Annotated in this window: 49 protein-coding genes; 22 read left to right on the top strand and 27 right to left on the bottom strand. The window is 64.7% G+C overall.

Annotated features, from left to right (window positions below; all coding sequences use genetic code 11):
- Positions 1-417: 417 nt before the first annotated feature.
- Positions 418-894 (top strand): Lrp/AsnC family transcriptional regulator, encoded by a 477-nt coding sequence (locus tag ACNFG0_RS18385; RefSeq protein ID WP_194792105.1) that lies wholly within the window; start codon positions 418-420, stop codon positions 892-894.
- A gap of 45 nt (positions 895-939) precedes the next feature.
- A complete protein-coding gene (locus ACNFG0_RS18380) occupies positions 940-1,143 on the top strand; it encodes a DUF2788 domain-containing protein (RefSeq protein ID WP_013974331.1) in 204 nt (67 codons plus the stop codon).
- Positions 1,144-1,352: 209 nt separating this feature from the next.
- On the opposite strand, the gene ACNFG0_RS18375 is transcribed toward ACNFG0_RS18380, so the two are convergent.
- From ACNFG0_RS18375 to ACNFG0_RS18360, 4 genes are all read right to left on the bottom strand, one after another.
- Complete coding sequence (locus ACNFG0_RS18375) at positions 1,353-1,982, bottom strand: pseudouridine synthase (RefSeq protein WP_230381269.1); 630 nt, start codon at positions 1,980-1,982, stop codon at positions 1,353-1,355.
- A 6-nt stretch (positions 1,983-1,988) separates the two neighbouring features.
- A complete protein-coding gene (gene amn, locus ACNFG0_RS18370; RefSeq protein ID WP_172402964.1) occupies positions 1,989-3,476 on the bottom strand; it encodes an AMP nucleosidase in 1,488 nt (495 codons plus the stop codon).
- Between the two features lie 58 nt (positions 3,477-3,534).
- Positions 3,535-5,184, bottom strand: a complete 1,650-nt coding sequence (locus ACNFG0_RS18365; RefSeq protein ID WP_416765925.1) for an acyl-CoA dehydrogenase family protein — start codon at positions 5,182-5,184, stop codon at positions 3,535-3,537.
- 103 nt (positions 5,185-5,287) lie between these two features.
- On the bottom strand, positions 5,288-7,267 hold the full coding sequence (locus tag ACNFG0_RS18360) for a 7TM diverse intracellular signaling domain-containing protein (RefSeq protein WP_416765924.1): 1,980 nt from the start codon (positions 7,265-7,267) through the stop codon (positions 5,288-5,290).
- Positions 7,268-7,532: 265 nt separating this feature from the next.
- Between ACNFG0_RS18360 and ACNFG0_RS18355 the strand changes: the two genes are divergently transcribed.
- From ACNFG0_RS18355 to ACNFG0_RS18340, 4 genes are all read left to right on the top strand, one after another.
- Positions 7,533-8,330: a hydroxymethylpyrimidine/phosphomethylpyrimidine kinase gene (locus tag ACNFG0_RS18355; RefSeq protein ID WP_196156127.1), complete on the top strand. Its 798-nt coding sequence runs from the start codon at positions 7,533-7,535 to the stop codon at positions 8,328-8,330.
- A gap of 16 nt (positions 8,331-8,346) precedes the next feature.
- Positions 8,347-8,970: a thiamine phosphate synthase gene (gene thiE / locus ACNFG0_RS18350; RefSeq protein WP_324817534.1), complete on the top strand. Its 624-nt coding sequence runs from the start codon at positions 8,347-8,349 to the stop codon at positions 8,968-8,970.
- A 15-nt stretch (positions 8,971-8,985) separates the two neighbouring features.
- On the top strand, positions 8,986-10,269 hold the full coding sequence (gene hemL, locus ACNFG0_RS18345) for a glutamate-1-semialdehyde 2,1-aminomutase (RefSeq protein ID WP_196146221.1): 1,284 nt from the start codon (positions 8,986-8,988) through the stop codon (positions 10,267-10,269).
- 649 nt (positions 10,270-10,918) lie between these two features.
- A complete protein-coding gene (locus ACNFG0_RS18340; protein WP_196146220.1) occupies positions 10,919-11,470 on the top strand; it encodes a tetratricopeptide repeat protein in 552 nt (183 codons plus the stop codon).
- Positions 11,471-11,478: 8 nt separating this feature from the next.
- Here ACNFG0_RS18340 and ACNFG0_RS18335 read toward each other — a convergent pair whose 3' ends face one another.
- The gene (locus ACNFG0_RS18335) at positions 11,479-11,805 is read right to left on the bottom strand and encodes a DUF1820 family protein (RefSeq protein WP_043211213.1); all 327 of its coding nucleotides are present in this window, start codon (positions 11,803-11,805) and stop codon (positions 11,479-11,481) included.
- 125 nt (positions 11,806-11,930) lie between these two features.
- Here ACNFG0_RS18335 and miaB point away from each other — a divergent pair, with 125 nt between their 5' ends.
- The 5 genes from miaB (at position 11,931) to lnt (ending at position 17,266) form a co-directional block, all read left to right on the top strand.
- The gene (gene miaB / locus ACNFG0_RS18330; RefSeq protein ID WP_196146219.1) at positions 11,931-13,259 is read left to right on the top strand and encodes a tRNA (N6-isopentenyl adenosine(37)-C2)-methylthiotransferase MiaB; all 1,329 of its coding nucleotides are present in this window, start codon (positions 11,931-11,933) and stop codon (positions 13,257-13,259) included.
- A gap of 159 nt (positions 13,260-13,418) precedes the next feature.
- The gene (locus ACNFG0_RS18325; protein ID WP_196146218.1) at positions 13,419-14,417 is read left to right on the top strand and encodes a PhoH family protein; all 999 of its coding nucleotides are present in this window, start codon (positions 13,419-13,421) and stop codon (positions 14,415-14,417) included.
- Complete coding sequence (gene ybeY, locus ACNFG0_RS18320; RefSeq protein WP_196146217.1) at positions 14,410-14,895, top strand: rRNA maturation RNase YbeY; 486 nt, start codon at positions 14,410-14,412, stop codon at positions 14,893-14,895. Before ACNFG0_RS18325 ends, ybeY begins: the two co-directional genes overlap by 8 nt.
- A 5-nt stretch (positions 14,896-14,900) precedes the next feature.
- Positions 14,901-15,740 carry an HlyC/CorC family transporter gene (locus ACNFG0_RS18315; RefSeq protein WP_196146216.1) on the top strand — a complete coding sequence of 280 codons (840 nt, stop codon included), beginning with the start codon at positions 14,901-14,903 and terminating at the stop codon, positions 15,738-15,740.
- An 8-nt stretch (positions 15,741-15,748) separates the two neighbouring features.
- A complete protein-coding gene (gene lnt, locus ACNFG0_RS18310; RefSeq protein WP_196156129.1) occupies positions 15,749-17,266 on the top strand; it encodes an apolipoprotein N-acyltransferase in 1,518 nt (505 codons plus the stop codon).
- 95 nt (positions 17,267-17,361) lie between these two features.
- Here lnt and ACNFG0_RS18305 read toward each other — a convergent pair whose 3' ends face one another.
- Positions 17,362-18,123, bottom strand: a complete 762-nt coding sequence (locus ACNFG0_RS18305) for a YdcF family protein (protein ID WP_416765921.1) — start codon at positions 18,121-18,123, stop codon at positions 17,362-17,364.
- A 132-nt stretch (positions 18,124-18,255) separates the two neighbouring features.
- The gene (locus ACNFG0_RS18300) at positions 18,256-18,567 is read right to left on the bottom strand and encodes a hypothetical protein (protein WP_196156131.1); all 312 of its coding nucleotides are present in this window, start codon (positions 18,565-18,567) and stop codon (positions 18,256-18,258) included.
- Between the two features lie 230 nt (positions 18,568-18,797).
- Between ACNFG0_RS18300 and leuS the strand changes: the two genes are divergently transcribed.
- The 5 genes from leuS to ACNFG0_RS18275 all read left to right on the top strand — a co-directional run bounded on the left by leuS (position 18,798) and on the right by ACNFG0_RS18275 (position 24,836).
- Complete coding sequence (leuS, locus tag ACNFG0_RS18295; protein WP_416765920.1) at positions 18,798-21,404, top strand: leucine--tRNA ligase; 2,607 nt, start codon at positions 18,798-18,800, stop codon at positions 21,402-21,404.
- A 61-nt stretch (positions 21,405-21,465) separates the two neighbouring features.
- Complete coding sequence (gene lptE, locus ACNFG0_RS18290) at positions 21,466-22,071, top strand: LPS assembly lipoprotein LptE (protein ID WP_196146211.1); 606 nt, start codon at positions 21,466-21,468, stop codon at positions 22,069-22,071.
- A gap of 42 nt (positions 22,072-22,113) precedes the next feature.
- Positions 22,114-23,151: a DNA polymerase III subunit delta gene (gene holA, locus ACNFG0_RS18285; protein WP_196146210.1), complete on the top strand. Its 1,038-nt coding sequence runs from the start codon at positions 22,114-22,116 to the stop codon at positions 23,149-23,151.
- A 143-nt stretch (positions 23,152-23,294) separates the two neighbouring features.
- Entirely contained in the window at positions 23,295-23,459 is a 165-nt protein-coding gene (gene arfA, locus ACNFG0_RS18280) for an alternative ribosome rescue factor ArfA (RefSeq protein ID WP_196146209.1), read from the top strand.
- Positions 23,460-23,519: 60 nt separating this feature from the next.
- Entirely contained in the window at positions 23,520-24,836 is a 1,317-nt protein-coding gene (locus ACNFG0_RS18275; protein WP_196146208.1) for a lytic murein transglycosylase, read from the top strand.
- 86 nt (positions 24,837-24,922) lie between these two features.
- Here ACNFG0_RS18275 and ACNFG0_RS18270 read toward each other — a convergent pair whose 3' ends face one another.
- The 13 genes from ACNFG0_RS18270 to ACNFG0_RS18210 all read right to left on the bottom strand — a co-directional run bounded on the left by ACNFG0_RS18270 (position 24,923) and on the right by ACNFG0_RS18210 (position 37,457).
- A complete protein-coding gene (locus tag ACNFG0_RS18270; protein WP_416765919.1) occupies positions 24,923-25,861 on the bottom strand; it encodes a S66 peptidase family protein in 939 nt (312 codons plus the stop codon).
- Between the two features lie 134 nt (positions 25,862-25,995).
- Positions 25,996-27,003 (bottom strand): lipoyl synthase, encoded by a 1,008-nt coding sequence (gene lipA, locus ACNFG0_RS18265; protein WP_230381270.1) that lies wholly within the window; start codon positions 27,001-27,003, stop codon positions 25,996-25,998.
- A 2-nt stretch (positions 27,004-27,005) separates the two neighbouring features.
- Positions 27,006-27,653 (bottom strand): lipoyl(octanoyl) transferase LipB, encoded by a 648-nt coding sequence (lipB, locus tag ACNFG0_RS18260; RefSeq protein WP_196146206.1) that lies wholly within the window; start codon positions 27,651-27,653, stop codon positions 27,006-27,008.
- Positions 27,653-27,928, bottom strand: coding sequence for a DUF493 domain-containing protein (locus tag ACNFG0_RS18255; RefSeq protein WP_043211184.1), 276 nt, complete (start codon positions 27,926-27,928; stop codon positions 27,653-27,655). Before ACNFG0_RS18255 ends, lipB begins: the two co-directional genes overlap by 1 nt.
- A gap of 73 nt (positions 27,929-28,001) precedes the next feature.
- Complete coding sequence (locus ACNFG0_RS18250; protein WP_084855550.1) at positions 28,002-29,162, bottom strand: D-alanyl-D-alanine carboxypeptidase family protein; 1,161 nt, start codon at positions 29,160-29,162, stop codon at positions 28,002-28,004.
- 341 nt (positions 29,163-29,503) lie between these two features.
- On the bottom strand, positions 29,504-30,508 hold the full coding sequence (locus tag ACNFG0_RS18245; RefSeq protein WP_196146205.1) for a septal ring lytic transglycosylase RlpA family protein: 1,005 nt from the start codon (positions 30,506-30,508) through the stop codon (positions 29,504-29,506).
- Entirely contained in the window at positions 30,508-31,518 is a 1,011-nt protein-coding gene (gene mltB / locus ACNFG0_RS18240; RefSeq protein ID WP_196146204.1) for a lytic murein transglycosylase B, read from the bottom strand. Before mltB ends, ACNFG0_RS18245 begins: the two co-directional genes overlap by 1 nt.
- A 17-nt stretch (positions 31,519-31,535) precedes the next feature.
- Complete coding sequence (gene rodA / locus ACNFG0_RS18235; protein WP_196146226.1) at positions 31,536-32,639, bottom strand: rod shape-determining protein RodA; 1,104 nt, start codon at positions 32,637-32,639, stop codon at positions 31,536-31,538.
- A gap of 38 nt (positions 32,640-32,677) precedes the next feature.
- Positions 32,678-34,567 carry a penicillin-binding protein 2 gene (mrdA, locus tag ACNFG0_RS18230; RefSeq protein ID WP_196146203.1) on the bottom strand — a complete coding sequence of 630 codons (1,890 nt, stop codon included), beginning with the start codon at positions 34,565-34,567 and terminating at the stop codon, positions 32,678-32,680.
- 17 nt (positions 34,568-34,584) lie between these two features.
- Positions 34,585-35,052, bottom strand: coding sequence for a 23S rRNA (pseudouridine(1915)-N(3))-methyltransferase RlmH (gene rlmH / locus ACNFG0_RS18225; RefSeq protein ID WP_196156136.1), 468 nt, complete (start codon positions 35,050-35,052; stop codon positions 34,585-34,587).
- A 9-nt stretch (positions 35,053-35,061) separates the two neighbouring features.
- Entirely contained in the window at positions 35,062-35,481 is a 420-nt protein-coding gene (gene rsfS, locus ACNFG0_RS18220) for a ribosome silencing factor (protein WP_043211169.1), read from the bottom strand.
- 43 nt (positions 35,482-35,524) lie between these two features.
- Complete coding sequence (nadD, locus tag ACNFG0_RS18215; RefSeq protein ID WP_196156137.1) at positions 35,525-36,184, bottom strand: nicotinate-nucleotide adenylyltransferase; 660 nt, start codon at positions 36,182-36,184, stop codon at positions 35,525-35,527.
- A gap of 1 nt (position 36,185) precedes the next feature.
- Entirely contained in the window at positions 36,186-37,457 is a 1,272-nt protein-coding gene (locus ACNFG0_RS18210; protein ID WP_196146201.1) for a glutamate-5-semialdehyde dehydrogenase, read from the bottom strand.
- A 222-nt stretch (positions 37,458-37,679) separates the two neighbouring features.
- Here ACNFG0_RS18210 and ACNFG0_RS18205 point away from each other — a divergent pair, with 222 nt between their 5' ends.
- Together ACNFG0_RS18205 and ACNFG0_RS18200 are read left to right on the top strand one after the other, a co-directional pair.
- Complete coding sequence (locus ACNFG0_RS18205) at positions 37,680-38,372, top strand: DNA-3-methyladenine glycosylase (RefSeq protein WP_196146200.1); 693 nt, start codon at positions 37,680-37,682, stop codon at positions 38,370-38,372.
- A gap of 3 nt (positions 38,373-38,375) precedes the next feature.
- The gene (locus ACNFG0_RS18200; protein ID WP_416765912.1) at positions 38,376-39,692 is read left to right on the top strand and encodes a bifunctional DedA family/phosphatase PAP2 family protein; all 1,317 of its coding nucleotides are present in this window, start codon (positions 38,376-38,378) and stop codon (positions 39,690-39,692) included.
- A 112-nt stretch (positions 39,693-39,804) separates the two neighbouring features.
- On the opposite strand, the gene ACNFG0_RS18195 is transcribed toward ACNFG0_RS18200, so the two are convergent.
- Genes ACNFG0_RS18195 through ACNFG0_RS18185 form a run of 3 tightly spaced genes read right to left on the bottom strand, consistent with a single transcriptional unit; the run spans position 39,805 to position 41,480 of the window.
- Positions 39,805-40,395, bottom strand: coding sequence for an LON peptidase substrate-binding domain-containing protein (locus ACNFG0_RS18195; RefSeq protein WP_196146198.1), 591 nt, complete (start codon positions 40,393-40,395; stop codon positions 39,805-39,807).
- Between the two features lie 9 nt (positions 40,396-40,404).
- Positions 40,405-41,121: an LrgB family protein gene (locus tag ACNFG0_RS18190; RefSeq protein WP_196146197.1), complete on the bottom strand. Its 717-nt coding sequence runs from the start codon at positions 41,119-41,121 to the stop codon at positions 40,405-40,407.
- Entirely contained in the window at positions 41,118-41,480 is a 363-nt protein-coding gene (locus ACNFG0_RS18185; protein WP_084855562.1) for a CidA/LrgA family protein, read from the bottom strand. Before ACNFG0_RS18185 ends, ACNFG0_RS18190 begins: the two co-directional genes overlap by 4 nt.
- 168 nt (positions 41,481-41,648) lie before the next feature.
- Here ACNFG0_RS18185 and ACNFG0_RS18180 point away from each other — a divergent pair, with 168 nt between their 5' ends.
- From ACNFG0_RS18180 to ACNFG0_RS18170, 3 genes are all read left to right on the top strand, one after another.
- Entirely contained in the window at positions 41,649-42,104 is a 456-nt protein-coding gene (locus tag ACNFG0_RS18180; protein WP_196167110.1) for a MaoC family dehydratase, read from the top strand.
- 286 nt (positions 42,105-42,390) lie between these two features.
- Positions 42,391-44,124, top strand: coding sequence for a C13 family peptidase (locus ACNFG0_RS18175; protein ID WP_416765909.1), 1,734 nt, complete (start codon positions 42,391-42,393; stop codon positions 44,122-44,124).
- A 26-nt stretch (positions 44,125-44,150) separates the two neighbouring features.
- Entirely contained in the window at positions 44,151-44,795 is a 645-nt protein-coding gene (locus ACNFG0_RS18170) for an oxidoreductase (protein WP_196146194.1), read from the top strand.
- Positions 44,796-44,880: 85 nt separating this feature from the next.
- Here ACNFG0_RS18170 and ACNFG0_RS18165 read toward each other — a convergent pair whose 3' ends face one another.
- From ACNFG0_RS18165 to ACNFG0_RS18150, 4 genes are all read right to left on the bottom strand, one after another.
- Complete coding sequence (locus ACNFG0_RS18165; RefSeq protein WP_196156141.1) at positions 44,881-45,168, bottom strand: YceK/YidQ family lipoprotein; 288 nt, start codon at positions 45,166-45,168, stop codon at positions 44,881-44,883.
- Positions 45,165-45,794, bottom strand: coding sequence for a flavin prenyltransferase UbiX (ubiX, locus tag ACNFG0_RS18160; RefSeq protein ID WP_416765908.1), 630 nt, complete (start codon positions 45,792-45,794; stop codon positions 45,165-45,167). The genes ACNFG0_RS18165 and ubiX overlap by 4 nt, the downstream gene beginning before the upstream one ends.
- Entirely contained in the window at positions 45,791-47,140 is a 1,350-nt protein-coding gene (gene mpl, locus ACNFG0_RS18155) for a UDP-N-acetylmuramate:L-alanyl-gamma-D-glutamyl-meso-diaminopimelate ligase (RefSeq protein ID WP_416765906.1), read from the bottom strand. Before mpl ends, ubiX begins: the two co-directional genes overlap by 4 nt.
- A 66-nt stretch (positions 47,141-47,206) precedes the next feature.
- The gene (locus ACNFG0_RS18150; protein WP_416765904.1) at positions 47,207-49,231 is read right to left on the bottom strand and encodes a sigma-54-dependent Fis family transcriptional regulator; all 2,025 of its coding nucleotides are present in this window, start codon (positions 49,229-49,231) and stop codon (positions 47,207-47,209) included.
- Between the two features lie 266 nt (positions 49,232-49,497).
- Here ACNFG0_RS18150 and ACNFG0_RS18145 point away from each other — a divergent pair.
- A partial coding sequence (locus ACNFG0_RS18145; RefSeq protein ID WP_323114979.1) for a hypothetical protein occupies positions 49,498-49,602 on the top strand: 105 nt, incomplete at its 3' end.

The raw sequence follows: 49,602 nt of genomic DNA, 5'->3' as shown, positions 1-49,602 counted from the left end.
CCCCTTGCCGGGTGTGTAGAGGACTTTCACCTCCAAGTCACCCACTCGACCACCACAGCCAAGCAGGTTGCGCTTGCGCGCAACGCGCCATGCCTGGCGCACCATGAAAAAAGGGAGGCCATTGGCCTCCCTTTGGGAATTGTCGTCCGTGCTCGGCACTTGTGGCACCGGCTCACCTCACGCCGTCTTGTGGACGGTGTGTAGCCCGGGGGCCAGGCGGATCCTGTTGGATGGCTGGCCGCGACGGCCTTCCTGAGGCCGGCGCCGTGGACTGTTGTCCGGGCAGTGATTCTGTTGATAAAGATACGGATTCGGCGCAGCAGAGGATTGCGAAGATTGCTCTGATAAATAGCACTTGCGCAATTTTTAACCCCGGATCGATAATTCGCAGCAATCCGGACAGAAAAGGCCTTATCCATGAGCAAGCTTGACCGCTACGACCTGAGCATCCTCGCCGAATTGCAGCGCGACGCCCGCATTTCCAACCAGGAGCTGGCCGAACGCATAGGCCTGTCCCCCTCCCCTTGCTCGCGGCGGGTCAAGCAACTGGAAGACGACGGCTACATCTCGCGCCAGGTCGCCCTGCTGGACCGCAAGAAACTCGGCCTGAGCCTGACCGCCTATGTGCTGATCGGCATGGACCGCCACACCCCCGAACGTTTCGAGGCCTTCGAGGCCGCCATCCGCAGCCTGCCCCAGGTGCTCGAATGCAGCCTGGTCACCGGGATGGACGCCGATTACCAGCTCAAGGTCGTAGTGCCAGACATGGACCACTACCAGAAACTGCTGCTCGGCAGCCTGACCCGCATCGAGGGCGTCACCAGCGTGCGCTCGAGCTTCGTGCTCAACCAGGTACTGGCCAGCACCGAGCTGCCCCTGACCCACCTTCGCTGATCACTCGGCGTATACTCGAACGCTCAGCCAGCCTGGAGAACATTGATGGATCCCGCCGTATTCGAAGAATGGATGATGATCATCCTCGTCACCGTGTTGATCGGTTTCATGGGTTTCATCGTCTGGGACCTGGCGAAGAAATCCAAGGCAGGCCGCTTCGGCACGCTGATCCTGTTCTTCGTGCTGGGCCTGGGCGTGCTTGCGTTCATCATCAAGAGCGTGGTGGTGGGATTCCTCGAAGGGGTCTAGCGCTTCAGCCCCAATCGCGCCGGCAAGCCGGGCCCGATATCACCGTCGCCTGGCAAGGGCTGCGCCCTTGATCGCGGGGCAAGCCCGCTCCTACAAAGGGCATCGCTAGCCGCTTGCTCTGCGCACGACAGCGCGGCCCGAAGGGCTGGGATATCGCTCATAGAACAGATCTTGTGAGAGCCGGCTTGCCGGCGATTGGGCCTTACACCTCAAAGCCTGGGTGGCACTTCCCGCCAGCATCCCTGCTCCAGCCCGTCCAGCGCCCAGTCACCGATCCGCACTCGCACCAGGCGCAAAGTCGGTAACCCCACTGCTGCGGTCATGCGCCGTACCTGGCGATTGCGCCCTTCGCGGATCACCAGTTCCAGCCAATGGGTCGGCACGCTCTTGCGAAACCGCACCGGCGGGTTGCGCGGCCACAGTTCGGGCTCCTCGAGCAATCGCGCCTCAGCCGGCAATGTCGGCCCGTCATTGAGCTCCACACCGTCACGTAAACGCTGCAACTGCGCCTCGCTCGGCTCCCCCTCCACCTGCACCCAATAGGTCTTGGGCAGCTTGTGCCTGGGGTCGGCGATGCGCGCCTGCAATCGGCCATCGTTGGTCAACAGCAACAGCCCTTCGCTGTCGCGGTCCAGGCGGCCTGCCGGGTAGATGCCGGGAATGTCGATGTAGTCCTTGAGCGTCGCGCGCCCCTCGCCATCGCTGAACTGGGTCAGCACGTCGAATGGCTTGTTGAACAGGATCAGGCGGGGCTCGGCCGGCGGCGCCTTGGGCTGGCGACGCGGGCCGGCTGGCCGCGCCGAAGGGCGGCGCGGCTTGGAACGGGGAGGCAGGGGCATGGATCCTCAGCGGAACGGCGGCTCATCGAAGCTGCGTAGTTTACGCGAGTGCAACGAGTTGAGCTCGGTGCGCAGCAGGTCGAGAGCGGCGATGCCGATCTTCAGATGCTGGCTGACCGCGCGGTTATAGAACGCATTGGCCGAGCCCGGCAGCTTGATCTCGCTGTGCAGCGGTTTGTCCGACACGCACAGCAAGGTGCCGTACGGCACCCGCAGGCGATAACCCTGGGCGGCGATGGTGCCGCTTTCCATGTCCACCGCCACAGCACGCGACAGGTTGATCAGCGGGCGCTCCTGGGCCCAGCGCAGCTCCCAGTTGCGGTCGTCGTAGGTCAGCACGGTGCCGGTGCGCAGTCGCTTCTTGAGTTGCTCGCCACGCTCACCGGTCACCTGCGCCGCCGCCTCCTGCAAGGCCAACTGCACTTCGGCCAGGGCCGGGATCGGGATGTTCGGCGGTACCACCCGGTCGAGGATGCCGTCGCGGCGCATGTAGGCGTGGGCCAGCACGTAGTCGCCGATGGTCTGCGACTGACGCAGGCCACCGCAGTGGCCGATCATCAGCCAGCAGTGCGGGCGCAGCACGGCCAGGTGGTCAGTGATGTTCTTGGCGTTGGATGGGCCAACGCCGATGTTCACCAAGGTGATGCCATCGCCGTCGTCGGCGATCAGGTGGTAGGCCGGCATCTGGTAGCGGTGCCAGACCACTCCGGCCACCAGTGCCTGAGCGACACCTTCGTCCATGCCTTTTTCGATGATCACGTTGCCGGGCAGGACCATGCGCACGAAGCGCGGGTCTTGCTGCAGCTGCTCCAGGCCATGGGCGATGAACTGGTCGACGTAGCGATGGTAGTTGGTCAGCAGGATCCAGGGCTGCACGTGATGCCAGTCGCTACCGGTGTAGTGCACCAGGCGCCGCAACGAGAAATCCACCCGGGCGGCATCGAACAGCGCCAGGGGCAACGTTTCGGCGTTGCCCCAGTCGTACAGGCCGTCGGCGATGTTGTCGGTGGCCGCCGACAGGTCGGTGCTGGGGAATACACGCGCCAGCTCCGCGGCAGTGATGCCGCTGCCGGCCAGCTCATCGCCCTGGTCGACCACATAGGGATACGGGATGTTCTGCTCGCTGACACCGACTTCCAAGGTCACGGTGTAGTCATGCATCAACGGACGCAACTGCTCCAGCAGATAACCGCGAAACGCAGCCGGCTGAGTGATGGTGACGCTGTAGGTGCCGGCGACCTGGACCTTGGCATAGGCACGGGTGGTGGCCGCGACTTCGCCATGGCTGTAGTAGGTCAGGCGCAGGGCCGGGTAGCGGAACAGTGCACGCTGGTCATCGTCCGGCTCGGTGCGGTCCTTGAGGTAGCGCTTGAGGGCCTGGCTGAGGGCGCCAGTGGCTTGTTCATGCAAGGCCGCCAGACGATCGACGGCCTGTTCGGGGGTATCAACGACTACAAACGCTTGGCTCACGCTGGGCTTCCTGTCTTCTGGCATGCATGACGTCCATCTTGCCTGCCTTCTGTTGCAATTACACCCCCACCGATCACCGCCCCTACAGGTGGACGGGTGAGGCGCGTGCGACCAGCGCCTGCACATCGACACCACGAGGCAAAGCGCCATAGACCCGACCGCCAGCCCCCAGCCGGCTGGCGATGAAGGCATCGCTGACTGTCGCATTGCCCGCCTCGAGCAGCAGCTTGGCCTGCAAGGCTACGGCGATGTCTTCGGTCAGTTGCCGCGCACGGTATTGGATATCGCCGGTATCGCTGAACGCCCCCTTGAGGTTGCCGATATGCGCCGCCAGACGCGGGTCGCCGTGGCCGTCGCCGAGTTCGGCGAACAGCGCATCGAGTACACCCGGCTCCTTGGACAGGGCGCGCAGCACATCCAGGCACTGCACGTTGCCCGAACCCTCCCAGGTGGAATTCACCGGCGCCTCGCGGTACAGCCGCGGCAGGATGCTGTCCTCCACGTACCCCGCGCCCCCCAGGCATTCGGCGGCTTCGTTGATCATGGCCGGCGCGCGCTTGCAGATCCAGTACTTGCCCACCGCGGTGACCAGGCGGGCGAAATGCGCCTGCTGCGGGTCGTCCAGCTGGTCCAGGGCCTGCCCCATGCGCAAGCTCAGGGCCAGCGCCGCCTCGCTTTCCAGGGCCAGGTCGGCCAGCACGTTCTGCATCAAGGGCTGTTCGTTCAGCACCCGGCCGCCGACCTTGCGATGGGCACAGTGGTGCGCCGCCTGGGTCAGTGCCTGGCGCATCAGGGCGCTGGAGCCGACCATGCAATCGAAACGGGTCATGGCCACCATCTCGATGATGGTCGGCACGCCCCGCCCCTCCTCGCCGACCATCCATGCCAGCGCGCCTCGGAACTCCACTTCGCTGGAGGCATTGGAGCAGTTGCCGAGCTTGTTCTTCAGACGCTGGATGTAGAACTGGTTGCGGTTGTCGTCCGGCCGATGCCGCGGCAGCAGGAAGCAGCTCAGGCCCTTGTCGGTCTGGGCCAGGGTGAGAAACGCGTCGCACATCGGCGCCGAACAGAACCACTTGTGGCCGACCAGTTCGTAGGCCTGGCCAGGCCCAGGGGTACCGACCGGGTAGGCCCGGGTGGTATTGGCGCGCACATCGGTGCCCCCCTGTTTTTCGGTCATGGCCATGCCGAGGGTCACGCCCACCTTGTGCCGGTCACCGATGTTGCGCGGGTCGTATTCACGCGCAAGCACCTTGGGCAACCAATATTCGGCCAATTCCGGTTGCAGGCGCAGGGCCGGCACCGCAGCGAAGGTCATGGTCAACGGGCACCCCGTGCCGGCCTCCGCCTGGCTGTGCAGGTAGGTCATCGACGCCCTCGCCACGTGGGCGCCCGGGCGAGGTTCGGCCCAAGGCAAGGATGGCAGGCCATGCTCGATTGCCGTACGCATCAGCTCGTGATACGCCGGGTGGAACTCCACCAGGTCGATACGATGGCCATAACGGTCATGACTGCTGAATTCGGGCTTGTGGGCGTTGGCCAGAAACCCCGCCGCCATCAGAGGGCCACCGGCCAAAGCACCGTAGGCATCGATCCGCGACTCGGCCCAGCCGGCACCGAAGTACCGGGACCACTCCTGCAGCGGCAGATCGAGGCGGTACAGGTTGGCGCCATCGAGCGACGGCGGCTGGTTGGTGACTTCGTGGGTTTCAGCGAACTGGTGCAGGTTCATTGGGGGCTCCCTGGATCCGGTCATGCCTGAAAGCCCCAGTGAAGCACTCCTTCCCCATGAGTCAAAGTGGCAAAAACGCCTAACTCGACGTCCGGGGGAAACCCTAACGGCTTGACGCTTGGTTGGACGGCCGCTGCGCCTGGGCCACGGCCAGATTCAGCGACAGTTCGAAGCGGCTGCCCAGGCCCCGGTTCGACTCATGCACCAAACGAGCGCCGATCAGCTCGCCCAGTTGTCGACAAATCGACAAGCCAATGCCCAGGCCACCATAGCGACGGGTCATGGAACCATCGACCTGGAAGAAGCGCTGGTAGAGGATGGCTTGGTCCAGGTCATCGAAGCCGATGCCGCTGTCAATGACCGTGAAGCTCAACGCCACGCTGTCAGGTGCCAGCCAACGGCCTCGCACCTGGATCATCACGCCGCCCTGATGGGTGAACTTAAGGCCGTTGTCCACCAGGCAAGAAAGGCAACGCTGCAGCTTTGACGCATCGCCCATCAGCTCGTCGGGCAGATCGGCCGGGATATCCAGGCTTAGGTACAGCCCCTTGCCCAACGCTCGCCCGGCAAAACTGGCACGCAACGCCTGGAGTTGCTGGCGCAGGCTGAACGGCGCGGCCTGGGCGCGCAGGCGGCCGGCCTGCAATTCGGTGAGCACGAGAATATCGTCGACCATGGCCATCATGTCCTGCGCGGACCCGGTTGCCGTGCGATGGTACTGGGCTTGCTCGGCACCCATGGGCAGCGTGTGCATCAGCTCCAGCGAGCCGATCACGCCGTTCATCGGGGTGCGCAGTTCGTGGGTCACGGTGGCGAGGAATTCATCCTTCAGCTGATTGCTGCGGGCCAGTTGCTGGTTGAGCTGCTCCAGGGCACGGCCCGTCTCGCGCAAGGCCTGGGCCTGCTGCTCGCGCATGCTGTTGATGCGATCGGCCAGGGCCAGCGACAGCAGCGCCACTTCCAGCGCTGAGCCGAGTTGGCTGGCGTACATGGTCAGGAACATGTTCGGCAGATAGCCCAGCACCATCAGGGTGTTGACCAGCCCGCCCACGAGGAAGGCGGTCCAGGCGATGATGAACCAGCGCGCGACCCGCACCCCTCGCCACCAGGCGTACACCCCAGCGGCAAAGATGCTCACGGTGAACAGCAGCGCCAACAACGTGGCCATGCGCAGGGCAATGCCATAGGGGGTGGTCACGGCCAGCGCCATGACCAACGCGCCACCGGCCATCAGCGCCAGCAGCAGCCAGTCGACGCCACGGCTAAGTCGGCCAAGCTGCAGGAAATGCCGCGCGAACTGGCAGCCGAACAATCCTGCAGCGCCGATGAACAGTGGGGTGGCGGCATTGGCCCACCAAGGGTTGTCCGGCCAGAAATAGGCGACCCCGGCGCCGTTAACCGACACCTGGTAGAGCCCGAACGAGGCGATATAGCAGATGTAGTACAGGTAGCTGACATCGCGCACGCCCAGGTAGATGAACAAGTTGTACACCAGCATCACCAGCAGCACGCCGTAGATCATGCCCAGCACATAAAGGCGCGTGGGCTGGTCTTCCAGGTAGGCCTCGAGCGACCATAACGCGACCGGTGCCTGCACCGAGCCCTGGCTCTGCAGACGCAGGTAGGCCGTGGTCGCCTGGCCCGGTTGCAACGGGAGTTCGAACAGGTAGTCGTTCTGCCGGATCTGCCGGCTGGCATAGGGCCAGGCATCGCCGGTGCGCCAGACCAGGCGATAGACACCCTGGTCATCGGGCAGGTAGAGGTCCACGTGGTCCAACGGGGGGTAAGCCAATTCCAACAGCCATTGGCGGGGCGAAGCGGTCTCGGCGCTGGTGTTGCGCAGGTCGATCTTCAGCCAGAACACCGAGCTGGAATAGCCGGCATTGAGCACCGCCTCATGATGCTGGCGGAAATGGTGGGCGAAGGCCGGCGAGCTGACCTGGACGATGCTGGCGCTGCCATCAGGGTCTTCGTAGACCTGCATGACCTTGCCCAAGGGAAGATGACGCGTGGAATCGTCGAAATCGACCGCTCCGGCAAACAGGGGCAAGCAGCCCAGCAGCATTATCAGCAAATAGCGCATACAGCCCCAGCATGGCGTGTCCGGTCACGTCGTGGTGGTCTCCCTTCCCTTTGAGACGACGGCGTCCGGCAGCGACCGTTTATCGAGTTATCCGAGCACTCTAACATAGCCTTCCGCATGCCCCACGAGCCACTTTATATTCCAAAGAAAAGGCTCTATCTCACTACTTTCAGACAATGCTCACGATATTTTCTGACCATTCGATCAACAAAAGCCCCATGCAGGGCGCTTCGCCCCAACAGGTTTGGTGGTAAGCTCGCCGACCATGAATACCTACAGCTCCCGCCCCGTTGTCCTCTGTCTCTCCGGCCACGACCCCAGTGGCGGCGCCGGCCTGCAGGCAGATATCGAAGCCCTGATCGCCCAAGGCTGTCACGCCGCACCCGCGGTGACCGCCCTGACCGTGCAGGATACCGTCAACGTTTCCGATTTCCGGGTGCTCGACCGCGAGTGGGTCCTGGCCCAGGCCAATGCCGTGCTGGCCGACTCCACGGTGGCAGCGGTCAAGCTCGGCATGCTCGGCTCGATCGAAATGGTCGATACCGTCGCCGAACTGCTCGCCGCCCACCCGCACCTGCCGCTGGTCTGCGACCCGGTCCTGCGTGCTGGCGGCGGTGGCCGCCTGGGCAAGGACGAGGTCGGCTATGCGCTGCGTGAGCGCCTGCTGCCGCTGGCCCTGATCGCCACGCCGAACCTGCCCGAAGCCCGCATCCTCGCCGAGCTGCCCGAAGGCACCGCTGACGAATGCGCCGAGAAGCTTTTGCCGTTCTGTAGACATCTGCTGATTACCGGCGGTCACGGCGACGAAGCGCAAATCCACAACCGGCTCTATAGCCGCGATGGCCAGCAGCACACCTGGACCTGCGAGCGCCTGCCAGGCAGCTACCATGGTTCGGGCTGTACGTTGGCCAGCGCCCTGGCCGGTCGCCTCGCCCTCGGCGAACAGCTGGAAAGTGCCGTACGCAGCGCGCTGGACTATACCTGGCGCACCCTGCGCGATGCCGAGCAGCTGGGCAAGGGGCAGTTCGTCCCACGCCGGCTGCCCCTGGATTTCTGCTTCTGATCCACGAGGTCTTGCGATGAAGTTACGCGGTCTGTACGCGATCACCGACAGCCAACTGCTCGCCGGTCGCTTCTTGTCCCATGTCGAGGCGGCCCTGGACGGCGGCGTGTGCCTGCTGCAGTACCGCGACAAGAGCGATGACGCAGCCCGCCGCCTGCGCGAAGCCGAAGCGCTGGCCAAGCTCTGCGAACGCTACGGCACCCAGCTGGTCATCAATGACGACGCCGAGCTGGCCGCACGCCTGGGCGTCGGCGTACACCTGGGCCAGACCGATGGCCCGCTGACCCCGGCCCGCGCCCTGCTCGGCCGTGACGCCATCATCGGCTCCACCTGCCACGCCCAGCTCGAACTGGCCGAGCAGGCTGCCGCCGAAGGCGCCAGCTACGTGGCCTTCGGCCGATTTTTCAATTCCGTGACCAAGCCCGGTGCACCGGCCGCCGACCTCGCCCTGCTGGGCCAGGCCCGCGCCCGCGTACAACTGCCGATCGCCGTGATCGGCGGCATCACCCTCGACAACGCCGCCCCGCTGGTCGCCCAAGGTGCCGACCTGCTGGCGGTGATCCATGGCCTGTTCGGTGCCGACAGCGCGCAGGAAGTCACCCGCCGCGCCCGCGCCTTCAACGCCCTGTTCGCTTCCTGATTCGAGAGAAACCCCATGTCCCGTTCCGAATCCCTGTTCGCCCAAGCCCAGAAGCACATCCCTGGCGGCGTGAACTCGCCCGTGCGCGCGTTCCGCAGCGTCGGCGGCACCCCGCTGTTCTTCAAACATGCCGAAGGCGCCTATGTCATCGATGAAGACGACAAGCGCTACGTCGACTACGTCGGCTCCTGGGGCCCGATGATCCTCGGCCACAGCCACCCGGACGTACTGGCTTCGGTGCGCAAGCAGCTGGAGCACGGCCTGTCTTACGGCGCCCCGACCGCCATGGAAACCGAGATGGCCGACCTGGTCTGCTCGATCGTGCCGTCCATGGAAATGGTGCGCATGGTCAGCTCCGGCACCGAGGCGACCATGAGCGCCATCCGCCTGGCCCGTGGCTACACCGGCCGCGATGCGATCATCAAGTTCGAAGGCTGCTACCACGGCCATTCCGACAGCCTGCTGGTCAAAGCCGGCTCCGGCCTGCTGACCCAGGGCGTGCCGAGCTCCGCCGGCGTACCGGCGGACTTCGCCAAACACACCCTGACGTTGCCGTTCAACGACATTGCGGCGGTGGAGAAGACCTTGTCGGACGTCGGCCAGACGGTAGCCTGCATCATCGTCGAGCCGGTGGCCGGCAACATGAACTGCGTGCCGCCGGCACCGGGCTTCCTCGAAGGTCTGCGCGAGCAGTGCGACAAGCATGGTGTGGTGCTGATCTTCGACGAAGTGATGACCGGTTTCCGTGTGTCCCTCGGCGGCGCCCAAGGCCATTACGGCATCAAGCCGGACCTGTCGACTTTCGGCAAGATCGTCGGTGGCGGCATGCCGGTCGGCTGCTTCGGCGGCAAGCGCGAGATCATGGAGTGCATCGCCCCGCTCGGCCCGGTCTACCAGGCCGGTACCCTGTCGGGTAACCCACTGGCCATGGCCGCGGGCCTGACCACGCTCAAGCTGATCAGCCGCCCGGGCTTCCATGATGAAGTGACTGCCTACACCAGCCGCATGCTCGACGGCCTGCAACAGCGCGCCGATGCCGCTGGCGTACCGTTCGTCACCACCCAGGCGGGCGCCATGTTCGGCCTGTACTTCAGCGGCGCCGACGACATCGTCACCTTCGACGACGTGATGGCCAGCGACGTGGAACGCTTCAAGCGCTTCTTCCACCTGATGCTCGAAGGCGGCGTGTACCTGGCGCCGAGCGCGTTCGAAGCAGGCTTCACCTCCATCGCCCATGGCGACAAAGAGCTGCAGATCACCCTGGATGCCGCCGAACGCGCGTTCGCAGCCCTGAAATAAAGGGATGACCGAATCGCGGGACAAGTCGGACCGCCGCACCGCCGCTCCCACAGGGGGGGCGGCGCGAGCCGCTTGTTCTTTGTGCGACAGCGCAGCCCGGAGGGATGGGTGATCTCCCACAGGATCACGCCTCACGTGTGGGAGATTCTATGGTTGTGGGCAAGCCGGCTCCCACTGGTGCAGCGCCAACCACACCCTGTGGGAGCCGGCTTGCCGGCGATGACGACAACCCTTTACCCAAAGCCAGATCGCATCCCGGTGTGGGTAATCACCATGCACTCAACCAGCCCTGCTCGCTCAGGATTCATGATGCTGTTGCCCGTTCTGGCCAATCGCCGGCAGCCGGCTCCCACCGGTACTTCGCCAACCACACCCTGTGTACGCTTGTTGCGGGAGGTCACCCAGCCCTTTGGGCTGCGCTGTCGAGCAAAGAACAAACGGCCAGTGCTGACCCTCTGTGGGAGCGGGCTTGCCCCGCGATCGGTCGGTTCAGGCTGCCAGTCCCCGGGCGTGTGAACCTCGTCACAATCAAAGGCGCTGTCCCGCAGATGTAGAAAATCGAGTAAAACTTTGTAAGGTAGGCGCTGCTTATCCCATAATGTGCCACCAGAGACATTGGCCGCAGCTTTGCAGAGGTAAGTCGATCCCCATGAACCGCACCGGCCGCGCCCTCACCCTGGGCTGCCTGCTGCTACTTCAGCCCCTGCTGGCCCTGGCAGAGGGCGGCAACTCGTTGCTCATTCCAGCGACGGGACGCTGCACCCTCAACACCCAGCCAGAGGACCTGGAGAACGCCCTGAAGGCCTGCGAGCAGACGGCGGAGTCGGGGGATGCCCAGGCACAGTACGAGCTGGGCGAGTTCTATTACAGTGGCAACCAGGCCCCCAAGGACCTGAAAAAAGCTGTCAACTGGTTCGAGAAAGCCTCGCTGCAAGGCCAGGCCCAGGCCCAATACCGCCTGGGCGCCATGTTCTTCCATGGCGAAGGGGTCCCGGCCAACAACGTGCAGGCCTACATCTTGCTGAAGATGGCCGCGGTCAACGGTGACGAAGACGCCCTGGACATGGCCGACGAAGTCACCGAGCAGATGCCCCGCGACGAACTCGAGCATGCCACCCAGGTACTGGGCCAGATCTTCCGCAAATACCTCCTGGAACTGCAGAACGCCGAAGGGCGTACGCCGTTTTCCCCCCTGCCCTGACGGGCCGCCTACTTCTCCGGCATCGGCATCGGGAACGGCATCACGTTGCCGCCCCCCTTGGCCTCGCTGATTTTCGCGGTGCCCAGGCGCTCCACCTCATCGATACGCACGATCGAATGCATCGGCACGAAGCTGCGCACCACGCCTTCGAACTGCGCCTTGAGCTTCTCTTCGCTGGGGTCGACCACCACCTGCGTGCGTTCGCCGAAGACGAATTCCTCGATCTCCAGGAACCCCCACAGGTCACTCTGGTAGATCTGCTTGGCGTACATCTCGAAAACCTGACCCTGGTTCAGGAAGATCACTTTGTAGATGGCGGGTTCGCGTTTGCTCATGATCGAAAGAAACGACACAAAGATAGGAAAAGGCCGGCATCATAGCAGACCGCCTGGCCTGTTAAGCACCCGGCGCGGTCTCTATAATGTGCGGCCCTTTCAGCACCCGCAGCAGATGATTCGCCATGGCCAAGAAGCTCTACATTGAAACCCACGGTTGCCAGATGAACGAGTACGACAGCTCGCGCATGGTCGACCTGCTGGGCGAATACCAGGCCCTGGAAGTGACCGAGCACCCCGATGACGCCGACGTCATCCTGCTCAACACCTGCTCGATCCGCGAAAAGGCCCAGGACCAGGTGTATTCCAAGCTCGGCCGCTGGCGCGCCCTGAAGGACCGCAACCCGGACATGGTCATCGCCGTGGGTGGCTGCGTCGCCAGCCAGGAAGGCGAGGCGCTGCGCAAGCGTGCGCCCTATGTCGACGTGGTGTTTGGCCCGCAGACCTTGCACCGCCTGCCCGAGATGATCGACGCAGCCCGCAGCACCCGCCTGCCGCAGGTCGATGTGTCATTCCCGGAAATCGAGAAATTCGACCACCTGCCCGAGCCCCGCATCGACGGCCCGACCGCGTTCGTCTCGGTCATGGAGGGCTGCAGCAAGTACTGCACCTTCTGCGTGGTGCCCTACACCCGCGGCACCGAAGTCAGCCGGCCGTTCGACGACGTGCTGGCCGAGGTCATCCACCTGGCCGAGAACGGCGTGCGCGAGATCACCTTACTGGGCCAGAACGTCAACGGCTATCGCGGCCTGACCCACGACGGGCGCCTGGCCGACCTTGCCGAGCTGATCCGCGTCGTGGCAGCGGTGGAGGGTATCGAGCGGATCCGCTACACCACCTCGCACCCGCTGGAGTTCTCCGACAGCCTGATCCAGGCCCATGCCGAGGTCCCGCAGCTGGTCAAGCACTTGCACCTGCCGGTGCAGGCCGGCTCCGACCGCGTGCTGGCGGCCATGAAACGCAACCACACGATCCTCGAATACAAGTCCAAGCTGCGCAAGCTCAAGGCCGCGGTACCGGACATCTGCATCAGCTCGGACTTCATCGTCGGCTTCCCCGGCGAGACCGAAAAGGACTTCGAGCAGACCATGAAGCTGGTGGCAGAGGTCGGCTTCGATTTCTCCTTCTCGTTCGTCTACAGCGCCCGCCCAGGCACGCCGGCAGCGGAGCTGGCGGACGACACCCCCGAAGAGGTGAAGAAACAGCGCCTGCAACTGCTGCAACACCGCATCGACCAGCAGGGGTTCGAGATCAGCCGGCGCATGGTCGGCAGCATCCAGCGCATCCTGGTCACCGACTTCTCCAAGCGTGACCCGGGCAAGTTGCAGGGCCGCACCGAGAATAATCGAATCGTCAACTTCCACTGCGATAATCCAGCGCTGATCGGCCAGTTGGTGGACGTACGCATCGAAGAGGCCAAGCCGCATTCGCTGGTCGGCTCGTTGATCCAATGACCCTTGTTGCTATTTGAAGGGCTGGGTGATCTCCCACAAGGTTCGACGAGCTCGACATGATCGATACCAGACCCTTGATCGTTTCAGTGCTTTCGCCACTGCCCTTCAAGGGTTATTCTTGAGTTCACATCCATTGCCGTCGAGCGGCTAAAAACGACCTTGAACGCACCCATACAACCCCATCGCTTCATCCTCGAACCCTTCGAGGCCCACCGCTTCGCCAACCTGTGCGGCCAGTTCGACGAGCACCTGCGCCTGATCGAACAGCGCCTGGCCATCGAAATCCGCAACCGTGGCAATCAGTTCGAACTGATCGGCGAGCCCAAGACCACCTCGGCTGCCGAACAGCTGCTGCGTCGCCTCTATCGCGAAGCCAAAGCCTCCGAGTTGTCGCCGGAAACCGTTCACCTGTACCTGCAGGAGTCGACCGTCGAGACCCTCGACAACCCGGCCGTCAACGAAGTCAGCGTCTCGCTGCGCACCCGCAAGGGCAACATCCGCCCGCGCGGTGTCAACCAGCAGCGCTACGTGAAGGAAATCCTGGCCAACGACATCAACTTCGGCATCGGCCCCGCCGGTACCGGCAAGACGTACCTGGCCGTGGCCTGCGCCGTTGACGCCCTGGAGCGCGAACAGGTGCGCCGCATCCTGCTGGTACGCCCGGCCGTCGAGGCGGGCGAGAAGCTCGGCTTCCTGCCTGGCGACCTGGCCCAGAAGATCGACCCGTACCTGCGCCCGCTGTACGACGCCCTCTACGAGATGCTCGGCTTCGAGCACGTAGCCAAGCTGATCGAGCGCCAGGTGATCGAGATCGCCCCGCTGGCCTACATGCGTGGCCGCACCCTGAACAACAGCTTCATCATCCTCGACGAAAGCCAGAACACCACCCTCGAGCAGATGAAGATGTTCCTCACCCGCATCGGTTTCGGCTCGACTGCGGTGATCACCGGCGACATCACCCAGGTCGACCTGCCACGTGGCACCAAGTCGGGCCTGGCCCATGTGATCGAGGTGCTCAAGGACGTGCCGGGCATCAGCTTCACCCATTTCCAGCCCAAGGACGTGGTGCGCCACCCCTTGGTGCAACGCATCGTCGAAGCCTACGACCGCTTCGACGCCCGCCAGGCCAAGCCCGAGGCACCTGCCAAAGATGCTTGAACTCGACCTGCAACGGGCCACCGATGCTGCCGCCCCCGATGACGCCGCCTTCCGCCGCTGGTGCGAGCTGGCCCTGCGCCAGCGCAGCGCCGACTCGGAAATGACCATTCGCCTGGTCGACGAGGCCGAAGGCCGCGAGCTCAACCACACCTACCGGCACAAAGACTACGCCACCAACGTGCTGTCGTTCCCGGCCGATGTCCCGGACGAACTGCTCGACATCCCGCTGTTGGGCGACCTGGTCATCTGCGTGCCGGTGGTCGAGCGCGAAGCCGCCGAACAGGGCAAGGCCCTCGAGGCGCACTGGGCGCACCTGGTCATCCACGGCTGCCTGCACCTGCTCGGCTACGACCACATCGAAGATGACGAAGCCGAGGAAATGGAAGCCCTGGAACGAACCTTGCTGGCGGAACTGGGTCATCCCGACCCGTACGCCGATGACGAAATCACTCCCCCCGCGACAAAGGATCACGAGTAACCGCCATGAGCGAAGACCGATCGAGCAATGGGCAGAAGTCCTGGCTGGGTAAACTGACCCAGGCTTTTGCCCATGAGCCGAAGAACCGCCAGGAGCTTCTCGAGCTGCTGCGCGAAGCCCATCAGAACAAGCTGCTCGACAGCGAAGCGCTGACCATCGTCGAAGGCGCCATCCAGGTCGCCGACCTGCAGGTGCGCGACATCATGGTGCCGCGCTCGCAGATGATCAGCATCAAGGCCAGCCAGTCGCCACGCGAATTCCTGCCGGCGGTGATCGACGCCGCGCACTCGCGCTACCCGGTGATCGGCGAGAGCCATGACGATGTGCTCGGGATCCTCCTGGCCAAGGACCTGCTGCCGTTGATCCTCAAGGAGAACGGCGACAGCTTCAACATCAAGGACCTGCTGCGCCCCGCCACCTTCGTGCCGGAGTCCAAGCGCCTGAACGTGCTGCTGCGCGAGTTTCGCGCCAACCACAACCACATGGCCGTGGTCATCGACGAATACGGCGGCGTGGCAGGCTTGGTCACCATCGAGGACGTGCTGGAGCAGATCGTCGGCGACATCGAGGACGAACACGACGTCGAGGAAGACAGCTACATCAAGCCGCTGCCCAGCGGTGACTTCCTGATCAAGGCCCTGACGCCGATCGAGAACTTCAACGAGTTCTTCGACTGCGAATTCTCCGACGACGAATTCGACACCGTCGGCGGCCTGGTGATGAGTGCCTTCGGCCACCTGCCCAAGCGCAACGAGACCACCGAGATCGGCGCCTACAAGTTCCGTATTCTCAATGCCGACAGCCGGCGGATACACTTGCTGCGCCTGACACCGATCACCCGTTAAGGACAAACATGCGTTGGATCACCCGCCCCGGCTGGCCCGGTAACCTGCTGGCCCTGGCGGCTGGCGCATCGACCCTCCTGGCGCTGGCGCCGTTCGACATCTGGCCGCTGGCGCTGCTGTCCATCGCCCTGCTCTACCTCGGCCTGCGTGAGCTCAGCCCACGCCAGGCCATGTGGCGTGGCTGGTGGTTCGGCTTCGGCCTGTACGGCGCCGGCACCTGGTGGATCTATGTCAGCATGAACACCTACGGTGGCGCCTCGCCGCTGCTGGCGGTCGCCCTGCTGCTGGCGTTCTTCGCCGCCCTGGCCTGGTTCTTCGCCCTGCCCACCTGGCTGTGGGCGCGCTGGCTGAGGCGCAACGAGGCCCCCCTGGCCGACGCCCTGTGCTTCGCGGCCCTGTGGCTGCTGCAAGAGGCCTTCCGCGGCTGGTTCCTGACCGGTTTCCCTTGGTTGTACGCCGGCTACAGCCAGCTCGACGGCCCGCTCGCAGGCCTGGCGCCGCTAGGTGGCGTGTGGCTGGTTTCCTTCGTCCTGGCGTTGAGCGCGGCGCTGCTGTGCAACCTGCCTCGCTTGCGGGCACGCCCATCGTTCCTGGCGGCGGGCGTGATACTGCTGGTGGCACCCTGGGGCGTCGGCATGGCCCTCAAAGGCCACGCCTGGACCACACCCTCCGGCGACCCACTGAAGGTCGCGGCCTTGCAGGGCAACGTCGAACAGGACCTGAAATGGGACCCGGCGCACATCGACGCGCAACTGACGCTGTACCGCGACATGAGCTTCACCTCCAAACCCGTGGATCTACTGGTGTGGCCGGAAACCGCCGTGCCGGTGCTCAAGGACCAGGCCCAGGGTTACATCGATGTGATGGGGCGCTTCGCCGCCGACCGCCATTCGGCGCTGATCACCGGTGTGCCGGTGCGTGAAGTGGTGCATCACCAGCGCCGCTACTACAACGGCATCACCGTGGCCGGCGAAGGCGACGGCACCTACCTCAAGCAGAAACTGGTGCCGTTCGGCGAGTACGTACCGCTGCAGGACATGCTTCGTGGGTTGATCGAGTTCTTCAACCTGCCGATGTCGGACTTCGCCCGCGGCCCGTCGGACCAGCCCTTGCTGCAGGCAAAGGGCTACCAGGTGGCGCCGTTCATCTGCTACGAGGTGGTGTACCCCGAGTTCGCCGCCGGCCTGGCAGCGCGTAGCGACCTGCTGCTGACCATCAGCAACGACACCTGGTTCGGCACTTCGATCGGCCCGCTGCAACACCTGCAGATGGCCCAGATGCGCGCCTTGGAAGCAGGCCGCTGGATGATCCGCGCCACCAACAACGGCGTGACCGCGTTGATCGACCCGTTCGGCAAGATCACGGCGCAGGTTCCGCAGTTCCAGCAGGCGGTCCTCTATGGAGAAGTGGTACCGATGCAGCAGCTGACGCCCTATCTGCAATGGCGCTCATGGCCGCTGGCGATTGTCTGCGCCCTGTTGCTGGGCTGGGCGCTGCTGGCGGGGCGAATTGCCAGGACGGTGTGATTTTCGCGGCACAAGGCCGCGCCTTCAGAAAGGCGCAACCCCTGTAGGAGCGGCCTTGTGCCGCGAAAGGGCTGCACCGCAGCCCCCTACTCAATTCAATAAAACAACCGATAGCCTACCAACCCCACCGCCTCGTTGAGCAACTGCCCACTGCGCCAAACCGCCCGGCTATCGGGCAGCAAGCCGGCGAACGGCTGGGCATGGTCGCCCCCGAGGAACTCCACCGGCGCCGTTATCACCTCGAACCCTGCCCGCTCGAAGCTCCAGCGCGCACGCGGCATATGCCAGGCCTGGGTCACCAGCACCACCCGGCGAATACCCTGGGGCTGTAGGAGCCGCGCACTGAACTGGGCATTCTCCCAAGTGGTGCGGCTGGCCTCTTCCTTCCAGCGCACAGCAACGCCGAAGTCTGCCTGCAGCCGGTCAGTCATCAATTGCGCCTCGCTCGGCGGCGTCCCGTAATGCAGCCCGCCACTGATCGCCAACGGCAGCCCCGAGGCCTTGGCCAACTGCGCGGCATAGCGCATGCGCTCCAGGGCCGTGCCGGTCGGCTGGTCCTGGCCGCCCCAGGCCGGGTCGCCACGCTCACGGCCAGCCCCCAACACCACGATGGCCTCGGCACGCCCGGCCAGGGCTGCCCATTGCCCCGGCGGCAATGGCGCTTCGGTTTCCAGCTGCCGGGCGGCCTGCTCCACCACCAGCGGCAGGCTCATCAACCACAGGCCACCCAGGCCCAGGACGAAGCAGGCCGCCGCCAGGCGCGGGCGCCGCGTGCGCAGCCACCAGGCAGCCAGCAGCAACAGGAACAGCACGCCAGGCGGCAGCAACCATTGTTTGATGAAGTAGCGAAGCGGCATGCACAGACCTCCAATGAAGGCGTGCAGCCTAAGAGGATCGACGCCGGGCAACAAGTGCGCGTCCGACGCCGATCATGAGCAGTTGTAAGAAAGAACCGGCGCAAGACGGTCTGCGCCTGGAACCCAGAACGGCTAGCGGGGCAGCGTCCGGGATCTTGCCATGCTGGCAGGGCGTTTCTTGTCCTTGAGCCAGACGATCTTCGCCGAAGTCGGCTCCGGTGGCGGGTAAGCTCCGGTGCTGGCAAAGCGACCTTCCGGGAGGGTTTCCAGGTAGGCCTTGATCACTTCGAACTCGGCGTGGCTCAAGCCACGCAGTTCCAGTTCGGCTGGCATCTCGTCGCGTAATCGTACGGAGGTCCTGGCCACTTCCAGAGCCAGGCCCAGGCGGTCGATCAAGCGTTCGTATAGCTCCGGTTTGATTGCGGGTAGCTGCGACTCTCCCATCCGTTCACCTCATTGAAGATAAGAATATCTCCCCCACAAATGAGCTTAGCGTCACTGCAAAAAGCAGCCGGATGCCGCGACCAACGGCCCGTGGGCCGCATTCAGGGTTTCCCACGATACACGACGCTCATGTATGCTACGGCGTTCACTCTACCGACACCGGAGTGCCGGACGCAGCGAGGTTCCGCTGCGGAAAACAGGGTCCCTATCTCTCTCAGCACAAAGTAGCCATGCACGAACAATACACGCCCCGTGATATAGAAGCCGCCGCCCAGACCTTCTGGGACGAGCAACAATCGTTCGCTGTCACCGAACAGCCAGGCAAGGACACCTACTACTGCCTGTCGATGTTCCCGTACCCGAGCGGCAAGCTACACATGGGTCACGTGCGCAACTACACCATCGGCGACGTGATCGCCCGCTACCAGCGCATGCAAGGCAAGAACGTGCTCCAGCCGATGGGTTGGGACGCCTTCGGCATGCCGGCGGAAAACGCCGCGATGAAGAACAACGTCGCCCCGGCCAAGTGGACGTACGAGAACATCGACTACATGAAGTCCCAGCTCAAGAGCCTGGGTCTGGCGATCGACTGGTCCCGTGAGGTCACCACCTGCAAGCCGGACTACTACCGTTGGGAGCAGTGGCTGTTCACCCGCCTGTTCGAAAAGGGTGTCATCTACCGCAAGAACGGCACCGTCAACTGGGACCCGGTCGACCAGACCGTCCTGGCCAACGAGCAGGTCATCGACGGCCGTGGCTGGCGTTCGGGCGCGCTGATCGAGAAGCGCGAAATCCCGATGTACTACTTCCGCATTACCGACTACGCCGACGAGCTGCTGGAAAGCCTCGACGAGCTGCCGGGCTGGCCTGAGCAGGTCAAGACCATGCAGCGCAACTGGATCGGCAAGTCGCGCGGCATGGAAGTGCAGTTCCCCTACGACCAGGCGAGCATCGGCCACGAAGGCGCCCTGAAGGTCTTCACCACCCGCCCGGACACCCTGATGGGCGCGACCTACGTCGCCGTCGCCGCCGAGCACCCGCTGGCCACCCAGGCTGCCCAGGGCAACCCGGCGCTGCAGGCGTTCATCGACGAATGCAAGAGCGGCAGCGTCGCCGAGGCCGACATGGCGACCCAGGAGAAGAAGGGCATGCCCACTTCCCTGTTCGTCCAGCACCCACTGACCGGTGAGAAACTGCCGGTCTGGGTCGCCAACTACGTACTGATGCACTACGGCGACGGCGCGGTGATGGCGGTCCCGGCCCACGACGAGCGCGACTTCGAGTTCGCCCACAAGTACAACCTGCCGCTCAAGGCGGTGGTACGCACCAGCGCCGGCGACGAAGTCGGCAGCGAGTGGCAGGCCGCCTATGGCGAGCATGGCCAGCTGATCAACTCCGGCGAGTTCGACGGCCTGGACTTCCAGGGTGCTTTCGACGCCATCGAAGCCGCGCTGATCCGCAAGGAGCTCGGCAAGTCGCGCACCCAGTTCCGCCTGCGCGACTGGGGCATCAGCCGCCAGCGCTACTGGGGCTGCCCGATCCCGATCATCCACTGCCCGTCCTGCGGCGACGTGCCGGTGCCGGAAGACCAACTGCCGGTCACCCTGCCCGAGAACGTGGTACCGGACGGCGCCGGCTCGCCCCTGGCGCGCATGCCCGAATTCTACGAATGCACCTGCCCGAAATGTGGCACGGCGGCCAAACGCGAAACCGACACCATGGACACCTTCGTCGAGTCGTCCTGGTACTTCGCCCGCTACGCCTCGCCGAACTACGAAGGTGGCATGGTCGACCCGAAAGCCGCCAACCACTGGCTGCCGGTGGACCAGTACATCGGCGGTATCGAGCACGCCATCCTGCACCTGCTGTACGCGCGCTTCTTCCACAAGCTGATGCGCGACGAGGGTCTGGTCACCTCCAACGAGCCGTTCAAGAACCTGCTCACCCAGGGCATGGTCGTCGCCGAGACCTACTACCGCACCGCCAGCAACGGCGGCAAGGACTGGTTCAACCCGGCCGACGTCGAGGTCGAGCGTGACGCCAAGGCCAAGATCATCGGCGCCCGCCTGAAGACCGACGGCCTGCCGGTGGAAATCGGCGGCACCGAGAAGATGTCCAAGTCCAAGAACAACGGCGTCGACCCGCAAGCCATGATCGACGCCTACGGCGCCGACACCTGCCGCCTGTTCATGATGTTCGCCTCGCCGCCCGACATGAGCCTGGAGTGGTCCGACTCCGGCGTCGAAGGTGCCAGCCGCTTCCTGCGCCGTGTCTGGCGCCTGGCCCAGGCCCACGTCGCCCAGGGCCTGCCGGGCAAGCTGGATGTCGCTTCGCTGGACGACGCGCAGAAGACCATCCGCCGCGCCATCCATGCCGCGATCAAGCAGGCCAGCACCGACGTGGGCCAGTTCCACAAGTTCAACACCGCCATTGCCCAAGTGATGACCGTGATGAACGTGCTGGAAAAGGCTCCGCAAGCCACCGAACAGGACCGCGCCCTGCTGCAGGAAGGCCTGGAGGCCGTTACCCTGCTGCTGGCCCCGATCACCCCGCACATCAGCCATGCGCTGTGGCAGCATCTGGGCCACGACCAGGCGGTGATCGACGCCACCTGGCCGAGCGTCGACGAAAGCGCCCTGGTACAGGACAGCATCACGCTGGTGGTCCAGGTCAACGGCAAGCTGCGCGGCCAGGTCGAGATGCCGGCTGGCGCCAGCCGTGAAGAGATCGAAGCCGCCGCCCGCAGCAACGAGAACGTCCTGCGCTTCATCGATGGCCTGACCATCCGCAAGGTCATCGTCGTGCCGGGCAAGCTGGTCAACATCGTCGCCAACTGATGGCAACGCCCACCCGCGCACAGCGTGGGTGGGCGGAACAGGCCCACAAGGGAGCTACAACATGATCAAACGCAATCTGCTGGTAATGGGCCTGGCCGTCGTGCTCAGCGCCTGTGGTTTCCAGCTGCGCGGCACCGGCACCACCGAGCTGACCATCAAGGAAATGGACCTGCGCGCGCGCAACGCCTACGGCGAGACCGTGACCGAGCTGCGCGAGACCCTGGACCGCAACGGCGTCAACGTTCACGCCGGCGCGCCCTATCGCCTGGTGCTGACCGACGAGAAACAGACCCAGCGCGCGGCTACCTACAGCGGCGGCAACCGCTCGGTCGAGTACGAACTCACCACCGTGCTCAGCTATAGCATGCTGGGGTTGAATGACATTCCACTGCTCAGCGACAAGGTCGAGGTCCGCAAGATCTACGTGCATGACGGTGACAACATCACCGGCTCCGACCAGGAAGCCACCCAGGCTCGCGAAGAAATGCGCCGCGACCTGATCCAGGCCATGATGGTGCGCCTGCAGATGCTGACGCCGTCTCACCTGGACGAGCTGCAACGTGAAGCCGAGGCCCGCGCCAAGGCCGAAGCCGACGCCCTGGAAGCGGCCCGCCGCCAGCAGGACGAAACGCCGCAGCAATCCCCGATGGAAGTACCGGCCAACTGACACGAGGCCGAAGGGGCACCTGCCGGTGCCCCATTCCACACCATGAAGCTCTCTCCCGCCCAACTCAACAAACACCTGCAAGGTGCCCTGGCCCCGGTCTACGTGGTCAGCGGCGACGACCCGCTGTTGTGCCAGGAAGCTGCGGATGCCATCCGCACCGCCGCCCGCCAGCAAGGCTTCGATGAACGCCAGGTGTTCAGTGCCGACGCCAACTTCGACTGGGGCACCCTGCTCCAGGCCGGTGCCAGCCTGTCATTGTTCGCCCAGCGTCGCTTGCTGGAACTGCGCCTGCCGTCCGGCAAGCCGGGCGACAAGGGCGCCGCCGCGCTCATGGAGTATTGCGCCAACCCGGCCGACGACACCCTGCTGCTGATCAGCCTGCCCAAGCTCGACGGCAGCGCGCAGAAAACCAAATGGGGCAAGGCGCTGATCGAAGGCCAGCACTGCCAGTTCATCCAGATCTGGCCGGTGGACGCCCAGCAATTGCCGCAGTGGATCAACCAGCGCCTGGCCCAGGCCGGGCTCTGCGCCCAGCGCGATGCAGTCGATCTGATCGCCGCGCGGGTCGAGGGCAACCTGCTGGCCGCCGCCCAGGAGATCGAGAAGCTCAAGCTGCTGGCCGAGGGCAACCAGATCACGGTCGACACCGTCCAGGCTGCTGTCGCCGACAGCGCACGCTTCGATGTCTTCGGCCTGGTCGATGCGATCCTCAACGGCGAGGCCGGCCATGCCCTGCGCATGCTCGAGGGTCTGCGTGGCGAGGGGGTCGAGCCACCCGTGATCCTTTGGGCTCTGGCCCGGGAGCTGCGCCTGTTGGCGGGGCTGGCCCAACAGTTCAGCCAGGGCGTGCCCCTGGACAAAGCCTTCAGCCAGGCGCGCCCGCCAGTGTGGGACAAGCGCCGGCCCTTGGTCAGCAAGGCGTTGCAGCGACTCTCGGCGCAGCGTTGGGCGCAACTGCTACAGGATGCGCAGCGCATCGATGCGCAGATCAAGGGCCAGGCCGAAGGCTCGCCCTGGACCGGGCTGGCGCGCTTGTCGTTGCTGATGGCCGGGCAGCGTCTGGCACTTCCTCCAGAATGACAGGGGGCCGCTTCGCGGCCCTTTCGCGGCACAAGGCCCTCCTACAGAGGCCGCGCTCATCGTCCATAAACACAATCAATTGGCCCCTCCCCCACCCCAGCCTTACAGTGCGCCCCGACATCCACCCAAACGGGGTAATCGCCATGAGCAAGAAGCCGAAAAAGCACGGCCCGAACAAGGCCAAGTCCATCGTCGCCCAGCCACTGTTCCGCTGCCGCCAGGAACGACCGAACAAGGGCAAAGGCAGCTACCGCCGCGAAGCCTTCCAATCGAGAGATTGGGAGGCTTCTTGCTTTTTGGCCGCATGAAGGCAGGAAGCGCCCAGTCATGATATGGTCGGCACCTGAACCGCAATTCTGGATCTGTGCATGCCCTTCCGTCTGTCCCTGCGCTGGCACCCACGCCAGCTGATCGCAGCCTCCAGCTTCATCCTGCTCGTCGCCTGCGCGGAAAAGCCCACCGCCGCCGACGCTTTGCCGCTGGCTCCCGCCCAGCCCACTGCAAACGTGACCCTGCCAGGCACCACACCTGACACCAGCAGCGAAATCCAGCCCCTGCAGACCTTCGCCCAATGGCAGGCGGGCTTCCGCCAACAGGCCCTGCAGGCCGGTATCAGCCCCAGCACGTTCGACCGCGCCTTCCTCGGCGTCACGCCCGATATGGACGTGATCAAGGCCGACCGCAGCCAACCTGAATTCGCCCGCCCGGTATGGGAATACCTCGACGGTGCCCTGTCGCCATTGCGCGTGCGCAACGGCAAGAAGCTGCTGGCACAGCACGCCGAGCTATTGTCGCAGATCGAGCAGCGCTATGGCGTGGATCGCCAGGTTCTGGTCTCGGTCTGGGGCATGGAGAGCAATTTCGGCCAGTTCCAGGGCAGCAAGTCGGTGATTCGCTCCCTGGCCACCCTGGCCTACGAAGGCCGTCGCCCGACCTTCGCCCAGGATCAGCTGATCGCCGCCTTGCAGATCCTGCAGAACGGCGACATCCAGCCTGAGGCCATGCGTGGTTCCTGGGCCGGCGCCATGGGCCAGACCCAGTTCATCCCCACCACCTACAACACCCACGCCGTGGACTTCGACGGCGATGGCCGCCGCGACATCTGGAACAGCACTGCCGATGCCCTGGCTTCCACCGCCCACTACCTGCAAAGCTCGGGCTGGCAGAAGGGCCAGCCCTGGGGCTTCGAGGTGCAGGTGCCCGCAGGCTTCGATTATTGGTTGGCCGATGGCGCCCAGCGCAAGACCGTCAGCGAATGGCTGCAACTGGGCGTGACGCTGCCGACCGGTACCCAGCTGCCTGCGGGCAGCAACCAGCTCTCGGCCGCCCTGCTGCTGCCCGCGGGCGCCCGCGGCCCGGCGTTCCTGGTGCTGGACAACTTCCGGGCGATCCTGAAGTACAACAATTCGTCGTCCTACGCCCTGGCGGTCAGCCTGCTGGGGGATCGTTTCTCCGGCTGGGGCTTCATCGCCGGCGGCTGGCCCAAGGACGACCTGCCGCTGAGTCGCAGCGAGCGTATCGAGCTGCAGGACCTGCTCAATGCCCGCGGCCACGAGGCAGGCAATGCCGATGGCATCATCGGCGCCAATACCCGCAAGGCCATCCGTAATGCCCAGCAAGGGCTGGGGTGGCCGGCCGATGGCTATCCGACCCACAAGCTGCTCGACAGCTTGCGTCGGCAGTAATACTTCGCGGCACAAGGCCGCTCCTACAGTGGGCCTGTAGGAGCGGCCTTGTGCCGCGAAAGGGCGGCAAAGCAGCCCTAGCTATCTCAAGCCTTGAACAGCCCCTGCTCCAGTACCAGTACCTGCTCCTGACTGTCCAACCGTACCCTGGCCCCCAGCGGCAGGCACAGGTTCGGATCGCAGTGCCCACTGCGCCACCCCGCCAATACCGGCACGCCCAGCGGCCCGAAGATATCCTTGAGCAGCGGCACCATCGCCGCCACGCTGATTCCGGCAAAGTCGCCCACCAGCACGCCTCGCACCCCATCCAGCTTGCCCGCCAGGCGCAATTGAGTCAGTAACCGGTCGACCCGGTACAACGGCTCGTTGACGTCTTCGATGAACAGGATGCTGCCCTGGCTGTCGATCTCGGCAGGCGTCCCCAGGGTGGCGCAGAGCAGCGACAAGTTGCCGCCCAACAACCGCCCGCTCGCCACGCCAGGCTGCACGCAGGTCAGCGGGTAGGCCTCAGGATGACGCAACACGTCCCCCTCGCCCAACTCGCCCCTGAGCTGGCTGAGCAGCGACGGCACGGTCGGCTCCAGTTTCTCCCCCAACAGGTCGGCATTGAGCATCGCACCGTGAAAGGTGATGAGCCCAGCGTAACGGTTGAGTGCGGTGTGCAAGGCGGTGATGTCGCTGTAGCCAACCAACGGTTTGGGGTGGCGGCGGATCAGGTCGAAGTCGAGCCGGTCGAGCAGGCGCATGCTGCCGTAGCCGCCGCGCATGCACAGGATGGCGTCGATGTCCGGGTCGGCAAACGCCGCGTGCAGGTCATCGAGGCGTTGCTGGTCGCTGCCGGCCAGGTAGCCCTGCGCCTGGCTGACCCCCGGATACAGCCGGCATTGCATGCCCCGGCTGGTGAACCAGCGGCGAGCCTTCTGCTCGTCCAGCCGCGCCGGGCCGGCCGGGGCGACGATGGCGAAACAGGCATCGGCCGGTATGGCGGCAGGCAATTGCATGTCGAGGGGTTCGGCGCAATTCATCGAGCAACTCCTAGCAGATACGGGCCGGCACGATCACGCACGGCCATGGCCCTGTCCAGGGGGAATCCCCCCCCGCAAACAAAAATGCCGATGGCGCCTACCGGCGCGCATCGGCATGGGTCACACAGCCAGGTTCAGAGCTTGATCTTGGCTTCGTGGGCTTGCTGGTCGGCGTGGTACGAGGAACGTACCAGAGGCCCGGAAGCGACGTTCTTGAAGCCCATCTTGTAGCCTTCCTCGGCGAACCAGGCGAAGGTGTCCGGGTGCACGAAACGCTGTACCGGCAGGTGGTTGCGCGACGGCTGCAAGTACTGGCCCAGGGTCAGCATGTCGATGTCGTGTTCGCGCATGCGGTGCATCACTTCGATGACTTCCTCGTCCGTTTCGCCAAGCCCCAGCATCAGGCCGGACTTGGTCGGCACGTGCGGCACCATCTGCTTGAACTTCTGCAGCAGGTCCAGCGACCAGTCATAGTCCGAACCGGGGCGCGCAGCCTTGTACAGGCGCGGTACGGTTTCGAGGTTGTGGTTGAACACATCCGGCGGGGTCTGCGCAGTGATTTCCAGCGCGACGTCCATCCGCCCACGGTAGTCCGGGACCAGGGTTTCCAGTTGCACGCCAGGCGACAGCGCACGAATCTCGCGGATGCAGTCGGCGAAGTGCTGGGCGCCGCCGTCGCGCAGGTCGTCGCGGTCCACCGAAGTGATCACCACGTACTTCAGGCGCAGGTCGGCAATGGCGATGGCCAGGTTCTTCGGCTCATCGACGTCCAGCGGCTTCGGCCGGCCGTGGCCGACGTCGCAGAACGGGCAGCGGCGGGTGCAGATGTCGCCCATGATCATGAAGGTCGCGGTGCCGCCCGAGAAGCACTCACCCAGGTTCGGGCAGGAAGCTTCCTCGCAGACGCTGTGCAGCTTGTGCTTGCGCAGCAGTTGCTTGATCCGGTCGACTTCCGGGGAAACCGGGATGCGCACGCGGATCCAGTCGGGCTTCTTCGGCAGTTCTTCGGTGGGGATGATCTTGACCGGGATACGCGCGACCTTGTCGGCGCCGCGCAGCTTGACGCCCGCCTCGACTTTCTTCGGCGCGGGGCGCGCGGTAGCTTCCGGGGTTGGCACGGTTTCTTGCACAGTTGTTGTCATATTCAGTCGATTCCGCCCGTGAGGGTCGTCTGCTCAGCATAGTCGAGGTGCTTGACCAGCTGTCCGCGCAGCCTTGTCCTGACCTCGGAGAGTTCGATCGGGCCTGCCAGGTCTCGCAGCTGGGTCATGGCCAGCCCCGCATACCCACAGGGGTTGATTCGGCGGAATGGCGCAAGGTCCATGTCCACGTTCAGAGCAAGGCCGTGGAAGGAACGACCGTTGCGGATTCGAAGGCCAAGGGAAGCGATCTTCGCGCCCTCGACATAGACACCCGGCGCATCGGGCTTGGCCATGGCCTGGACACCGTAGCTGGCGAGCAGGTCGATCAGCGTCTGCTCGATACGGCTGACCAGCTCGCGCACGCCAAACCCGAGGCGACGAACATCCAGCAGCAGGTAGGCCACCAGTTGCCCGGGGCCATGGTAGGTCACTTGGCCGCCACGGTCGGTCTGCACCACCGGGATATCGCCCGGTACCAGCAGATGCTCGGCCTTGCCGGCCTGGCCCTGGGTGAAGACCGCGGGGTGCTCGACCAGCCAGACTTCGTCCTGGCTGTCCGGGCCACGCTGCTCGGTAAAGCGACGCATGGCTTCCAGCACCGGTTCATAGGGCTGCAAGCCGAGATCGCGAAAACCGAGGCAGGGCGGCATCAGAGCACCATTTTCACGATGCCGGTCGCGCGCAGGGCGCTGTTGATATCGTGCAGCTGGTTCTCGCTTTCGGCAACGATGTGCAGCTGTACCGTGGTGTACTTGCCTTCCTTGCTCTGGCGCTCGGCCAGGGTGGACAGGTCGACCTTGGCATATTTGCTCAGGATCTCGATCACGGTGTCCTTGAAACCGACCACGGTATCGCCGATTACCTTGATCGGGTAATCGTCGCAAGGGAATTCGATCTTGTGCGACTTGACGTCAGGTTCGCTCATGGCGGAAACGGCCTCGTAAGCCGTGGCAACAACAACGCCCCCGCAGGATACGCGGGGGCATGCAGGTCACGTATCAGTTGAACAACCCGTAGAAGAACAGACGGATGCTATCCCACATACGGCGGAAGAAACCACCTTCCTCGACGCCGTCGAGGGCGATGAGGTCGGCGCTGTGAACCACTTTCTCGTCCAGTTTGACTTCCACTTTGCCGATCACGTCACCTTTGGCGATCGGTGCGGTGAGCTGCGGGTTCATGGTCATCGAAGCCTGGAGACGCTTCAATTGGCCTTTAGGCATAGTCAGGGTCAGGTCATTGGCAAGGCCTGCCTTCACCTGGCTGGTGGCGCCCTTCCAGACCGGGGCCTGGGTCAGCTCGGTGCCCTTCTGGTAGAAGGTCTGGGTTTCGAAGAAGCGGAAACCGTAGGTCAGCAGCTTCTGGGTCTCGGCAGCGCGAGACTGCTCGCTGTTGGTGCCGAATACCACGGCGATCAGGCGCTGACCGTCACGAACGGCCGATGCCACCATGCAGTAGCCGGCTTCGTCGGTGTGGCCGGTCTTCAGGCCGTCGACGGTCTTGTCACGCCACAGCAGCAGGTTGCGGTTGGGCTGCTTGATGTTGTTCCAGAAGAATTCCTTCTGCGAATAGATGGCGTAGTGGGCCGGGTCTTCGTCGATGATCGCGCGCGCCAGCACGGCCATGTCGTGGGCCGAAGAGTAGTGCTCCGGGTGCGGCAGGCCGGTCGGGTTCATGAAGTGGCTGTTGGACATACCCAGGTCGGCAGCGGTCTTGTTCATCATGTCGGCGAAGGCGTCTTCGCTGCCGGCGATGTGCTCGGCCAGGGCCACCGAGGCGTCGTTGCCCGACTGGATGATGATGCCGTGCAGCAGGTCGCTGACGCTGACTTGGCTGCCGACCTTGATGAACATGCGCGAACCACCCGTGCGCCAGGCGTTTTCGCTGACGGTGACCGGGTCGTTCTCGCCGATCTGGCCGCGGCGAATGTCCAGGGTGGCGATGTAGGCGGTCATCAGCTTGGTCAGGCTGGCCGGCGGCAGGCGCTCGTCACCGTTGTTCTCGACCAGCACGTTGCCGCTGGACGCATCCATGAGTACGTAGGACTTGGCAGCCAGCTGGGGTGGCGATGGCATCATCTGCTCCGCCGCGAAGGCAGCGGGCGTGATCATCAGCAGAACGGGCAGGCAAAGTCGTTTGGCAAGGTTGGTGATGTTCATCCGTCTCTCGAAAATCGCTAATGGTCTGATGTTTCGCGGGCCACATCGTGTGCCCGGCGCCAGTCAGGCTAGTTTTTGAGGCCGTCGGCCAGGCCCGCAAAATGCGGCGTTATGTCGCTGCGGGCAAAAGCCGACATTGTACATGGCCATGGCCGGCAATTCATGACAAAACCGACAGTTTGGCTGTACACCCTCGTTGCCGGTGCACAACCTGTAGCAGCGGCCTTGTGCCGCGAAAGGGCTGCGCAGCAGCCCCAGCCAAAGGTTCGGTAATGCCCAAACCCAGGGGCCGCGTTGCGGCCCTTTCGCGGTACAAGGCCGCCCCTACGGAAAAGCCAGCGTCAGTCAGCCGTGACCAGCTTCGCCTGCCCCAGGTTGGCCAGGCGAATGCTGTCCTGCGCCTGCTGGATCTCGCCTTGGCTGGTGATCGGCCCCAGGCGCACGCGATGCAGGGTCTGCTGGTTACGCACGATGGAGCTGATGAACACCGGCGCACTGACCATGGTGCTGAGCTTGGCGCGCAGCAACTCGGCAGCGTCCGGGTTGGCGAAGGCCCCGACCTGCAGGAAGCTGCCACCGTTGTTGGCCGGTACATTGTTGCCACCCACCTGCACCGGCACCACCGGCGCCGCATGCTGCTGGGGCGGCGGTGTCCATTGCTCGACCTTGCCAGTATTGGCCGGAATCGCCTGGGTCTGGGCCACCTGGGGCTGCTTGAGCACCATTGGCGCCGGCTGGCCACGCTCGGCCCACCACTGCTGCGGGTCGATCCCTTCGACGCGCACGCGGGCGGTGCCGATTTCGGCATAGCCGAGCTTCTTCGCCGCCGCGTAGGACAGGTCGATGATACGGTCGGAGTAGAACGGGCCGCGGTCGTTGACCCGCAGGATCACGCTGCGGCCATTGGCCAGGTTGGTCACCCGCACGTAGGCCGGCAGCGGCAGCGTCTTGTGCGCCGCGCTCATGCCGTAGAGGTCGTAGAGCTCGCCGTTGGCAGTGTTCTGGCCATGGAACTTGGTGCCGTACCACGACGCGGTGCCTTCGGCGCGGTAGTTGCGCGAGTCCTGCATCGGGTAATAGGTCTTGCCCAGCACCGTGTAGGGGTTGGCCTTGTAGGCGCCGGTGTGCACGGTCGGCGTGGCGTCGGGGATCTTGTTGACGTCCACGTCCCACCATGGCGCGCCGTCCTTGTGGGCCCGGTTGATGTCCAGCCCGGGCTGGGTACGCACGACATTGCCGCCTTGCTTGGGCGCCGTGGTGCGATTGGAGGAGCAGCTGGCCAGGGCCAGGCCGACCGCGACGCAGCCCAGCAGCTTGAGGGAATGGGTGGAGAAAATTACGCGCATTACTTGACGCCCCGTGCTTGAACCAGCTGTTCCGAAAGCTGATGCACCGCCATGGCGTACATCACGCTGCGGTTGTAACGCGTGATCGCGTAGAAGTTTTTCAGGCCCATCCAGTATTCCGGGCCCTGCTCGCCTTCGAGCCGGAAGGCCGTGACCGGCAGATCATCGCGCAGCGCATCATGACTCGACCAGCCCAGGGCCCGCAACTCTCCGACAGTCTTGACCGGCTCGATGCCAGTGGTCAGGCCCTCGTCGGCGCGCTCGCCGACCACCAGGGCGCGGCTGACCACAGGCTCGCCGGCCACCCAGCCGTGACGCTTGAAATAGCTGGCGACGCTGCCGATGGCATCATCCGGGTTGTTCCAGATATTGATGTGGCCGTCGCCGTCGAAATCCACGGCGTAGCTGCGAAAGCTGCTCGGCATGAACTGCGGCAGGCCCATCGCGCCAGCGTAGGAGCCCTTGAGAGTGAGCGGGTCGAGCTGCTCTTCGCGGGCCAGCAGGAGGAATTCACGCAACTCCTTGCGGAAGAACTCGGCGCGCGGCGGGTAATCGAAGCCCAAGGTGGACAGGGCGTCGATCACGCGGAAATTACCGGTGTTACGCCCGAAGAAGGTCTCCACGCCGATGATCGAGACGATGACCTGCGCCGGCACGCCGTACTCCTGCTCGGCGCGGGCCAGGGTCGCCTCGTGCTGGCGCCAGAAGTCCACGCCACGGGCGATGCGGGCATCGGTGATGAACATCGGCCGATAGTCCTTCCAGGGCTTGACCCGCTCGGCCGGACGCGAGATGGCGTCGAGGATCGACTGCTTGCGCTGCACCTCGCGGAACACGCCCATCAACTGTTCCTGGGCGAAGCCGTAGTCGCGGGTCATCTCGCCGACGAACTCGGCCACCTGGGGCGAGCGCTCGTAATCGCCGGCATTGGCCTGCTGGACTGCGCCGAACAAGCCCATTGCGCCAATCCAGGGCGCACAACGGGCAGCCCAGCCACGCACTGCTTGCATGAAATTCTTCACCTTATTCAAACCTGTGCAATCCATTTGCGGTGCGTATGGATCGACATCAAAACGCCAAACGCTGACAGCAGCGTCACCAACGAAGTTCCGCCATAGCTGATGAAGGGCAGCGGCACGCCCACCACGGGCAGAAGGCCGCTGACCATACCGATATTGACGAATACATATACAAAGAATGTCATGGTCAGGCTGCCTGCCAGCAGCTTGCCGAACAGGGTCTGGGCCTGGGCCGTGATCACCAGGCCGCGGCCGATCAGCAGCAAGTAGGTCAGCAGCAGCAGGCAGATGCCGACCAGGCCGAATTCCTCGCCAAGCACGGCGATGATGAAGTCGGTATGGCTTTCCGGAAGAAAATCCAGGTGCGACTGGGTGCCTAGCAGCCAGCCCTTGCCGAACACCCCACCCGAACCGATCGCCGCCTTGGACTGGATGATGTTCCAGCCGGTGCCCAGGGGGTCGCTCTCCGGGTCCAGGAAGGTCAGCACCCGCTGCTTCTGGTAGTCGTGCATCACGAAGAACCACATGGCCACCGCCACCGGCACGGCGGCGGCGACCACGCTGACGATCCAGCGCCAGCGCAGGCCACCCATGAACAGCACGAACGCGCCCGAGGCCAGGATCAGCAACGCCGTGCCCAGGTCGGGCTGGCGCACGATCAGGATGAACGGCACGCCGATCAGTACTAGGCTGATCGCCACGTGCTTGAGGTCTGGCGGCAAGGTGCGCTTGGACAGGTACCAGGCGATGGTCGCCGGCATGATGATCTTGAGAAATTCCGAGGGCTGGAAGCGGATCACGCCGGGGATGTTGATCCAGCGCGTGGCGCCCATGGCGTTGTGGCCCATGACGTCCACCACCACCAGCAACAAAACCCCGACCACATACGCCAGGGGCACCCAGCGTGCCATGAAGCGCGGCTCGAGCTGGGCGATGACGAACATCGACACCAGGCCCAGGCCGAACGAGCTGGCCTGCTTCATCAGCAGGTCCCAGTTCTTGCCGCTGGCCGAATAGAGGACGAACAGGCTGCCAGCCGCCAGGGTCAGCAGGATGACCAGCAAGGGGCCGTCGATGTGGATGCGCTGCAGGAAGCTTGCGCGTCGCCGCATCACGTCCTCGCTGGAGAGCATGCGATCGAAATTGTTCTTCACGGGGCCGATTCCTGAACGACGGTGGCAGGAGCGAATTCGGGTTTGAGGCGGCCGTTCTCGTCGAGCAGCCAGGCGTCCATCACCTGGCGAACCACTGGTGCTGCGACGCCGGAGCCGGACTCGCCGTTCTCGACCATCACCGAGACCACGATCTTCGGGTCTTCGGCCGGGGCGAAGGCGACGAACAGGGCATGATCGCGATGGCGCTCCTGGAGCTTGTTGCGGTCATATTTCTCGCCTTGCTTGATCGCCACCACCTGGGCGGTGCCGCTCTTGCCGGCAATGCGGTACTGGGCACCGAGAGCGGCCTTGCGCGCAGTACCGCGGGCGCCGTGCATCACCTGCTCCATGCCATGGGTCACCTTGGCCCAATCGGACTTGTCGCGCAGGACGATGTCCTCCATGGGGTTCTCGTCCACCGGCGGCTTGCCTTCGATGGTCTTGGCCAGGTGCGGGCGGTTCCACTTGCCCTTGTTGGCGATCAGCGCGGTGGCCTGGGCCAGCTGCAGGGGGGTGGCCTGCATGTAGCCCTGGCCGATACCGAGGATCAGCGTCTCGCCTGGGAACCAGGCCTGACGGCGGGTGGCGCGCTTCCATTCGCGCGACGGCATCAGGCCGGCCGACTCCTCGAACATGTCGAGGGAGACCTTCTGGCCGATGCCGAACTTGTTCATGTAGGCGGACAACCGATCGATGCCCATCTTGTGGGCAAGGTCATAGAAGTAGGTGTCGTTGGAGCGCATGATCGCGGTGTCCAGGTCGACCCAGCCGTCGCCGCTGCGGTTCCAGTTGCGGTACTTGTGGTCGTAGTTGGGCAACTGGTAATAGCCCGGGTCGAACACGCGACTGCTGGCGGTCACCACGCCACTGTCAAGGCCGGCGATGGCCACCGCCGGCTTGATGGTCGAACCCGGCGGGTAAAGGCCGCGCAGCACGCGGTTGAACAGTGGTCGGTCGATCGAGTCGCGCAGTTCGGCGTAGGCCTTGAAGCTGATGCCGGTGACGAACAGGTTGGGGTCGAAGCTCGGCTGGCTGACCATGGCCAGCACCTCGCCGGTACGCGGATCGAGCGCGACCAACGCGCCACGGCGCCCGCCCAGGGCCTTCTCGGCCGCTTCCTGCAGCTTGATGTCCAGGCTCAGGACGATGTCCTTGCCCGGGATCGGGTCGGTGCGCTTGAGCACCCGCAGCACCCGGCCTCGGGCGTTGGTCTCGACTTCCTCGTAGCCCACCTGGCCGTGCAGCTCGGCTTCGTAGAAGCGCTCGATGCCGGTCTTGCCGATATGGTGGGTGCCGCTGTAGTTGACCGGGTCGAGGGTCTTGAGCTCTTTTTCGTTGATCCGCCCGACATACCCCACCGAGTGGGCAAAGTGCGCCCCCTGCGGGTAATGGCGCACCAGCTGCGCGGCCACATCCACGCCAGGGAGGCGGAACTGGTTCACGGCAATGCGGGCGATCTGCTCCTCGCTCAGCTCGAACAGGATCGGCACCGGCTCGAACGGCCGGCGCCCCTGCTTCATGCGTTTTTCGAACAAGGCGCGGTCGTCCGGGGTCAGCCCCAGCACTTCGACGATGGTGTCGAGCACCTGGCGCCATTCGCCGGCACGCTCGCGGGTCATGGTCAGGCTGAAGCTTGGGCGGTTGTCGGCGACGATCACGCCATTGCGGTCGAAGATCAGCCCGCGGGTCGGCGGGATCGGCTGCACATGCACCCGGTTGTTCTCCGACAGCGTGGAGTGATAGTCGTACTGAATGACCTGCAGGTAGTACAGCCGGGCAATCAGCACGCACACCAGCAGCACGACCGCCACCGCGCCGACCACGACGCGGTTGCGCACCAGGCGGGCGTCTTTCTCGTGGTCCTTCAGACGAATCGGCTGCGACATCGGGCGGGCTTACAGGCTCATTTGTGGTAAGGGTGCCCGGACAGCACGGTCCAGGCGCGGTAGATCTGCTCGCCGATCAGTATCCTTACCAACGGGTGCGGCAAGGTCAACGGCGACAGCGACCAGCGCTGTTCACTGCGGGCGCAGACTTCCGGCGCCAGCCCTTCCGGGCCACCCACCATCAGGTTGACCGTCCGCGCATCCAGACGCCAGCGGTCCAGCTCGGTCGCCAGTTGCTCGGTACTCCAAGGCTTGCCATGGACCTCGAGGGTGACGATGCGTTCCCCCGGTTGCACCTTGGCCAGCATGGCTTCGCCCTCCTGGCGGATCAGGCGGGCGACGTCGGCATTCTTGCCTCGGGTGTTCAGCGGGATTTCCACCAGCTCGAGCGACAGCTCCGGGGGCAGGCGCTTGGCATATTCATGCCAGCCGTCCTCGACCCAGCGGGGCATGCGCGAGCCGACCGCGATCAGGCGCAGGCGCACGACGTGTCCTCAGCCCCGGTCCTTGAGGTTTTCGGAATAGCTGTGGGCGTTCTCCGGGCTGTGGTGCTTGCCATCGGCGGAGCGGCTCTGCTCGGCACCCAGCCACAGGCGCTCGAGGTCGTAGAACTGGCGCGCAGCGGCGGTCATCATGTGCACGATGACGTCGTTGAGGTCCAGCAGCACCCAGTCGCTGTCGCCCTTGCCTTCCTCGCCCAGGGGCTGCACGCCCTGCAGCTTGACGATTTCGCGAACCTTCTCGGCCATGGCGTTGATCTGCCGGTTGGAGGTACCGGTGGCAATGATCATGTAGTCGGTCAGGCTGTGCTTTTCACGTACATCGATGACTTGGATGTCCTGGGCCTTGACGTCTTCCAGGGCCGATTTGGCCAGGTTGACCAATTCTTCGCCGTTGATTTTCTGCTTGCTCATAAGAAACTCGTTCAATTCATGAATGAGGCGCCTGCCGGCGCCATCAGTGCGACGCACGGTAAAGGTCGTGCGCCTCGATATAGGCCAGTACTGCGTCCGGCACCAGGAACCGTACCGACTTGCCGCTGGCCAGCAGCTGTCGGATCTGTGTGGCGGACACCGCGAGCGGTGTCTGCCAGACGAACGAAATGTGCCCCGCCGGGCCGGACATGGCGGTGGGATCGCTCTCCGAGCGCGCCGCCAGCAGGTTGCGCAGCGCGTCAGTGGGTTCGACATCGGCATCCGGGCGTTGCAGCACCAGGATGTGACAGTGTTGCAATAGCTCTTCCCAGCGATGCCAGCCGGGCAGGCCGCAGAATGCGTCCCAACCCAGCACCAGGAACAACTGGTCGTCGGCGCCCAGCTCGGCGCGGATCGACTCGAGGGTATCGATGGTGTACGACGGCTTGTCGCGCGCCAGTTCGCGCGCATCCACGCTCAAGCGTTCGACGCCCGCCACGGCGCTGCGCACCATGGCCAGGCGGTCTTCAGGCGCCACCTGCGGGGTGTCGCGGTGCGGCGGCCGGGCGTTGGGCAACAGGCGCAGCTCATCGAGCCCCATGAATTCGGCCACCTCCAGCGCGCTGCGCAGGTGGCCGATGTGCACGGGGTCGAAGGTGCCGCCTAGAATGCCGACGCGCCGGACTGCCTGGGCCTTGCTCAACTCAGCAGGACTCCTGGCCGCGCAGCTGGCCGTCGCCGATCACCACGTATTTCTCGCAGGTCAGGCCTTCCAGGCCCACCGGGCCGCGGGCGTGCAGCTTGTCGGTGGAAATGCCGATCTCCGCGCCCAGGCCATATTCGAAACCATCGGCGAAACAGGTCGGGGTGTTGAGCATGACCGACGCCGAGTCGACCTCGGTCATGAAGCGCCGGGCCTGGCCCTGGTGCTCGGTGATGATCGAGTCGGTATGGTGCGAGCCGTAGCGGTTGATGTGCTCGATGGCCTGCTCCAGGCCGTCGACGACGCGGATCGACAGGATCGCGTCGAGGTATTCGGTGTGCCAGTCGTCTTCGCTGGCTGCCTTGGCCTCGATGATCGCCCGGGTGCGCTCGCAACCGCGCAGCTCGACGCCTTTCTCCTGGAAGCGGCGGGCCATTTCCGGCAGGAAGGCCTCGGCGACGCTGGCGTCCACCAGCAGGGTCTCCATGGCGCCACAGATGCCGTAGCGGTAGGTCTTGGCGTTGAAGGCAACGCGCCAGGCCTTGTCCAGCTCGGCGTGCTGGTCGACGAACACATGGCAGATGCCATCCAGGTGCTTGATCACCGGTACGCGGGCCTCGCGGCTGATGCGCTCGATCAGGCCGCGCCCCCCGCGCGGGACGATGACATCGACGAACTCCGGCATGCTGATCAGCGCACCCACGGCTGCGCGGTCGGTGGTCTCGACCACCTGCACCACCGCCGCCGGCAGGCCGGCCTCGGCCAGGCCGCGCTGGATGCAGGCGGCAATGGCGCGGTTGGAGTGAATGGCCTCGGAGCCGCCGCGCAGGATGGTGGCGTTGCCGGACTTCAGGCACAGGCTGGCAGCATCGATGGTCACGTTCGGGCGCGACTCGTAGATGATCCCGATCACACCGAGCGGCACGCGCATCTTGCCGACCTGGATGCCCGACGGACGGTAGCTCATGTCGCGGATCGCACCTACCGGGTCCGGCAGGCTGGCCACCTGGCGCAGGCCGGTGATCATGCCGTCGATGCGCGCCGGGGTCAGGGCCAGGCGGTCGAGCAAGGCCGGCTCCAGGCCGTTGGCACGACCGGCGGCCAAGTCCTGCTCGTTGGCTGCGGTCAGCTCGGCACGGGCGGCGTCCAGAGCGTCTGCGGCGGCCTGCAGGGCGCGGTTCTTCTGCGCGGTGCTGGCACGGCCGATCACCCGCGAGGCCTCACGGGCGGCGCGACCCAGGCGGGTCATGTAGTCAAGAACGGACTCAGTCATGGGCTCGGTGTCTTGGCGAAGGGGAAATCGGCTGATTATAACTGGCACGCTCCGGTACGCCCAGCGGCGGGTAACGGATGGTCAAAAATCTCTTGTTTGGCTGGGGTTCGCGGTGCCTGTGAGATCCCCAAACCCAGCCACCTCCAAGCCCCACCCCACGTTCAGCCTCGATTAAGCCATTAATTGCTATCATTCGCGCTCCACAGACCGCGAACCACCAGCATGCAAGCACCCGCCCCCTGCCCGGCCCGAGCCTTGCCCGACAGTTTCTTCGACCGCGACGCCCAGACCGTTGCCCGTGAACTGTTGGGCAAGGTCATCCGCCATCGCCATGGCGACCTGTGGCTGGCGGCACGAATCATCGAGACCGAGGCCTACTACCTCACCGACAAAGGCAGCCACGCCTCCCTCGGCTATACGGAAAAGCGCAAGGCGCTGTTCCTCGACGGCGGTCACATTTACATGTATTACGCCCGTGGCGGCGACTCGCTGAACTTCAGCGCCCATGGGCCGGGCAATGCTGTATTGATCAAGTCCGCCTATCCCTGGGTAGATGCCATCTCCGACGCCAACAGCCTGGCGCAGATGCAACTGAACAATCCCGACGCCAGCGGCAACCTGCGCCCAGCCGAGCGCCTGTGCGCCGGCCAGACCCTGCTGTGCCGAGCCCTGGGCCTGAAGGTACCGCACTGGGACGCCAAGCGCTTCGACCCCGAGCGCCTGTACGTCGAAGACTGCGCGATTAGCGTCCCGCAGGTGATCCAGACCACCCGCCTGGGCATCCCCCACGGCCGCGACGAACACCTGCCGTACCGCTTCGTCGATGCCCAATTCGCCCGCTTCTGCACGAGGAACCCGCTGCGCCGGGGCCAAGTCGAAGGGCATGATTTCTTTATCCTGGAACAAGGAAGCTGACTCATGGGCCAATGGCTCGACAGCCTGACCGGCTGGCTCAGCGCCAACCCGCAGTGGCTTGGCCTGGCAATTTTCCTGGTGGCTTGCGTGGAATGCCTGGCCATTGCCGGCATCGTCGTGCCGGGCACCGTCCTGCTGTTCGCCGTAGCCGTGCTGGCCGGCAGCGGTGCCTTCAGCCTCGGTGAGACCTTGCTGCTGGGCTTTGCCGGCGGCCTGTTGGGCGACGCTATCTCCTACAGCCTGGGCAAGAAATTCCACCAGAACATCCGGCGCCTACCGCTATTGCGCCATCACCCGGAGTGGATTGGCAGCGCCGAGGCTTATTTCCAACGCTACGGCATCGCCAGCCTGCTGGTGGGCCGCTTCATCGGCCCGCTACGGCCGATGCTGCCCATGGTGGCGGGCATGTTCGACATGCCGTTGCCACGTTTCATCGCGGTGAGCCTGGTGGCCGGCGCCGGCTGGTCGGTGGCTTACCTGTTGCCCGGCTGGGCCACGGGCGCAGCCATGCGCCTGCCGCTGCCGGAAGGTTTCTGGCTCGATGCCGGCATCATCGCGGGAACCCTGGCCATGCTGATCGGCTTGAGCCTGCACAGCAGCATTCGTGACCAACGCCACGGCACCCGCCTGATCGCGGGCCTGAGCTTCCTGGCCCTGGCGGCGGTGTTCATCGGCTGGCCGTACCTGCATGAATTCGACCAGGGCGTGATGACACTGGTCCAGGAGCATCGCAGCGAGGCGATCGACGGCCTGGTGGTGGTCATTACCCGCTTGGGCGATTTCCGCACCCAACTGTGCCTCGGCGCCCTGCTCACCGGCCTTCTGCTGCTGGCCAGGCAGTGGCGCCACGCGCTGTTCGCCGGCGGCGCCCTGATGGGCACGGCGCTCGCCAACGGCACCTTGAAATGGCTGTTTGCCCGCGCCCGCCCGGAAGTGCTGACCGACCCGCTGACCAGCTACAGCATGCCCAGCGGCCACAGCTCGGCCTCCTTTGCCTTCTTCTTGGTGCTGGCCATACTGGCCGGGCGTGGCCAGCCGCCACGCATGCGCCTGACCTGGGTATTGCTGGGGTGCTTGCCGGCCCTGGCGATCGCGCTGTCGCGGGTCTACCTCGGTGCCCACTGGCCGACGGATATCATGGCCGGCGCCCTGCTGGCCTGCTGCGTGTGCGCCGCCAGCCTGACGCTGGTGCAATACCGCACGCCGCTCAATGCCCTGCCGTTGCGGGTGTGGTGGCTGGTGTTGCCGGCGTGCGTGGCGCTACTGGCATTCTTTGCCTTGTATGCCCTGCCCCAGGCGCTGTTGCGCTATCAGTATTGATGAATGCTGCAGCGGCCCTATCGCCGGCAAGCCGGCTCCCACAGGTGAACCATCTGCGCATTTGTGGGAGCCGGCTTGCCGGCGATAGGGCCGGTACACAGAGCGAGACGGATCAAGCAAACAACTCGCCCTGGATCCGCTCCAGCAGATCCTGGATCGCCTCGAGCCGCAGTTGCGGCGAGTCGATCGCCAGCAGGTCGAGCTTGTCCTCTTCCATGAACGGCAGCAGGTAGCCCAGCTGGTTGGCCAGGGACTGGCAGCCATCCACCGCGCGCGGCATGTCCAGGGCCGCCACCATGGGGTGCTCACCCAGGGCCTGAAGCAAGGCCAACAGGTCGTCGTCCCGCTCGGACAGGGCGCTATCCGCCAGCTCTGGCAGCCACTGCACTTCGCCGACCATCAACTGGTCCTTCTGCACCTCGGTCTGTTCCACGCGAAAACGCCGCACGCCCTCGACACGGATGCCCAGCAGGCCGTTGTCCTGCTGCACGAAGTCGCGGATCATCGCCTCGCAACCGACCGAGGCGACCACCGGTGGCGCCTTGCCGACCTGCTCGCCTTCGAGGATGCACACCACGCCGAACCCACCGCCCTGCTTCATGCAGCGGCCGATCATGTCCAGGTAGCGCGCCTCGAAGATCTGCAGGTCGAGCAGGCAACCGGGAAACAGCACGGTATCGAGGGGAAACAGCGGTAGCGTCATCGTCCGTCCTCAAGCCACCAGGCTGACAGCCAGCGGCAGGAACACCGCCGTGGCCACGCCCATCAAGCTCATTGCCAGCGCGGCGAAGGCGCCGCATTCGTCACTTTCCTGCAAGGCCACCGAAGTGCCCACCGCATGGGCGGTCACGCCCAGGGACATGCCGCGGGCCTCGGGGCTGTGCACGCCAAAGCGGGTCAGCAACGCCGGGCCGAAGATCGCGCCGATCACCCCGGTGATCAACACGAATACCGCCGCCAGCGCCGCCACGCCGCCGATCTGCTCGGCCACCAGCATGGCGATGGGCGATGTCACCGACTTCGGCGCCATGGTCATCAGGATCATGTGCTCGGCACCGAACCACCAGCCCAGCAACAAACAGGCCACGGTAGCGAACAGGCCTCCGACTACCAGCGTAGTAAATGTCGGCCAGAACAGCTGGCGGATGCGCCGCAGGTTCAGGTACAGCGGCACGGCCAGGGCCACGGTGGCCGGGCCCAGGAGAATGGTCATGATCTCCGTGCTCTTGCGGTATTCGACATAATCGATGCCACAGGTCACCAGCACACCGATGACCACCAACATCGACACCAGCACCGGCTGCAGGAAGATCCAGCGGGTTTTCTCGTAGGCAGCCAGCACCAGCTGGTAGGCACCGAGGGTGATGCCGATGCCGAACAAGGGGTGGTGGATGACGGCGTCGAGCGCGCCTTGCCAATCGAACATCATGCCTGCTCCTTGCGCTTGCCCTGGCGGTGGATGAGCTTTTGCATCAGCACGCCGACGAAGACCAGCGTCACCAGGCACGAGATCAGCAGCGCGCCAGCAATGGCCCAGAAGTCCGCGGCGATGTCCTTGGCATAAACCATCACCCCCACCGCCGGTGGCACCAGCAGCAGCGGCAGGTAGCGCAGCAAACTGCTGGACGCCTCATTCAGGGGCTTGCCGACTTCGCCCCGGATCATCAGGGTCACCAACAGCAGGAGCAGGCCGATGATCGGCCCGGGCAGAATAGGCAGGAACAGGTGATTGATCGCCGTACCCAGCAGCTGAAACAGCACCAGCCAGGTCAAACCACGCAACAGCATAAGCATCTCCTCCGGGCAGTGCGGCCATTATAAGCACGGCCCCAGGGCGTCTATAAGGCGATTTGCGGCGAAAAGATGACAACTTGACTGTATCGCAACGACGTGCTCATCTTGCACTTTCGTACCAATTCCGACTCATCGACGCGCAAGACAACCTGGAGAGTCACGATGCCCTACGTACCTGTTAGCGCGTTATCGCACTATGTCGGCAAATCTTTGGGGCGATCCGAGTGGCTGAAGATCGACCAGATGCGCATCAACCAGTTCGCCGAAGCCACCGGTGACTTCCAATTCATCCATGTGGACCCTGAAAAGGCGGCACGTACGCCGTTCGGCAGCACCATTGCCCATGGTTTTCTCACATTGTCGCTGATCCCCAAGCTGATGGAGGACATCCTCGTGCTGCCCGAGGGCCTGAAGATGGCACTCAACTATGGGCTGGACAGCGTTCGGTTCATACAGCCAGTGAAGGTCGACAGCCGGGTACGGCTGAACGTCGAGCTGGCCGAGGCCACCGAAAAGAAGCCGGGGCAATGGCTGCTCAAGGTCACCGCCACGCTGGAGATTGAGGGCGAGGAGAAACCGGCGTACATCGCCGAACCCCTTTCGCTGTGTTTCGTCTGAACCGTCGCAGCTCCTTGAGCGGGCTTGCCCCGCGATTGGGCCGGGCCCGATATCACCGTCGCCTGGCAAGGGCTTCGCCCTTGATCGCGGGACAAGTCGGACCGCCGCACCGCAGCTCCCACAAAGGGAGGCTGCGCTAGCCGCTTGTTCGCTGCGCGACAGCGCAGCCCGAAGGGCTGGGTAAACGCTCACAGCAATTCACACTGCAACCAAGTGACACCAACCCCAGCTGTCTCCGCTTAGGCTTCTGCGGCATACTCGACGCATCGTTTGCCCGGAACCTGCCATGCGTGCCCTGCTGCCCCTGACCCTGACCCTGTTGCTCGCTGCCTGCGGCGAGGGCGAACCCTTGTCGCCGCCGGACGCCCGCCTGCCTGATGGCGGCCGCTACCGGGGCGAGGTAGTGGATGGCCTGCTGCAAGGCGAGGGGCGCATCGACTACCCCAACGGCAGTTGGTATGCCGGCTCTTTCCAGAACGGCCAATGGCATGGCCAGGGCGAATGGCATGGCAGCAATGGCGAGGTCTATCGTGGCCAGTTCGCCGAGGGCCTGTTCCATGGGCTGGGCGACCTGACCACCCCTGGCAGTCACTATGCCGGTACCTTCAAGCATGGCCGACGCGACGGCGAAGGCACCCTCAAGCAGAACGACCAGACCTACCGCGGCCAGTTCAAGGACGACCTGTACGAAGGCGCCGGCGAGCTCGAACTGGCCGACGGCAGCCGTTACCAGGGCCTATTCGCCAAGGGCAAGCCCAATGGGGCCGGTGTGCGCAGCGATGCCAGCGGCAACCAGTTCAGCGGCCATTTCACCGACGGCCTGCTGCAGGGCAGCGGTACTTATGACAGCGTCGAAGGCGAGCAGTACATCGGTGAGTTCAAGGACAACCGCCTCGAAGGCCGCGGCCGTTACGAAAACGCTGAAGGCGACGTGTGGATCGGCGATTTCAAGGACGGCTCCCTGGACGGCCAAGGCGAAATGCTCGGCAGCGACGGCAGCCGCTACCGGGGCGGCTTCCGCGAATGGCGCTTCCATGGCCAGGGCCGTCTGCAACTGGCCGACGGCAGCCAGTACATCGGCGGCTTCGAGAACGATGCCTACCAGGGCGAAGGCCGGCTGATACAGGCCAACGGCAAGGTGAGCAAGGGGCATTGGGCCAACGGTGTGCGCGTGCGCGATGCCAAGGGCCGCCTGCTCCCCGACCCGCTTGACCTGGCCCTTCTCAACCAGGGCCGGCTGTTGGAGCAGGCATTGGCGGCGGTGCCGCCCAGTCAGGCGCCCATCGAGCTGTACAGCCTGGTGGTGGCGGGTGATGGCCAGCAAAGCGTATTCCTGCGCGAGGCCGATTATGTCAGCAACATGCTCAAGGTCCGCTTCGGCGCCCATGGCCAGGTAACCCTGGTCAACCACCGTGACCACATGGCCGATCGCCCCATGGCCACCCGCGAGAACCTCACCCGCGCCGCCCGCACCCTGGCCGAGCGCAGCGGCCCCGAGGACCTGGTGTTCATCTACCTGACCAGCCACGGCAGCCACGACCACCAACTGGTGCTCGACCAGCCACGCCTGCAATTGGCCGACCTCACCGCCGACGAACTGGCCAGCGCCCTGGCCCCGCTCAAAGACCGTGACAAGGTCATTGTCATCTCGGCCTGCTATTCCGGTGGCTACATCGCCCCGCTCAAGGACGAGCGCACTCTGATCATGACCGCGGCGCGTCCGGACCGGGTGTCCTTCGGCTGCTCGGAAGAAGCTGACTTCACCTACTTCGGCGACGCCCTGTTCGCCGAGGCGCTGAACCAGACCGACGACCTGAAACAAGCGTTCGAACTGGCCCGCGCCAGTGTTGCCGAACGAGAAAGGAGAGAAGGCTTCGAAGCCTCCGAGCCGCAGCTCTGGGCACCACCGCCGGTGCTTGCACACTGGCAGCGCCTACGCCGGCAGCAGGCCGAAGAAGCCTTGCGCAATGAAGCCCAGCCAGCGGTGGGTGGAGAGGAAAAATCACCTGCCACCCACTAAGCTGTGTGTAACAAGGGAGAGACATCATGTACTTGACGCCTCAGCATGTATTACTTGCCGGAGCAACAGGCCTGACGGGTGAACACCTGCTCGACCGGCTGCTCAACGAACCCACCATCAGCCGGGTGCTGGCCCCTACCCGTCGGCCCCTGGCCGAGCATCCGCACTTGGAAAACCCCGTGGGCGACCCGGCCGTGTTTCTCCCGCAACTGGCCGGCCGCGTCGATATCGCCTTCTGCTGCCTGGGCACTACGCTCAAGCAGGCCGGATCGGAACGGGCTTTCCGCGCCGTCGACCTGGACATGGTCGTGGCCTTCAGCAAGCGCGCCCGGGAAATGGGCGCCCGTCATCTGCTGGTGGTCAGTGCGCTGGGGGCCGACCCCAAGTCGTCGATCTTCTACAACCGGGTCAAGGGCGAAATGGAAGAAGCGCTCAAGGCCCAGGACTGGCCGCAGCTGACCATCGTCCGGCCTTCGCTGCTGCTGGGCGAGCGCCTGGAGCCGCGGATGGGTGAGCGCCTGGCAGCACCGTTCTCGCGCCTGATACCTGGCAAGTACCGGGGGATCGAGGCCTGCACCTTGGCCCGCGCCCTGTGGCGCCTGGCGCTGGAGGAAGAAGATGGGGTGCGGATCGTCGAGTCCGACGAGTTGCGCAAGCTGGGCAAGAAATAACCCCTGGATATCTTTCAGCCCCAAATCGCCGGCACGCCGGCTCCCACACAGACCCAGTGGGAGCCGACTTGCCAGCGATTTGGGCTCATAGCCCGCCGCTAGCCTGGAAACCAACCCCCAACGCCGTCAGCAACGACAACGGCAGCAACAGGGTATCGAGCAACGCGCTCCCCGGCAGGTCCAGGCCAGGATGCGCTGGTGCCTTGGCCCCGAAACGATCCTCTGGGCAACATCCCCCGTTCATCGCATACAGGTCCAGCCGCGTCCCGGCATACACCACCGGCGCGCCCGGTTTGTTGGCATCCAGGGTTCGCACGGTCGCGCAGCCACCGAGCATGGCCAACACCAACAGCCCCGTCAGTGCGCGCCTCAATCGTCGACCCCGAAGTGATGCTCGCCCCAGCGTGGCAGCATGTCCTGCGGGATGCTCATCAGATTGAGGATACGCGCCACCACGAAATCGACGAGGTCGTCGATGGTCTGGGGCTGGTGATAGAAGCCCGGCGCCGCCGGCAGGATCACAGCACCCATCTGCGACAGCTTGAGCATGTTCTCCAGGTGGATGGTCGAGAACGGCGCCTCGCGCGGCACTACGATCAACTGGCGCCGCTCCTTCAAGGTCACGTCCGCGGCTCGTTCGATCAGGTTGTTGCAGGCACCTGTGGCAATGGCCGACAAGGTGCCGGTGGAACAGGGCACCACCACCATGGCCGCAGGCGCGCCGGAGCCCGAGGCTACCGGCGCCATCCAGTCTTCCTTGCCGTACACGCGGATCTGCCCGTCGGCGGCACCGGTGTACTCGGTCAGGAATGCCTGCATCGCCTGGGGCTTGGCCGGCAGCACTACGTCCGTCTCGGTGGCCATCACCAGCTGCGCCGCCTTGGAGATGAGGAAATGCACCTCGCGATCCTCACGCACCAGGCAGTCGAGCAGGCGCAGGCCATACTGCGCCCCGGAGGCGCCGGTCATGGCCAGGGTAATGCGTTCCGGCCCGCTCACTTGAGGGCCTCGGCCAGTTTGCCGTGCAGGCCGCCGAAGCCACCATTGCTCATGATCACCACATGCGTGCCTGGGCGGGCCTGGCCCTTGACCCGCTCGATGATCGCCTCGAGGCTGTCGGCCACCACGGCCGGTACCTTGCATTGCGCTGCCGTGGCCGCCAGGTCCCAGCCCAGGTTAGGCGGTGCGTACCAGATCACCTGGTCGGCGGCGTCGACGCTGTCCGGCAGGCCATCGCGGTGGGCACCGAGCTTCATGGAGTTGGAACGCGGTTCGATGACCGCGATCACCGGCGCCTCGCCGACACGCTTGCGCAGGCCGTCGAGCGTGGTGGCAATGGCCGTCGGGTGGTGGGCAAAGTCGTCATAGATGGTGACGCCCTGAACTTCGGCCACTTTCTCCATGCGTCGCTTGACGCTTTTGAAGGCGCTCAGGCCCTCAATGGCCATGGCCGGGGCCACGCCTACATGGCGGGCCGCCGCCAGGGTCGCCAGGGCATTGGCTACGTTGTGCTGGCCGGTCAGCGCCCACTCGACCACACCCTGCACCGCGCCCTCGAACAGCACCTCGAAGTGCGAACCATCAGCGCTGAGCAACCGGGCCTGCCATTGACCGCCTTCTCCGGTCGTCTGAACCGGCGTCCAGCAACCCATGCCGATCACGCGCTCCAGGGCTTGTTCGGTGGTGGGGTGGATGACCAGGCCTTCGCTGGGGATGGTTCGTACCAAATGGTGGAACTGCCGCTCGATGGAGGCAAGGTCCGGGAAGATGTCCGCATGATCGAACTCAAGGTTATTGAGAATCGCTGTGCGTGGATGGTAGTGGACGAACTTGGAGCGCTTGTCGAAGAAGGCGCTGTCGTATTCATCGGCCTCGACCACGAAGAACGGAGTGTCGCCCAGGCGGGCCGACACGGAGAAATTCTGCGGCACGCCGCCGATCAGGAAGCCCGGGCTCATGCCGGCATGCTCCAGAACCCAGGCCAGCATGCTGCTGGTGGTGGTCTTGCCGTGGGTCCCGGCGACAGCCAGCACCCAGCGCCCCTGCAGCACGTGGTCCGCCAGCCACTGCGGGCCGGAGACGTAGGGCAGGCCTTTGTTCAGCACGTATTCCACCGCGGGGTTACCCCGGGACATGGCGTTGCCGATCACCACCAGGTCGGGGGCCGGCTCCAGCTGAGCCGGATCATAACCCTGGGTCAACTGGATGCCCTGGGCTTCGAGTTGGGTGCTCATCGGGGGGTAGACGTTGGCGTCCGAGCCGGTGACCCGGTGGCCCAGCTCCTTGGCCAGCACCGCCAGCGAACCCATGAAAGTGCCGCAAATACCGAGAATGTGAATGTGCATGATCGACCTCGCAAAACGTCGAGGCAGGGTAGCCCAGGGCGAGGGAAATCGCACTCGCTGTTTCGTTCAGCCGACCTTCGAGATGCCGTGCTTGCGCAGTTTTCGATACAAGGTATTGCGGCTGATGCCCAGATGCTCGGCGACCTGAGTCATGTGCCAACGCCTTTCTTCGAGCACCGCCAGTAACGTGGCCCGTTCGGCCTCCTCGAGCGTGGCCGGATCCCTGGGGGGGCGGGCTTGTCCCACGATTGGGCCGGGCCCGATATCACCGTCGCCTGGCAAGGGCTTCGCCCTTGATCGCGGGACAAGCCCGCTCCCACAAGCCGCTTGCGCTCCGCGCGACGGGTGATCTTCCACAGGGTTGGCGACTGCTCTGACGATGGAGGGAAGGTCGGAAAACTCAATGCGATTACCTTCGCACAGCGCCACCAGGGTTCGCAGCACATTGCGCATCTGCCGCACGTTGCCGGGCCAGGCGAAGTCCAGCAAGGCCTGCCGTGCGGGCGGTGCGAGGTCGATGGCCTGGCCGTTGGCTTCCTGGCGCAGCAGGAAGTCCAGCAGCTGCGCCTTGTCGCTGCGCTCACGCACCGCCGGCAAGGCCACTTCCAGGCCATTGAGCCGGTAATAAAGGTCTTCACGGAACGTGCCCTCCTGCACCCGCTCCAGCAGGTCGCGATGGGTCGCGCTGATGATGCGCACATCGACCGCCTGGGGCTCGCCTCCGATCGGCACCACCTGGCGCTCCTCCAGTACCCGCAGCAGGCGAGTCTGCAACGCCAGTGGCATGTCACCGATTTCATCGAGCAGCAAGGTGCCACCGTCAGCCTGCAACAGCTTGCCACGCATGCCTTCTTTGCGGGCTCCGGTGAAGGTGCCGCCGCGATAGCCGAACAGCTCGCTCTCGATCAGGCTCTCGGGGATCGACGCGCAGTTGATGGCCACGAACGGCTTGTGCCGACGCTGACTGGCCTGGTGCACGGCCTGGGCGAACGCCTCCTTGCCGCAACCGGTCTCGCCGCACAACAGCAGCGGTACGTCACGCTCGAACACGCGCACGGCGCGGTGCAGATCCTGCGCCAGCGCCGGGTCCAGCAGGCAGATGCCCGCAGGCGTCGCACGCCGGACCTCAGGCAGGCTCGCAGGCACCGCCCACGTCGAAGTACGCCCCTGGCCGCGCAGACTGGCAAAGACCTGGCGACCGTCGCGGGTATGCAACGGCCAGGCAGTACTGCCCTGGGGCGTGGCGCGGCCAAACAGCTCGTCGAGACTGCAGGCGAAGAACATTTCCACCGGCTTGCCGAGCATCCCGCCACGGATGGTGCCCAGCAAGTTAAGAGCACTCTGGTTGACCGCGCAGATCCGCCCGTTACCGTCGAAGGCCACCAGCCCTTCGCTGAACAGCCCAACCGATTCGGCCTGCAAATGGAAACGCAGCAGCCATTGATTCTCGAAATGACGCAGGAAGTAGCAGCTCTCGATCATTTTTGCCGAAAGATTGACCAGCGCCATGGTGTGGAACTGGCTCTGACGCGAGACATCCGGGCGCGCCGAAGACACATCGAGCACCGCCAGCAACTCGCCGTGCGGGTCGAACACCGGGCTGGCCGAACAGGTCAAGCCAGTGTGCCGGCCGCGAAAGTGCTCGCCCTGGTGGATGGTCAGCGCCTGGCGCTCGACCAGGCAGGTGCCGATGCCGTTGGTGCCTTCACTGGCCTCGCTCCAATCGGCGCCCAGCCACAACCCGGCACGCTCGAAGATACGCCGCTCGGTAGGCGCAGTAACGCAGTTGAGGATCACCCCGCGGGCATCGGTCAGCAACACCGCATGGCCGGCACCGGACAGCTGCTGGTGCAGGCTGTTCATTTCCGTGTCGGCGATTTGCAGCACCTGGCGCAGGCGCTCGCGGCTTTCCAGCAGGCGGCCATGCTCCAGCACGACGGGTGCCTGGGCCAGCGCCGGGTCCAGATGGTAGTCCTCCAGGCAGCGCAGCCAGGAGCGGGCGATCGACGGGTCGCTGCCCGGCCCGCTGGCCTGGCCACGGGCGACCGTGAGGACCTGGTGGGCGTGGCGGCTGAAGGCGTTGCTCTGCATCGTTCTTGTTCTCCGCAGATAGAGCGTCCCGCCAGCATCCTCCACCCATCGATGCATTGCAATGGCGCACTGACCGGCGAGTCATGAGTTGCGCCAACAGCGGTACAAACTGTCACACAGGGCGTGCCACAGTTGTCACACAAACCACTGCGCCAGCCATCAAGCACCGGCCAACCCCTTGATTTTAAAGGGTGCGACGGCACTGGCCCGACCTTTGCTCTACGCTTTTGAACTCCGCAACAAACACAATAGCCAGGAGACACACCATGCGTTACGCACATCCGGGTACCGAAGGCGCGAAAATCTCCTTCAAGAGCCGCTACGGCAACTACATCGGCGGTGAGTTCGTTCCTCCGGTCAAGGGTGAGTAC

The sequence above is a fragment of the Pseudomonas sp. NY15372 genome (genome assembly GCF_048068215.1).
GTDB lineage: Bacteria > Pseudomonadota > Gammaproteobacteria > Pseudomonadales > Pseudomonadaceae > Aquipseudomonas > Aquipseudomonas guariconensis_A.
The sequence above is the reverse complement of the archived record's forward strand: the minus strand, read 5'-3'. Positions and strand labels throughout refer to the sequence as shown.

What these genes read in the sequence shown, in the direction of transcription:
- ACNFG0_RS18385 (WP_194792105.1), top strand. Translation starts at nt 418, where the DNA reads ATGAGCAAGCTTGACCGCTACGACCTGAGCATCCTCGCCGAATTGCAG.
- ACNFG0_RS18380 (WP_013974331.1), top strand. Translation starts at nt 940, where the DNA reads ATGGATCCCGCCGTATTCGAAGAATGGATGATGATCATCCTCGTCACC.
- ACNFG0_RS18375 (WP_230381269.1), bottom strand. Translation starts at nt 1,982, where the DNA reads ATGCCCCTGCCTCCCCGTTCCAAGCCGCGCCGCCCTTCGGCGCGGCCA.
- amn (WP_172402964.1), bottom strand. Translation starts at nt 3,476, where the DNA reads ATGCCAGAAGACAGGAAGCCCAGCGTGAGCCAAGCGTTTGTAGTCGTT.
- ACNFG0_RS18365 (WP_416765925.1), bottom strand. Translation starts at nt 5,184, where the DNA reads ATGAACCTGCACCAGTTCGCTGAAACCCACGAAGTCACCAACCAGCCG.
- ACNFG0_RS18360 (WP_416765924.1), bottom strand. Translation starts at nt 7,267, where the DNA reads ATGCGCTATTTGCTGATAATGCTGCTGGGCTGCTTGCCCCTGTTTGCC.
- ACNFG0_RS18355 (WP_196156127.1), top strand. Translation starts at nt 7,533, where the DNA reads ATGAATACCTACAGCTCCCGCCCCGTTGTCCTCTGTCTCTCCGGCCAC.
- thiE (WP_324817534.1), top strand. Translation starts at nt 8,347, where the DNA reads ATGAAGTTACGCGGTCTGTACGCGATCACCGACAGCCAACTGCTCGCC.
- hemL (WP_196146221.1), top strand. Translation starts at nt 8,986, where the DNA reads ATGTCCCGTTCCGAATCCCTGTTCGCCCAAGCCCAGAAGCACATCCCT.
- ACNFG0_RS18340 (WP_196146220.1), top strand. Translation starts at nt 10,919, where the DNA reads ATGAACCGCACCGGCCGCGCCCTCACCCTGGGCTGCCTGCTGCTACTT.
- ACNFG0_RS18335 (WP_043211213.1), bottom strand. Translation starts at nt 11,805, where the DNA reads ATGAGCAAACGCGAACCCGCCATCTACAAAGTGATCTTCCTGAACCAG.
- miaB (WP_196146219.1), top strand. Translation starts at nt 11,931, where the DNA reads ATGGCCAAGAAGCTCTACATTGAAACCCACGGTTGCCAGATGAACGAG.
- ybeY (WP_196146217.1), top strand. Translation starts at nt 14,410, where the DNA reads ATGCTTGAACTCGACCTGCAACGGGCCACCGATGCTGCCGCCCCCGAT.
- ACNFG0_RS18315 (WP_196146216.1), top strand. Translation starts at nt 14,901, where the DNA reads ATGAGCGAAGACCGATCGAGCAATGGGCAGAAGTCCTGGCTGGGTAAA.
- lnt (WP_196156129.1), top strand. Translation starts at nt 15,749, where the DNA reads ATGCGTTGGATCACCCGCCCCGGCTGGCCCGGTAACCTGCTGGCCCTG.
- ACNFG0_RS18305 (WP_416765921.1), bottom strand. Translation starts at nt 18,123, where the DNA reads ATGCCGCTTCGCTACTTCATCAAACAATGGTTGCTGCCGCCTGGCGTG.
- ACNFG0_RS18300 (WP_196156131.1), bottom strand. Translation starts at nt 18,567, where the DNA reads ATGGGAGAGTCGCAGCTACCCGCAATCAAACCGGAGCTATACGAACGC.
- leuS (WP_416765920.1), top strand. Translation starts at nt 18,798, where the DNA reads ATGCACGAACAATACACGCCCCGTGATATAGAAGCCGCCGCCCAGACC.
- lptE (WP_196146211.1), top strand. Translation starts at nt 21,466, where the DNA reads ATGATCAAACGCAATCTGCTGGTAATGGGCCTGGCCGTCGTGCTCAGC.
- holA (WP_196146210.1), top strand. Translation starts at nt 22,114, where the DNA reads ATGAAGCTCTCTCCCGCCCAACTCAACAAACACCTGCAAGGTGCCCTG.
- arfA (WP_196146209.1), top strand. Translation starts at nt 23,295, where the DNA reads ATGAGCAAGAAGCCGAAAAAGCACGGCCCGAACAAGGCCAAGTCCATC.
- ACNFG0_RS18275 (WP_196146208.1), top strand. Translation starts at nt 23,520, where the DNA reads ATGCCCTTCCGTCTGTCCCTGCGCTGGCACCCACGCCAGCTGATCGCA.
- ACNFG0_RS18270 (WP_416765919.1), bottom strand. Translation starts at nt 25,861, where the DNA reads ATGAATTGCGCCGAACCCCTCGACATGCAATTGCCTGCCGCCATACCG.
- lipA (WP_230381270.1), bottom strand. Translation starts at nt 27,003, where the DNA reads ATGACAACAACTGTGCAAGAAACCGTGCCAACCCCGGAAGCTACCGCG.
- lipB (WP_196146206.1), bottom strand. Translation starts at nt 27,653, where the DNA reads ATGCCGCCCTGCCTCGGTTTTCGCGATCTCGGCTTGCAGCCCTATGAA.
- ACNFG0_RS18255 (WP_043211184.1), bottom strand. Translation starts at nt 27,928, where the DNA reads ATGAGCGAACCTGACGTCAAGTCGCACAAGATCGAATTCCCTTGCGAC.
- ACNFG0_RS18250 (WP_084855550.1), bottom strand. Translation starts at nt 29,162, where the DNA reads ATGAACATCACCAACCTTGCCAAACGACTTTGCCTGCCCGTTCTGCTG.
- ACNFG0_RS18245 (WP_196146205.1), bottom strand. Translation starts at nt 30,508, where the DNA reads ATGCGCGTAATTTTCTCCACCCATTCCCTCAAGCTGCTGGGCTGCGTC.
- mltB (WP_196146204.1), bottom strand. Translation starts at nt 31,518, where the DNA reads ATGCAAGCAGTGCGTGGCTGGGCTGCCCGTTGTGCGCCCTGGATTGGC.
- rodA (WP_196146226.1), bottom strand. Translation starts at nt 32,639, where the DNA reads ATGCGGCGACGCGCAAGCTTCCTGCAGCGCATCCACATCGACGGCCCC.
- mrdA (WP_196146203.1), bottom strand. Translation starts at nt 34,567, where the DNA reads ATGTCGCAGCCGATTCGTCTGAAGGACCACGAGAAAGACGCCCGCCTG.
- rsfS (WP_043211169.1), bottom strand. Translation starts at nt 35,481, where the DNA reads ATGAGCAAGCAGAAAATCAACGGCGAAGAATTGGTCAACCTGGCCAAA.
- ACNFG0_RS18210 (WP_196146201.1), bottom strand. Translation starts at nt 37,457, where the DNA reads ATGACTGAGTCCGTTCTTGACTACATGACCCGCCTGGGTCGCGCCGCC.
- ACNFG0_RS18205 (WP_196146200.1), top strand. Translation starts at nt 37,680, where the DNA reads ATGCAAGCACCCGCCCCCTGCCCGGCCCGAGCCTTGCCCGACAGTTTC.
- ACNFG0_RS18200 (WP_416765912.1), top strand. Translation starts at nt 38,376, where the DNA reads ATGGGCCAATGGCTCGACAGCCTGACCGGCTGGCTCAGCGCCAACCCG.
- ACNFG0_RS18195 (WP_196146198.1), bottom strand. Translation starts at nt 40,395, where the DNA reads ATGACGCTACCGCTGTTTCCCCTCGATACCGTGCTGTTTCCCGGTTGC.
- ACNFG0_RS18190 (WP_196146197.1), bottom strand. Translation starts at nt 41,121, where the DNA reads ATGATGTTCGATTGGCAAGGCGCGCTCGACGCCGTCATCCACCACCCC.
- ACNFG0_RS18185 (WP_084855562.1), bottom strand. Translation starts at nt 41,480, where the DNA reads ATGCTGTTGCGTGGTTTGACCTGGCTGGTGCTGTTTCAGCTGCTGGGT.
- ACNFG0_RS18180 (WP_196167110.1), top strand. Translation starts at nt 41,649, where the DNA reads ATGCCCTACGTACCTGTTAGCGCGTTATCGCACTATGTCGGCAAATCT.
- ACNFG0_RS18175 (WP_416765909.1), top strand. Translation starts at nt 42,391, where the DNA reads ATGCGTGCCCTGCTGCCCCTGACCCTGACCCTGTTGCTCGCTGCCTGC.
- ACNFG0_RS18170 (WP_196146194.1), top strand. Translation starts at nt 44,151, where the DNA reads ATGTACTTGACGCCTCAGCATGTATTACTTGCCGGAGCAACAGGCCTG.
- mpl (WP_416765906.1), bottom strand. Translation starts at nt 47,140, where the DNA reads ATGCACATTCACATTCTCGGTATTTGCGGCACTTTCATGGGTTCGCTG.
- ACNFG0_RS18150 (WP_416765904.1), bottom strand. Translation starts at nt 49,231, where the DNA reads ATGCAGAGCAACGCCTTCAGCCGCCACGCCCACCAGGTCCTCACGGTC.